The organism is Enterococcus sp. LJL51 (genome assembly GCF_054871795.1).
On record NZ_JBTXLW010000025.1, the window covers coordinates 1 to 40518 of the forward strand.

The following is a 40518-nucleotide window of genomic DNA, read 5'->3' on the forward strand; positions in this document are numbered from 1 at the left end:
AAAAGACACGCTGAGTATACGCATACAGAATAATTTTTAATAGCATCTTCGGGTGGTAGGCCGGTCGGCCTAATTGTTCTTCTAATTTATTAAAGAGTGTTTGCGGCATGGCTTCGACTAAGGCATTAACCGCAAAAGCGACATCCGTTTCAGGAATAAACTGTTCCAACTCTAATGGTAAAATCGTTTGATTAATGGTATAATCTTTAAACATAAAAGCACGCTCCTTTTGATTTGGTTTAGTCACTTTAATCTTACACGGTTGCGTGCTTTTTGTGTACCCTAAAATTAAAAAAGTGAGAAAATAATCAGATTTTCTTCTGACTATTGTCCCACTCCCTTTTTGTTTCTTCTAAGAAAATAGCTATTTACAAATTCAAAACATAACTATATAATTAAGTTACTTAATTAATAATATTTATTTAAGGAAAGGAGAATAGAAAAATGAGCAGTAGGCAAAATCATCCAATCAAGCTAGTGAATAAGACAGAGCTGAAAGCTTTTCTATTCTCGAAGGAATTTGCCACACAGGCCGAATTGGCTGAAGGAGCTCACATCAGCGTTGTCACTGTAAATAGTTTAGTAAAGGAACTGGTTGCAGAGGGGTGGTTTGTTTCTGGAAATCAGTTACAAAAGGATATTGGTCGTCCGTCTATCAGATATTTTTTTAATTACAACCGCTATTTCTTTTTGTTATTGTCCATCCAAGCTTTTAAAAAACGCTTAAAAGTATTGGCTAAAGTTGTAAACTTAAAAGGATTGACTATTTTTGAGAATGAGTATGATTTTTCTATAGTCGATTTAACACATTTAAGTATAATCTGCAGCAAACTGTATCAGAAATATCCAAAGATTCATTCGATTTCCATCGCGCTGCCGGGAAGAGTGCATCAAGATACTGTTACTTCAAGCTGGTATGATCAGATGAACGGCTGGAATTTCAAAAAGGAAATCAATAACTATTTGTCTTTGCCAATATTTGTTCAAAATGACGCCAACCTGGCAACTATTGGTTTTTTCATTAGAAAAAAAATTGATAGGAGCAACATCATTGTTGGCATTTATTTTCCTGAAGGAGAGGTACCAGGAATTAGTATTTTTTACAACAATCATTTATTTCTTGGGAATCAAGGGCTGGCAGGGGAAGTGAAGTATCTACCAGCACTAATTGATGAATCAGCTGCACTCTATTGGGATAAGCTGATAGAGTTAGTAGCAGTTTATAACGGTATTATTGCCCCGCATCACATAGTTGTTTTTAACGCTGAATCGTTTGTTACAGAAGAGGAGGTACTAACGGCTTTATCAAAAAATTCAGTTATTTTGAAACAGCCAAATAAGCCGAAAATTCAGCTCAGTAATCATCTTACAGAAGACATCTTCAGCGGCTTACACTGGCTTTCGTTACAGAATTCGATTTATTTTAGTAGTCTTATGAAAGAGTAAGATAGATATTATTTTAAGGAGGATGACACATGATTAAATTAGTTATTACAGATATGGATGGCACATTTTTGAATCGTCAAGGTGATTTTAATCGGCCGCTTTTTAAAGAGGTCAAGGAATTGATGAATCAGACAAATGTTGTATTTGCACCATGTACAGGTAAGCAATGTGAACGGATTGAAGAGCTTTTTGGTGTAGAAGAAGCCAAGGATTTTTGGATTTTAGGTGACAGTGCGACTCGTATTAAGCATGAAGGTGAGTATGTGTACCAATCTCTTATAAAAAATGAACTGGGTCAAAAAATTATCCAGCGTCTGGAAGAAATTAGCAGAGAACATATTATCATTGCCTGCACACCAAAAGCTGCTTATGTTCGAACAGATTTAGATGAAGCAGGGTTAAAAATGGTTAAAGGTTCTTATGCAAAGGTTATTCAAATAGATGATCTAACAGCAATCACAGATGATTTTGTGAAAATAACGATTTATGATGAAAAGCTGCGTTGTTTTAAAACTAGAGAAGAGCTAAGTCAATTCTTTGATCAAGCGTATATCGTAGCTTCCGAAGCTGCTTGGATAGATATTTCAAATATCGGCGTTCATAAAGGAACAACCGTTGCCAAGCTGCAGGAGCTGTTGAATGTTACACCAGAAGAAACTATGGTTTTCGGAGATGGCTTGAACGATGTGGAACTAATGGAGCGGGGCGCATTCAGCTTTGCCATGCGTGATGGATTTGAAGAGACAAAAGAAGCAGCAAATTATATCATCAGAACCAATGAAGAAGACAGTGTCATGCAGACAATTTTGCAAATTTTGAACTTACAAAAATAATTTAACTATACAATTTTTGCTTTACGAGGAGAGTCATTTTTCCTAAAAGACCTTTAAAATTATGCTGCTTTATCCACTGCATTGATACATTTAAAACCGGAGGAAAAACATAACAATTGGAACAGGAGCGGGAAATTTCTGCTTTTGTTTCATTTTTTTATTTGAGGCAGAAGAGTTTTCCAAAATACCTTATGAAATTGTTATGTGATTAACAGCCTCAGCCCAAAAGAGTATACGCTCTAAATTATCTAGTGTAACAAGTAGCATTTAATATATTTTCTTCATTTAGGTAAAATACGTATTTATTGTTACTAGATAAAATGGTAAGCTGTTTTTAAAGAAAAATATAAGATAAGCACGATTAATGGCTATACATCTGAACAATGAACCGAGGGAAATAGACAATGGAAATCATTAAGATGTCTCAAAATTTATCAGAACTGCCGGAGATTCATTCATATGATGCACTTGAAGTCACTGCTTTTAATATCTATAATAATCATTTTTCCAGTATTCCTGAAGCAATCTTTGCTATGAAGAATTTAACGAATCTAAATATTTCGGTCAATACAATCACTAAGCTGCCAAAAGAAATCGGAGAATTATCTCAATTAAAAATAATTGACTTTGGGCATAACAAAATGAAAGAGCTGCCACGAGATTTTTTTAAGCTTTCAAATCTAGAAGACTATGTATATTTACATGATAACCTGTTCGAAGCAGTACCCGATTGCTTTGACCAGCTGCCTAAAATTAAATATCTAAATTTAAGCGGCAATCAACTGAAACAGCTGCCTAAAAGTGTCGGCGTACTGTCTGACTTACAGGAGCTGCGGCTGATGGATAATCATTTAGACCAGCTGCCGGAGACATTGAAAGCTCTCACGAATTTACGAGAGCTTTATTTGAAAAATAATCAGCTGACTAGCTTTGTATTCCCTGAAACGCTCTGGGGTAAGCTTCGGGTATTGGATTTAGAAAAGAATAATCTAGTCCAACTGGGGCTGGATTTCAGCCAGTTATCCGGACTTCAACGTCTTAATCTCCGCAGCAATCAACTAGCCAAACTTCCTGCTGAACTTGGAAAAGCACAACAGCTAATCGAACTTGACTTACGTAGTAATCATCTAACCGAGCTACCTGAGGAAATCTTACAGCTCAAGCAGCTGCGTCGATTAGACTTGAGATGGAATCATGAACTAAAACGCCCGAGTTGGCTAAAAGAGCTGGCAGCGCAGGATTGTGTTATTTACTATTAGTGTGATGAATGAACGGTATACTTTTACATCAGATTTCGGGGAAGATGAGTCCATAAGTATATAACCCAATCTTCTAACCTCCCTGTTCCAGTACTTGGGAGTAAATTTAAACAAAGGCGAAGGAGTAAAAATGAAAGACACTTTTGAAATCAACTATCAGTTATCCATTGATGATTACTTAGCTCATCAGGAAAACATCTTTCTAAGTAATAAAAATCCTAGTGTGAGGGATTCCGTCCAACGTTGGATTCGTCTTTCCTTTATTTTGATTGTCTTAGTGTATCCAGCAATTGTTTGGCTGCTTACACATTCAGTCGTTTTAACACTGGTTATGTTAATAGCTGCAGCTGTATTGTTTTTCTTTCTACAAAAGAATGCTGCAAAGTCCTATTGGTATTGTTACAAGGGGAAAGCACGGAAAGATTTGCTGCAAACCTATTTCAATAATAATGAAGCTCAGAAAATTCCGATGACTGCTTATTTTCAAGAAGATACATTAACAATCATCAGTGAAACAGCTAGTAAAAAGATTAATAGAAAGGATATCGATAATCTGAAAATATCTCCAGTAAGTATTTTTTTCTATACAACAAAACACGAAGCTTCCTATATTCTTTTAGAAGGAATTGAAAATAAAGAACAAGTGCTTAACTGGTTTAGAGAAAAAGAAGTCTAAGCAAATTTTGTCAGTTGTTTACAAGTCTTCTTTATGAGTACAGGAACTGCAAGTCTTTATGCGTCATTCACCAAACATCTGGAATAATCTGATAAATCGGAGGAAGTCGTAAAATGAAGCATTTTAGAAGAAATAAAAGAGAAAAACTTCTTGAAAATCCTTGGTATGCAGTTTATCGAGATGATATTCATACAGAGACTGGACATCATTTTCCAGAATATTATGTTATCGATGTGCACCAGCCAGTGGCTGCTGCTGTAATTGTCAATAAGAAAAATGAGCTTCTATTCGTAGAGCCTTTCCGCTATCCTATTGATCGAATTAGCTTAGAAATTCCTGCAGGCTCCGCTGATTCAGGTGAAAGCCTACAGGAAGCAGCTGTTCGTGAATGTTTGGAAGAAACAGGGTACGAAGTACAGATTGAAGGAACAGGGTATGATTATTTCCCCTCTAATGGTATTTCCAACCAACGTTTTGTTATTTTTTTTGGAAGGGTTATAGATGAAGCTCCGCAAAAAGCCTATGATCAGGCAGAAATAGCTGCAGTACGCTGGCTATCAATAGAGACAGTTAAAGAAAAAATTGCTAACAACGAAATCAAGGATGGGTTAACATTAACTGCCTTGCTCCTTTTTTTATCTATGTAATTCTTTAAAAGACTTTGTGTATAAAGCGGCAGCCATGTTTTTCTGATCCAATCAGAGCGGGGACAATGATTTCAAATTCGTCTATAAATTATTTATCTAATGATTCTATTTATTAGGAGATGTTCATGTGAAACTAATTCCGTATTAGCAAAACCGTTCAATCGATAAACAGTTAAATGACTATCATTTACCTAAAGACCAGATTTTGTTCTCAGGCTTGCCAAGAACAGCAATAGACGCTGCCAAGGGAGATGTCAACCGTTTTCCCGTAATTCTAATCGACAAGGAAAAAGCTACAACTTTTTTTATTCTTTAAAAAGGGGAGAAAGCAGCAGCATATTCTGATAATCCTCAGGCCATGCTGTTGCGCAGTTTTTCAACAGACTGGCAATATCAGGGACAAGGCTATGCCAAAAAGGCGCTTCTGTTATTGGATAAGTATATCAAAGTCCATTTTCCCAAGATTGACGAGATTGTCTTAGCTGTGAATAGTGTGAACTTAGCAGCAATTTGCTTATATTCTGCATGCGGCTATAAAGAGACTAAAAAGAGAATCCAGACAGAGTATGGTCAACTCTGGATTCTATCCAAATCAGTCGCTTAATACATCTGGTTTACTTAAAAATAACAACAATCATCTAAAAAAGGAGTTGGAGAGGATGAACAAACCGAAACGGTTAAAAAAAGGAGACAAAATAGCCATTGTTAGTCTGTCTAGCGGGCTATTGGGTGAAGAAAGCACCAGTCATAACGTAAGTATAGGAAAAGAACGGTTGGAAAGCTTAGGGCTTATACCTGTTTTTATGCCTAATGCTTTGAAAGGAATTGATTATCTTAAAAATCATCCGGAAGCTAGAGCTGAAGACTTAAAAGCAGCTTTTTTAGATCCAGCAATTAAAGGAATTATTTGTGCGATTGGCGGTGACGACACGTACCGGTTGCTTCCATTTTTAATGGAGGATGAAGCGTTTATCCAAACTGTCAAAGATCAGCCTAAAATCTTTACAGGTTTCTCTGATACAACCATTAATCATTTAATGTTTTATCAATTGGGATTGACTACTTATTATGGTCTAGCCTTTATAACTGATTTAGCAGATATTGCCGTTGATATGCTGCCCTATACCAAAAAATATTTTCTAAATTTTTTGGATTCCCAGTCTGAGATACAGGAGATTAGTTCCAGCGATATCTGGTATGAGGAACGAACGGATTTCTCCCGGGAAGCAATCGGTCAGGATCGTGTTGCCCACACTGAAACAAAAGGCTTTGAACTGCTTCAAGGCAGCTCAGTTTTTGAAGGCCCGCTGCTAGGAGGCTGTATAGAGAGCCTTTCCGATATTCTAACAGCAAACCGCTATCCTGACGAACAGAAAATCTGTGAGCACTATCGACTATTTCCAACTTTAGAAAAATGGCGGGGAAGTATTTTGTTTATTGAAACAAGTGAGGAACAGCCAACTCCTAAGGTTTTCAGAGAAATTCTTCAGCTATTAAAAGAAAAAAGAATCTTCGAAGTGGTTAACGGTATAATCGTGGGTAAACCTCAGGATGAAAAATATTATGAGGAGTATAAAGAGGAATTACTTCAAGTGATTGATAATAAAAACCTCCCGATACTCTATAATATTAACTTTGGTCACGCTACCCCACGATGCGTTCTGCCCTACGGCGTTGTTTGTGAAGTGAATGCCGATGAAAGCATTTTACGTTTTAAGGAATCAATGTTCTCTGGCTAACAGTTATAGCTACTATGTGTTTTACATAGTTAAACCAGTTTTCAGAATTTGACTGAAGGCTGGTTTCTTTTTTGCTTGACTCTCTTCCTACATCAGAGTATAGACTTAACTCATCAAATTAAAGGAAGGGATGAAGTAGGATGAAAGTTGTTTTGGAGGAGTTTGTGCCCCAAGGAGGGCATCATTGTATTACTAATGCAGTTAAGCAGGTTTTTGCTTATTACGGACATCCAATGACAGAAGCGATGATTTTTGGGTTAGGAGAAGGACTGGATTTTACCTATGTAAATTTAGCTCACGCACCATTAGTTTCTGGACGTTCAAAAACGATTGATTTTGAGAAAATTTTAGCAAAGAACCTGGGAATCGACGTACAAATCAAGAAAAGCAGGATTGCTGAGAAAGCTGAAGCCGCTGCAAAAAAAGAGTTATCCTCAGGGCACCCATTACTGATTTATGTGGATATGGCTTATCTTAACTATCTACAAATGGAGGATGCAGGTCATTTCGGCGGGCATAGCATTGTACTTTTCGGATACGATGATGAAAATGAACTTTTTTATGTCAGCGACCGAGATCAAACCAGCCAGCCGATTCATACCCCGAAAGGATTAATGGGTAGTGATTATCACTTAGTTGGTTTTGAGGAAATAAAGTGTGCCAGAAGCAGCAGGCATCGGCCATTTCCGGCCAATAATCAGGCAGTAAGCTTTGACTTAAGTAATTTCAAAGGAGTAACTGAACACATGCTGATTCAGGCAATTAGCAACACTTGCGAGAGGATGCTCTTTCCAGAAGCAAAATTAAAAGGAATATCCGGGATTGAAAAATTTTCTAGAGAAATCAAACGTTGGAGCAAATTTGATTCGCAAAAACTTCAATTAGCTGCGGTCACTAATTATTTCCAAATTAATCACCGGGGAGGGACAGGCGGGGGGGTTTTCAGAAAGCTTTTCGGCACATTTCTAATTGAAAGCAGCAACTTGCTGAGGCAGCCGATTTTAGCAGAAATAGGAAATGCTTTTGTTGAACTGGCGCAGCAATGGGACAGGTTGGCTGATAGTTTATGGGTACTTTCTGAAAATGGCAATGTTTCAGCGCTTCTCGAACTTAGTGAAGTGATTTACAGTCTGTATCAAAAAGAGCTTATGTTGTTAAACAGACTAAAAAAAGAAATTGAACTGTTCAACAAAAATATGTAAAATAACAAAAACCTTTAATTATTAGTCTAGACTGAGTAATTTGAAGGTTTTTGTTGTATATGCAACAAAAATATTGTATTATCAAGATAACGAAATAAAAGAAAGCAGGCTGACTATGATTGATGTATTGAGAGATATCGGTTTGATTTATCGATCACTGGATGCAATAGCCAATGTAGAATTTAGAGAGTTTAACTTAACCAGAGGGCAGTATCTTTATCTAGTTAGAATTGTTGAAAATCCTGGTATTATTCAGGACAGGCTGGCTGATTTGATTAAAGTAGACCGGACGACTGTTGCCAGAGCGGTATCAAAGTTAGAGGCTAATGCGCTGATTGAAAAGCAGCTTGATGAAAAAAACAAGAAGATAAAGAAGCTGTTTCCGACTGTAAAGGGAGAGAAAATTGCTGCAATCATTATCAAAGAAAATCAATACTCGAACCAAATTGCACTAGACGGACTAAGTGCTGCAGAGAGAATACAGTTATCCCAGCTTTTAGAAAAAGTGAAGAAAAATGTGGCAAACGATTGGGAACAATTAAAACAAGGACAAAAACGAAACTATTTATAAAGGAGCTAAAAAATGAACCAGCTAAGAAAATGTACTTCAGAGGATTTAGAATTACTGCAGAAAATCAGTATCGAAACCTATTCGGATACCTTTGGAGCTTACAATACAGGGGAAAATATGGCAGTTTACTTAAAGGAAGCTTATAACCGTGAAAAGCTTGCAAAAGAACTGGTGAATCCTTTGTCTCAGTTCTATTTTATTTATGAGGATACGCAGTTAGCAGGCTATATGAAACTGAACAGCGGTGATGCTCAAACGGAGCCAATTGACAAAAATGCTCTAGAAGTGGAACGGATCTATATTCGAGCTGCTTTTAAACGAAAAGGGCTCGGCAAGAAACTGATTGAAACGGCTGTTAAAACAGCAAACGCTCAAAAGAAAACCAGCATTTGGCTAGGTGTTTGGGAGAAAAACGATGCTGCTAAAGTCTTCTATGAAAAAATGGGGTTTCTGGAATACGGCTCCCACGACTTTTATATGGGAGATGACAAGCAGACAGATTTGATTCTGCTTAAACAGTTAGCATCGTAAAAATTTAACGGAAGGGAGCCGTTATGGGTACATGGGTAATCAGAAATATTTCAGCAGCTCCTGAATTAATCAATGACGCAGCTGATTGGTTCCATGAGAAATGGGGGATTCCTGCTGCTATCTATAGGGAAAGTATGCAAGCCAGTCTAATAGAGGAAAGGGCTGTCCCTCAATGGTATGTTGTGGTGGCTAACAAGAAAATCATTGCCGGCTTAGGTGTGATAGAGAATGATTTTCATGAGCGAAAAGATTTAACTCCTAATATTTGTGCAGTCTTCGTAGAGAAAGACTATCGGGGATTGAGTATTGCTGGAGAATTACTTGACTTTACTTGTAAGGATATGAAGAAAAAAGGGATTGATTTTCTTTATCTTATTACAGACCATACTACTTTTTATGAAAAATATCATTGGGAATTTCTATGTCTAGTGAAAGAGCAGGGCGGGGCTGGACTAACAAGGATGTATTATCATAAAGAATAAACTGGTTCTGGTTTTCCGCCTAATAAAAACAGCTTAGAGAGGACAACGAGAACAGTGCCTTTCTAAGTCGTTTTTTTCTACTACATGTGTTTTCTGAATGATGGATACCTTTTGTTTACTCTATTTTCTAAACTACTAGCCGTTTAATTTTAAATATCTAATTTTCTACTTGCCATCCATTTAATCATGGCAGGATCTGCATGAGAGAAGAATTGGCTTTCACCCGCATCCAGTGCAGCAATTGCTTGCTTATCTTCATCTGTTAATGAAAAGTCAAAGACATCAAGATTCTCTGCCATCCGTTCTGGTTTTACAGATTTTGCCAATACCACAATATCCTGTTCTATCAGCCAGCGGATAATTACCTGAGCAACAGATTTATGATACTTTTGACCGATTCCAACAAGCACTTCATTCTTGAAGATATCATTTTTTCCTTCTGCAAAGGGAGCCCACGCTTCTGGAAGAATATTTTCTTCTCTCAATGCTTGAATATTTCTAGTCTGTTGATGAAAAGGATTGATTTCAAGCTGATTAATCTGAGGAGTAACCTCATTAAATTCGGCCAAGTCAACTGCCCGGTCTACTGCAAAATTAGAGATGCCGATTGAGCGCACCTTGTTTTCTGCCAGAAGCTCTTCCATAGCACGCCACGCACCATAAACATCGTTATACGGCTGGTGAAGCAGTAATAAATCAATGTATTCAAGTTTTAAGCGGTCAAGGGACTGTTGGAAAGAGGTTTTAACTCCTTCATACGATACATTTTCTACCCAAATTTTTGTTGTGACAAACAATTCTTCTCTAGGAATACCAGATTTAGCTAGTCCGCGACCAACTGCTTCTTCATTCATATATGATTGAGCAGTATCAATATGACGATAACCTGCCTGTAGCGCTGCTAAGACAGCTGCTTCTGCCTCCTGAAAATCAGTAATTTGATAGGTTCCAAAACCAAGAACAGGGATTTCTACACCGTTATTCATCTTTATTGCTTTCATTATTCTTCCTCCATGTCTGTTTTCTTTTTGAAATGCTTCATCTTCCATAATTCCTCGATTTCATCATCTGATAAATTTCCAGTTCGAAACTTGGCAATATGGTCGTCGTAGGTTTCAATTTTATATTGAAGCAGTTCTCTGACTTTCGTCATTTCTGTAATTTTCTCATCCAGCTCATTGAGCTGTTCTTTGAGAATATCTTTTTGTGCCAGCCGTTCATCTCCCTCTAGTTGAGAAAGAGACGCAAATTCTATCAAAGATTCTATTGACAATCCCGCATTGCGCAGACTTTTTGCTAGAAATATCCAGTTTAAATCACGTTTGGTAAAGACTCGATAGCCATTTTTATCTCTTTTTACGGGTGGTATGACTCCTACACGTTCATAATAGCGAATAGCCTCAACTGTTAAATCAAACATCTCTGCCGCTTGTTTAATGTTCATTTCCTTTGTCCCTCCTAAAATTTCAGCTGCCTTGTACAGAATAGAACTGACCATTATTTCTATTTAATTAGAAGCTGTTATAAAAAGCCGGTCGTTTTATAATCCGGAAAAATCATGATTGATTATTTCCAACAGCTCGAAGGTATCATTTTCAAAAGCAAACTTCAAAATACAACAGTTGCCAATCCGTCCTTGTTGGTCAACTTGGCTGGTATGCTGCCAGTTTCTCATAAACTGACGACAGGATGCACCATGAGAAACAGCTAAAATAGTCTTACCGGTCTCTTCCTGCATAACTTTTAATAAGGTATCAGATACTCTTTTTTTAAATTGTTGTTCTTCTTCTCCGCCATATGCAGTAAAGAAATTGCCATAGGGGAGAGGCGGGTTTAAATATTCATGCTCCGCTTCCATTGCGCCAAAATTCCATTCCTTCAATCCTTTCAACCGCGTATATTGTTGATGAGTGATAAGCTCTAATGTATCACAAGCCCGTTCAGAAGTTGATGCATAAGCTCCGTCGAACGTGATATTTCTCTCAGAAAAATAACTGCCAGCAATTACTGCCTGCTGTTTGCCTTTTTCCGTCAAAGGAGAGTCGCACCAGCCCTGTATCTTTTTCTGTTGATTAAACAAGGTCTCTCCGTGGCGCATCAAATATAGATGTTTGGTCATTAGTTTCACCCTTTCACTATTTTTCCTTATCCACTACTAAATTTTTATAACTCTATCATAAACCCTGAAGTCCACTTCAAGGCAAGAAAAACATTAATTTTTTTGATTATTATAGTTTTTAATGAAAGTGTCAAAGAAGAGAAACTTCTTTATAATAAAATTCATTAGACGCTTTCTAACATAAAATCTTGATGGTAGACTAAAATAACAGAGAGAAAAGATGTAGAGATAGTTCGATAGCAAATTACAGTAAAAAGCATGGGGAGGAAATAGCTAATGAGTAAAAATATTTTAGTATTGGGCGGAACCCGTTTTTTTGGAAAACATTTGGTACAACAGCTGCTATCCAGTGGAGAAAATGTCACCTTAGCCACCAGGGGCGTTACTAAGGATTCTTTTGGCAATCAGGTTAAACGAATTGTGTTTGACCGGACAAGCAAGGAAAGTATTCAAAAAACATTGAGCGACTCAGCATTTGATGTTGTTTATGATAATATTGCGTATACTTCTGTTGATGTAGATAATCTATTGTCATCCATTCATTGTCATAGATATATTGTTACTTCATCGACAGCTGTTTATCCAGTACTCCATCTGAATACAGTGGAAGAAGACTTTGATAGTTCAGATCAGCCTTATAGATTAGTTAACAGAGACGAAACTGATTATGCAGAAGGTAAACGTTCCCTAGAGCGTATTCTCACGCAGAAATATGCTTCCGTTGATGCAGTGATTGTCCGTTTTCCTTACGTCGTCGGATTAGATGACTATACAAAACGACTGCGGTTTTATATTCAACATACCCTTAATCAGCAACCTGTACACTGTGATAACTTTGAGAACCAAATGAGCTTCGTCAGCTCAGAAGAAGCTGGAGCATTTTTAGCTTTTTTAAGTACTTGTTCATTTACAGGTGCAATAAATGGTGCCTCTAAAGGAACAGTTTCGGTAAAAAATGTTTCTGACTATATTAGCACTCAGACAGGCAAAGGCATTTTATTAAATCCCTTTGCAACTGCCGCTCCTTACAATGGCACACCTGAATATAGTATAAATACAGAAAAAGCTCATACTCTTGGTTTTGACTTTTCTGATATTCATCATTGGCTGTTTCAGCTAATTGATGCTGAAATAAAGCCGCATTAAAAAGAAGAGATTGTGAATAAATACATCTTGTTTATTGCAGCACGAAAAGTCCATACCGTTCAAATTCTTTTTTTGATTAAGGTATAGACTTTTTTAATTGTTGCTGAGATAATAAATTTATGTGAATCCTTAGAAGGTACAAGGTAGAAATCTATTTTCTGTTCAACCTTTTACTGGGTTTACCTATTAAATTGTTAGGAGTGTTGAATGTGGAGAAAAATTCATTGAGGGTTGAGATTTTCGTTTAGCCATACGAAAATTCAGGATCCTATAAAAAGTACAGTATTTGGCTAAAACCAAGAAGAAAGAAGCAGGTGAAGTTATGATGACAATCAAACGATTGAACAAATCCATAATAGAAAAGCCAAAACAACTTACTAGGAGGAATTTTTTTGACGCAAACCATTTATGTAAAGGAAAAATTAGACACAAATGAACAAACAGCTATTGAGGCACTAAGAGTATCCCTGGAGAAAAAAGGAATCGCACATAAGCTGGACTTAGATTATCTAGCAGAAAACAAGCATACAAAACATTTACTGTTTTGGACTGATAAGCAGTTGACAGCCTATGGTGTTTTGACTTCATATGATCCTGAAGAGCTGGAAGTCACGATTATGCTGGAAAAATCACAACCAGTATTTGAACAAATTATTGACTCTCTTTATTCATATATAGAGGATAAACCGATGAATCAATTTGTGGTTATTCTTGACCACAAGCATCAAATTATGCAGGACTACCTTGCGGCAGCAGACTGCACCTATGATTTCTCCGAATTCTATATGACCCTATCCTTTGAAAAATTCAATCAGGTTGATGTTACAAGAGTCCCTCTTGTAAGCGGAGAAACAGCTGACGCAAAAGAACTAGGACGTTTTTTAAACGATGGAGAAGACTTTGAACTAGCTCGTGAAGATTTAGAGCGATTTCTACTCTATAAAAAAGACGATACAATTCTTTCAAGCTTACGGATTGATGAATCAGATAACGTTTTTGGGATTTACGGCTTCGTCGTAAAAGAACAGTTACGGGGGCAAGGGATTGGCCGAAAAGTTTTAACGACTGCACTTCAAGATATCATGAATAATGAACCAAAAAAGGTTTATCTGGAAGTTGAAACAGAGAATGCTAATGCTGTCCATTTGTATCAGGCACTGGGCTTTGAAGAGCAGATACAGTTTGATTACTACACATTTTCAAAAAGTAAATAGTCGAAGCATTCTTAAGTAACAATCAAATCAGCTGCAGACTTAACAAGTATAAAAACTAAAACAGCTAGAAGAGGCTGAATCAAAAAAGTTCAGCTTCAAGAAATAAGCCGGAAGTCACGAAAATTGTTTCACGATTTTTGATGACTTCCGGCTTATTGTCGAAAAAAATATTTTTATCTTGCCTGCTATTTAGAATTAGAGTAAAAAAGTTCCGACCGGCTTTTTTTATACGCTATTTCTATTAGCAGCTTTGAAAAAAACATAGTGGGGGATTGTATGAAAATTGTAATATCTGGTAGTGTTTCTCAGCAGAAAGACTATGCTTTCTGGATAAAAAAATTTAAACAACATAACTATACAGTGCTGGACTATCCAAAACCATGTGAAGATTTGCAGCAAGAATATCCGGAATTATTTAAACATTTTTTTCAAAGCATTGAAGCAACTGATGTTTTATTTTTGCTGAATAAGAAAAAGAATGGAGTAGAGGGCTATATTGGCGCTGCTGGTTTTTCTGAGTTAGCTTATGCTGTAGCTCAAAAATTGCTCCATAATAAAACAATCCGTATTATTTTATTTCAAAAACCGGCAAAAGATGTCCACTGTTTCAGCGAGATTGAGTTATGGCTGAGTAACCAATGGATTGAACTTTACTCAGAGACTCAGATACTAGTAGATGAGTAGCTGCATACTATAAAATAAAAAAACTATGTGACTATTAGAAAGAAGTGGTGATTGTGAATAGAATCAAACTTATCTTTCCAGAAATGGCGTTTCAGCAGCAATTAGAAGACTTCAGAGCAGCTTTTATCAAGTCCAATGATACAATGAATGGTTCAAATGGTCTTAGGAATGCTGAAACGATTGAAGAATGGATTGAGACATTAGTACAGCTGAAAGAGGGAGCCCACGATACATTAGTGCCCTCAGATACTTTTTTGGCTGTTCGAAAGCAAGATAACCAGCTGATTGGCATGATTGATGTTCGTCATTACCTTAACGACTATTTAAAAAAATATGGTGGTCATATTGGCTACTGCATTTTTCCGGAAGAACGAAAAAAGGGCTATGGAAAAGAAATGCTGGCGTTAATCCTGGACTACTGTAGAACTAAAAGCTATGAAGAGCTGCTGATTATTTGTGAAGAAAGCAATCTCGGATCAATTGCAGTCATTAAAGCAAATGGAGGGAAGCTGAAGGAGAAATATACTGATCCGGATGATGGCTCTGAGAATCTACGTTTTTTTATCTCGCTGAAATGAAAAGTCCAGCAGAAACTAATTCATTATTATCCACGTAACGGTAGATAGACTAAAAAGCTTAAGCTGTGAACTAACTAATAATCATAGCTTAAGCTTTTTTTATTGACAAACAGTCTATTTTTAGTTAGTATACTAACTAAAAATAGAGAGAGGAACAGTAAAGATGAATACTGGCTATTTATTAATGAACGTCTCTAAGCAGCTTCGCTATGAATTGAATTTGTCGCTTGCTTCTATTGGTATCACTGTCCAACAGTGGGCAGTCATTCAGCAAGTTGGTCAGCTTTCCTCCAACAATAATTCAGCTACTGCGGTTAAATTAACTAAAAATCTGGATATGGATAAGCCGACAATTTCAGGAATTATTAACCGGCTAATCAAAAAAGGTATTATTCTTAGACAAGCCAATCCATCCGACAGTAGATCCTATTTATTGCTATTAACTAAAGATGGACGTGGGTATTTAGAAAAAGGAGAAGAAATAAGCAATCGACTGCTAACTGACTATCTGAGCAAGTTGTCTTTAGTAGAGCAGGATCAGCTAAATAAGATTCTCACAAAGCTTAATAAGGCGGACACTATATCCTCAGAAAAAGGAGTACAATGATGGAACATATATTAGTAGTAGGCGGCACAGGCAACATAGGATTTCCGCTAGTAGAGACATTGTCCATGCATGAAAATATTGCTGTAACAGCAGGTGTTCACAATGTTGAAAAAGCAAAAAAAATGCTAGGGGTCTTTGAAAATATAACGATTTGTCCCTTTGACTTTTTAGATTCAGCTACTTTTCCAAAAGCATTCGAGCAGGTAAGTAAGGTATTTTTTGTCCGCCCGCCTCAACTATCAAAGCCCAAGGAAGACATGCTGCCGTTTCTTCAGTTTGCCAAGCAGCAAAACATCAGCCAAATTGTTTTTGTATCATTAATAGGAGTTGAAAAAAATCCAGTCACACCTCATCATAAAATCGAAAAAATGATTCGTGAACTAGAGCTGCCATTTACTTTTATTCGACCAAGCTTTTTCATGCAGAATTTGAACACGACTCATAGAGAAGATATTCAAAAGCATCACGATTTGTTTATCCCAGCAGGACATGCTAAAACAAGTTTCATTGATACTCGAGATATAGGTGAAATTGCTGCTATTAGTCTAATGGATCATAGCTATATAAATCAGACATTAGATATTACCGGTCCGGAAGCATTGACCTATGATGAGATTTCTCAGAAAATGACTCGCATTCTGGAGATGCCTATCACGTATAGTAAACCCGGGCTTTTAAAGTTTCGACGCACAATGCTCAAACGGGGCATTCCTAAAGATTATGCAAATGTGATGGTGATGCTTTATCTCATTACACAGCTTGGAAATGCTAAAGCTGTAACAACGACAGCAGAGAAAGTCTTGAACAAACCTCCAAGGACAATAGAGAGATACATTCAAGACTACAAGAAATATTTTATTCGATAGGTTATCAACAAATTATCTAGTATTCCATTTTTTGAAGTTTAAGATACAGCTGCAGAAGGATAATCAATGTCAACGCAGTCAATAAAGAGGAGATGTAAGGAAGCTCATTGATTGGTGAATTCCAAATAAAATGCAAAATTATTGGAAAGAAAAAATAGAAGTAGCTAGAACGGCTGCGCAATTGCTTAGAAAGAACGCCGGCCGCTCCCAAAGTAAAAAGTCCGGTATAAGACCAATGGGAACTGATAGAGCCTGTGATTCGATTCACTGCCTCTGGAATAACCTGAGAAAAATCAGCTGCAGCTTTTTCAGTGATGTAGGAAACATCCTCCATAATCTGAAATCCTAGACCAACAGCAATTCCAATGAGCAACGCGCTTTTAATATCTTTCTTGCCTACCAATAACCATAACATAACTGCACAAAGACCTTTTATTCCTTCTTCAATGATTGGAGCAGTCAATGCGTCTAGCCAGGAGCTAAGTGTTTCAGTTGAGCTGAATAGCTGATTTAATCCATTTCCCAAAAACTCATTACCATACGCAGCTGGCTGTCCGGTAACAAAAGCACCTATCAACAGGCAAATCAGAAAATAGAAAACTGACAGATTCCACCTGACTGAAAGAAATAGTGCAGAGACAGTAATCGGGATGACGTAGGATAACAATAAACAAAATGACAAGAATAACACTAAATATTGATTATTTGATATACTTAATTCCGAAATACCTGTAAGCTCATAGTCTACTCCTTGAGCAAACAAAAAAAATAAAAGAAACCAGCTAATCCATGCTGCTTTTTGATATTTTTCCATGATTTATTCCTCCTAGCCAGTCTTGTTATCCCTAGTATAGCACGAGCGATTGCTTTCTATCTAAATGGACAATCTTAAATTGAAAATACATCAAAAGGAAGGAAAATCACTCTTTTTAAGGCATTTCTATGAGTTAAGAAAGGTTCAATATATTGAGCTAGCAGGGCATTGGAAAGCTGATATAAGTGAAAACTAAATTAAAACACTATAAATCAATTGCTGTATAATCAAAACCTGTTTCTTTTACAAATGTTAAAACAGCACAGGTATCTAAAAATATAGTTTTTGTATTCATATTTGGATGAAAGCTCATTCTTTTTTCAGAAAGAATAGCCTGATCAAAGAAGACTTGAATGTTTTTTTGTTTATTATTGAGTAAACCAAATATGGAAACCGAGCCGGGAGACAGCTGCATTTGCTCCATTAAGCTTTCTGAAGAAGCCATTTTAATACGAGTTTCTCCAACCATTTCTTTGAATTTATTCATATCTACACGCTTTGAATCATCCATAATCAGTAAATAATACGCGGTTTTTTTCTTATTTGTTAAAAACATGGATTTTGTTCGAACACCTGGAATCCCAACAATGTAGCTATCTGCTTCCTCTGTTGTAAAAACAGGCGGGTGTTCAACAATTTCAAAGGCAATATTCATATCCTTTAATACTGATGCAACTTTTCGATATTGATCCATAAGCTGGCGCCTCCTAATATAATCGATAATTAATTATATCAGAAATAGGCTTTCCGCCAACAACTGTTTCAAATAACAAAAAAAGCTATTTCTATACTTGATTATAAATCAAAATAGAGTGCTCCACTTAATATCTTTTCGCGAGTTTTTTTGTCGTCTATTGCAATAAGATTGTCGTTATTTGTCATTCTTTTTCAAATGTGTTTTCTTTATACTTTAGTCAATCAAGTTGGATTGGAGAGAAGAAGAATGAAAAGAAAAGTAGTATTGATTACTGGAGCCAGTAGTGGGATTGGCTATAAAACAGCTGAATTATTAGCTCAAAAAGGCTACAAAGTATATGGGGCAGCTAGAAGGATAGAAAAGATAGAGCCTTTACGTTCTTTAGGGGTGGAAGCAGTTTTTTTAGATATCACAAATGAAGAGTCAATGACTAATGCAATTTTCCAGATTATAAGTAAGGAAAACAGAATTGATATCTTAATCAATAATGCTGGATATGGTTCCTATGGTGCAATTGAAGATGTTTCTATTCAAGAAGCTAAAAATCAGTTTGAAGTAAATCTATTTGGTTTAGCTCGGCTTACTCAACTAGTGCTGCCGCACATGAGAAAACAGCACTTTGGCAGAATTATCAATGTTTCTTCAATGGGCGGTCGATTGACCACATACTTTGGTGCATGGTATCACGCTACAAAATATGCTCTTGAAGCTTTTAGTGATGCTTTAAGGCTAGAAGTGAAACCATTTGGTATTGATGTATCGATTATCGAACCTGGGGGAATTAAAACGGACTGGGGGATAATCGCAGCAAACAAGCTGAAGGAGTCTTCCCGAGGAGGAGTCTATGAAGAAGTTGCTTTTAAAGTTGCTGAAGGGATGAAAAAACAGTATTCTTCCAACTTATTTTCTGACCCAATGATTATCGCAAAAACTGTTGGCAAGGCGATAAGTAAGCGCAAGCCCAAAACACGATATCTGATAGGCTTTGGAGCTAAACCTTTGGTTTTTTTCAAAACAATTCTACCTGATCGATTATTTGATATAATTGTTAAAAATGTAAGTTAACGTTTTAAGAAAGGATTCCTGATTATGAAATTGATAATTTCCAAACAATTTCAAGAATTTATCCGCGGACTGGATTTACCTTTGGATGATTTATTGAAGCGTGCAAGTATTCCCAATTTACTTTGGAAAGAGCAGCTAGAGTTGTCTTCAACTGATTATTACAAGCTGCTCCAAGAATTTGATCGAATAGTAACAGATTCCCAGCTTTTGGCTTTTAGCCAAATCGAATCGATTCATACTTTTTTACCTCCTTTTTATGCAGCATTATCTTCTAAAAATGGGAGAGAAGCAATTCAGCGTTTTGCTGCGTATAAAAGACTAGTTGGTCCTGTTAAGGTAGAAATACAGCAATCTGTTCAACAACAAGTAATTCGTTTTTCTTATCTCGAGGAAAACAACGTATTGCCTAGGTTCGCATTACTAAATGAGCAGCTGCTGTTAATTAGCTTATTAAGGACTGGAACAAAAGATCCAACGATTATGCCAACTGAGATAAAAGGACCTTACAGGTATGGCGAATCACTCAATTTTATGACTGGTTCAAATGTTCGATTGAGTAAAAAAAATGAATTGTGTTTTTCTCAAAAAGATTTGGAAAAACCATTTTACACTCAAAATAACACTATGCTTGATTTTTTAGAACCTGAACTTAAGAGAAGGATGGAAGAGCTTTCGACAGTTGATTCCTTTTCAGATTACGTTCAAAAAGAGTTGTTCTCGGCAATACCCAGCGGACAGTTTACCTTGGAAAATATCAGCAATACTTTAGGGCTGAGTCCACGCAGCCTCCAAAGAAAATTAAAGGCTGAGCAAACCACATTCAATACCCAATTGAAAATAGCTCAAGAGCATTTAGCAACTCATTATTTGAAAAAAACTTCTTTGCCAACGATAGATATTGCTTATTTAGTAGGCTACACAGAAATCAGTTCCTTTGCTAGAGCTTTTAAAAATTGGACAGGAAAAACAATTGCTGAAGTAAAGAATAGCTCTGACAGTTAATTTGTGGAATTAGCTGTTTTAGAAGCTTCGAAAATCAATTAGAGAAAAAACTGGTTATCAAGTAGAATTTTGGAAAAGTTGTTAGGGATGATCTTTATAATCGTTGTATTCCACAACTCCTACATGTCAGAATAAAATGCAACACTCAGCATTTCTCTGTTGGGTGTTTTTGTTATTAAATGAGTGTTTCCATTCATTAGCTTTGCAACTCTTTATAAAAAGACATTTAAATAGAATTGATTTGAAAATGCTTTTTTGATACAATCTAATTAAACAACAGTTTAAATAGATTGCAAGGAGAAGTCTCATGAGTATTTCTGAAAGTTTTAAAGCCTTAGCAGTTCCAATTCGTCGTGAAATATTAGACTTATTAAAAGGGGGAAAACTGTCTGCTGGAGATATTGCAAGTCATTTCCATGTAACTCAACCAGCTATTTCATATCATTTGAATATTTTGAAAAAGGCAAATCTTGTTTACGAGAGCAAATATAAGAATTTTGTTTACTATGAGCTAAATACAACGGTTTTTGATAACTTGATAGTTTGGTTACAATCAATAAAAGGAGAAAAACAAAAATGAAAACTCGATTAATAATTTTACGCATAGTTTCTACGACACCGTTAATACTATTAGCCTTTTTACCCATTATGTCCGACTCATTTTTATGGCAGTACGGGAGTGACGGGGGACCTGCTCGCTATGGAAGCCGCTACGAGATTATTCTCTATGTGATTATCCCTGTAATCATTGGCTGGTTTTTCCACTACTGGCTCTCAAAATGTAAACTGTCAGAGAAAAATTCGAAATTCATTTCTGCCTTAGCAACTACAATTATTATTTCTTTTCAAGCATTGTTAACATGGGTGCTTATTAATGGAATAATTGAGAGTAATCTTACAACATACTCTAATAACAAATTGATCATCCAGTTACCCGTGTATTTTATTGGAGTATTACTTATCTTTTACGGAAACCAAATTCCAAGAGCTTCTTTTGGAAGTAACTTTGGTTTCAAAAACATATGGAGTCTTAGTAGCGAAAAGATTTGGATACATTCTCAAAAATGGGTTGGGGTACTTTTTATAATTTGTGGCACAGGTATCATATTTTTAGCTGTTGCTTTCGGGCAATCTAATATTGTTCTAGTGCTGCTATTCCCTATAACTGTGCTCGTTGCAGGAAGTTATGCACTGTCTTACAAGGCATATCGTATGTTTTGCATCAAGTAATTTAAAGTTTTCGAATCACTACAATTCTAATGGTTATACAACTATGAAACGGAGAATTATAAATTCCATTTGGAATACGGTAAAACATGAAAATAACGTTATTCAATGAAAAGCATTTCCAAACAAACAACTCCTACATGTCAGAATAAAATGCAACAAACTCCAATCTTCCGTAAGATGGTTTTGTTATAATAAAAGTAATACAATTTATAAAAGGAGTCGAAATTTTATGCTAAAAGTGGCTTGTTATAAACTAGCTGAAAAACCAGATCATTTGATTGACTTCTCAGTGATTATTGCCAAATCAAACAGCAAATATGTTTTTGTTAAACACAGACAACGTGACTCTTTAGAGATTCCTGGGGGACATAGGGAGAATAATGAATCTATTGAAGAGTGTGCCAGAAGAGAACTATATGAAGAGACTGGAGCAACTAATTACTCGATAAAACCGTTATTTATATACGGTGTGAAAAAGGGGGAACATAGCCTTGAAGACTATGGAATGGTCTTTTTTGCAGAGATTTTTGAAAGAAAAGCTCAATTAGAATACGAGATTGAGAAAATTTTTTTATTCAAGAAAAACCCATTAATTGGACTTATCCATTAATACAACCAATAATTTTTGACCACTTTCTCTCTGTATACAATTCCTAATTAATAAAAAAAAGAAGCTTCAAAATATGAATTTGAGTCAATAATATACACACTTAACATCTGAAGAATTGAAGCTTTCCTAGATGAAGGATTGACTTAAACTGAAATAGCACTTCGATTAGACCGACATCAATCAACAATATCGAGAGGGACTCGGAGAAACAGTGAAGAGAGAAAAGCAAACAGCCTGGCAGCATTGCGCTACCAGGCTTCAAGTGCCAGTAATTTAGCTAGAATAAGAAAAGGAAACTGCGGAACAACTACAAAAGTAATTGTATGTAATACGAAAACTATTTTAAATATAAAAAAAGAAATACTCTCCAGAACAGATTGCTCATGGTGTACGTAGCATCAATGTGTCTACAAATGCACTACATGAACAAGGTTCAAATGAACACCACAATGGACTACTAAGTGAATATTTCCTAAAACCAACAGATTTTAACAAAATATCAAAGGCAAGAATTGATGAATCAGTAAATGAAATCAACAACCGGACAAAAAAACCTTAAACTTGACAAGCACCTTCATTCCACAACTCCTACATGTCAGAATAAAATGCAACACTCAGCATACTCTTGTTGGGTGTTTTTGTTATATTTTATAGAATAATATATACAAGCATGAGATAATTAAAATTGGCAAAGGGAGGGAAACATTCATGATTTCATTTTCAAATTGGTTAGATAAACAAGACGTCTCTGTTCAATACACCTATGACAAATTACTATGTGGGATAATCGATCAGGAGAAACAGTCTCGAATACCTTTAGAAGGATATGGCAAATATTTACTAAGTAAACAAAATGAAAATGGACACTGGGGAACTTATTACTATCAACCAAAATGGACATCGACTCATTACACATTACTTCAGCTAAAGGAAATTGGTCTTCCATTCGATTACCCAGCATGTCAAGAAATGGTGGTAAAAATGTTTAAAGATTGTCAACTTCCTGAAGGTGGATTAAATCTAGCAAAATCCAATATTCCAAGTGATATTTGTGTAGACGGAATGATTCTAAATTACTCTAGCTATTTTCTGCCACAACTAAACAACCTAAAAAAATTAGTTCTTTCAATTTTATCCAAACAAAAAAAAGACGGAGGATTTACTTGGTACGATCAAAGTAATGGTGATCCCCACTCAACTATTTGTGTTTTAGAAGGCTTAATTTCTTTCCGAGAGAACACTGCTTCTTCAGATTTAATTAAAGAAACTGATAATGCGATTGACAAGATTCTCGACTTTTTTTTAAAAAACAGTTTATTTTTATCAGAGAATCAGTATCAAAAGTTTGCTTATCCCTTTAGATACTTTTACAGTATTTTTCGATTTCTTTTAGTCGCTACAAAACTTAAACTCCCAAAAAATAATTCATTAAATATGGCTCTTAAGTGGCTATCAGAAAAGGAACCCACACAATTTATAAAGTTAGAAAAAGAATATAAAGGGCAACATTTTCTCACTTTTTCAGCTATTGGTGAGGTCAATCCATTTTTAAGTGTTTACGGAGAATACATTCGAAATTTCTATATGTAGAAAATGTAGAAGTTCACAATTAGGAGTGAAAAATGTCATACAATCATCTTACAGCCGAAGAACGTGGAAAAATTGAAGCATATTTAGACGAAGGCTTATCACAAGCTGAAATAGCTCGACGTTTAGATCAGCATCGCTCAACAATTTCCCGAGAAATCCGGAGAAACAGTGAAGAGAGAAAAGCAAACAGCCTGGCAGCATTGCGCTACCAGGCTTCAAGTGCCGGTAATTTGGCCGGCATGAGAAAAAGAAACTGCGGAACCACTACTAAAGCAACAGTACATAATACAAAAACCATTTTGAAATACCTGAAGAAAAAATACTCTCCGGAGCAAATCGCTCATGGCGTGCGCAGTATCAATGTGTCTACAAATACCATCTATAACTGGATTTACTCCGGTTTGATCAAGTTTCCAATAAAGAAGCTGCGACTGAAAGGGAAGAGGTATCGGAGAAAATATAGCGGTAGATTACTGAAGAAAACCCCATCACCGCAATTCTACGAGAATCGTCTGGTCACTGACCGGCCTGAAGCAACTATTTTAAGAACTGATTTTGGTCACTGGGAAGCTGATACAGTGCTTTCTAAGCGTGGTGTAGAGACTTGTCTAGCTACATTCGTAGAACGCAAATCACGCCACTATGTGGCAATTAAAATGACTCGAAAAGACAGTACTTGTATGTTGGCTGCTATGGAACGTTTGGTTGAAATGTATCCAACTGGAGTGAAATCAATCACTTGTGATCGTGGAACTGAATTTGTGAACTTCAGTAATGTGAAACACATGGAGAATACCTATGGTATTAAAACGTATTATGCGCATCCATATGCGCCACACGAACGTGGGTCAAATGAATATCACAACGGACTGCTCAGAGAGTATTTTCCAAAGCCTACAGACTTCAACAAGGTATCTCAGATAAAGATCGATCAATCCACAAATGAAATCAATGATCGGCCGAGAAAGCTATTCAAATGGAAGTCAGCGAATCATAAATTCCATTTGGAATACGCTAAAACATGAAGAGGAACAAAATTGTATAATGAAAACTATTAAGAATTTTATTAAGATTTACTTAAGATGTTGCATTTAATCTTGACAAGCACCTTCATTCCACAACTTTGTATAATGTATATTATGTAAACTAGTAAATTAATGAAATACTGACACTATAGGCTTTATGTGTCACCTACGGTGTCAGCAATCAAAGTTAACCGAAGCTTTCTAGATAATCACGTTCATTAAATGCTTCACGTATCCTGTTTTTTTGATCTAGCTTGTCATTTTCAATAAAATCAAGTTTTCCCTGTTCATTTACTCTAAAGCTCTTTATCATTTGTTTGTGCTGTTTAGTCATTCTTTTTCGCCCGTCCTCAGCAATATTAGTTACGAACTGACTACCAAAACAATCCTCTAAAATTGCCATTGATACCGAGACTTGACTTTCAACCCAGCTTCTAGTGCGATAGACTGATTTTTCCAGCGGTTGCATTGTCAAACGTACGCCTTTAACTTCGCCTAAGAAGTTAGACCAAAAATCACACACTTTCCAGCGACTTTTATTTGAATCACTTTTATTTGGAATTAAGAACGCTAAGTATTCCGCCATAATCGATTTAGCTAGCTCACCTATTTCTAAGTTACCAGCAGCAACCATATTCATGACCACTTGCGCCCGTTCTTGTCTTAACTGGATTTCATAACGATTCCAGAAATCAATACTTTTGTCTAAATCAACACCCTGAGAATTTACGAGTTGTGCGAGTTTATCATAAAAACGAAATTCAACGTCACCTTTACCGATATACAAAGTTTGTCCTGAAATTTCAGATTTATGTTGCATATCTCCGTTTTCAATGTATCTCCATGAACGAGTGCCAGCACTGCTTCTGAAATGTTTTTGTCGCATTTTACGATGTAATGTGTTAATATTTAAACAATTCACATAATCGTCAATGGCTACGTCTAAACGTGTTATGTGATGAATTGTGAAAGCTGATTTGATTAGATTAAAGAAATCAATCCAAGTTAGACCTTTCCAATTATTCTCTAAAAACCGACAGCCCTGTCCTTTCACGTCCAAGTGTGTCAGGGCTTTTTTTGTGCCTTGCGGATTGTCATTTCTAATCATAACCGTTATAAAGTTCTCGAATTTATACATATATTCATATTCGTTAGAATCAGCAAGTTTTTTACATTCGAAATCGTCAACAGACAGGTGAAGCATATCGCATAAACCATTCGAAAAAATATTTCCCTTAAAAGTCACAGAAAACCAGTCAACGCAAGCCTCAAGAGGGTTCCTAGATGTAGAGTGTAGGGGGGTGTTACTAGACCCCCCACTTGCGAAAATTTCCTCGTAATTTTTCATTTTGTCCGCCCTTCCTATCTCCGTTTTAGTCGTCAAGCGCAACCGCTTTGACGAGGCAACAGCCCGACAAATTCGGAAGTCCCTTCCCAATTCGCCTGACCGTTGATTATTCATATAAATCGACAGCAATTATTTTCGTTTCTGCTCGTTTGTTTTTTCCTCGGTGAAAAAGGTCAACAGTCAAAACTAACTTTGCATTTTTCTTCAGTTCGGGCAGTTCGATTTTATGATTAAGAATGAAGCTCAATTTCATACTTGTTTTAGGTAGCCTAACGTGCAATATGCGGCCTTGTCTACCTTCCGAGTATCCACGTTCATTTCTCAACGCCTCATAGCTGTAAAGCCGTTCAAAATACACGAAATCATAAGGCGTAATCATGAATCTATCAACAACAAAACTTCATTATCGTCAATGAGTTTGCGTACTTTCACAGCTTCCTCAAAACGTTCCTCAATCGGCTGTTCCTGATGCCGAGATAAGTTGTCAATCACCGCATAGGAATCATACAACTCTCTCATATCGTCCGTTTGAATATAGTTATATTTTGACTTGACAGGTAGCTTCGAATCTTTATTCGCATTCGCTATATAATACTCATATTCGACAGGGTCATACCATTTCTGAAAGACCCAGCGCCCCAGCAATGTACGACATTGAACGACCTCAAAAGTCTGTTCCCTGATAGGCTTAGCAACTCTAGTGAATACCTGACTTGTCGCCAATATTTTAATTGCCTGTTTTCTCTGCTGGGTAATTGTTCGCAGTATCGTTACTGGAAATGTACGCACTGTATTGTCAAAATCATTTTGAATCTCGTCCCAGCCAATCACAAGACCGTTATACCCCTGTTCCCTGACCAGCTTCGGCAAGTCAACTAAATCGTCCAGCGTGCTTAAACTCATATCTTCGTATCGATAACCGAAGTTCGTCGCTATGAATATGTCTTTATATTGCGCTCTATAACGTTCGAGCTGCTCGACCATACTAGACGTTTTCCCGCTACCTTGACAGCCTGAGTACAAACGTAAGCCGTATTCCTGAAACGGTTTAATGCCTGCACGCATTAACTTGATTCGTTTAGCAGAATCGACAGCTTTATATTTTATGAATTGAAATATTTTCAAGGTCAATTTCTCCTTTCCTAAATTTTCTTATTCGTTAAAAATTCATTGTGAGTAAAGGATTCGCGAGCGAATCTCTTTACTTCACAAATGGAATTTTTCGAACGACAGCAAAGAAAATATTTTTGATTAACGTGAAGTTGTCTCTTAGAATATATAAGCCCAATATCGATAAAATTAATGAAACACTGACCGCATTATCTAAGAAAGCGAACAGGTCACGAAGCGGGTTCAACATGCCCATATCTATGCCAAAATCAAACGTAGGAATTAAAGAGATAACAATATCAACTAAACCAAAAATCAGCTTAAAAACTAATTCTAAAAGCATTATTCAACCACCGCGTTTCTTTCATGTATCCAGCGATACATGTCAATTAAAAACCATAATAATATCCCACCGTTGGCGAATGGCTTCACAACTGCAAGGAATTTATTCAAGTGGCTCATTGGCAATTTAACTGTCCCTATCGCAATCGTGTTACCAGCAAGCTGACTAGAGCCGAAATCGACGTCTAAGTCTTCAAATGACTTTTGAGAGCCTGAGAAAAGATTTTTAATACTTGAAACTGAATCAAAAATGAAACTGAATTTCAGTTGAATCTTATCAGAAACACCCGTCCACTCATGGTCAAGGAAATCAAGATTTTCGGGAACTATTAGAGCTATGATTTTATCTAATAAATTGTTTAGAAAATCAAGAATATCCTTAAGCGAAGAGCCTAATGTCCCTATCAATTCTTTAAGAAAATCCCAAATGTTTGAACCAGCTTCGTTTACGATATTTCCAAAGCTCAATTTTGATAACAATGCTTCTAGTCTGTCAAAATCAAATGTTTTATTCATGAGCTTTACGAGATACTGAAGAATTAGATCCAGACGACCTTTTAGCAAATCGACCAGCTTAGTTAGTGTTTCAGCGTAATCGATTAAAACATTTATTCCCCGCATAGTTGAAATTAACGCTTGAAAAATATCCAACAACATATCTAAACTTTCGCCGAATCCTTCAACAATTGAGTACCTAATGCCGTACAACAACGTATCAAGAAATTCTGAAAAAATTCCAGTTCCCTTTCCGTCCTCAGCAGAAAAGTAATCATTTATAATAGCTCTTATGTCATTGACTGTGTAAATCCTCAGCGACTTCAACAAATCTTTTAAGCCTTCAAACTGTCCTTTAAGGAGTTTCATAAATACCCCGTCCTCCTCAAAATACATTTTGAACTTGTCAATAGAATCCTTAACAGCGAGCAAAGCAGCAATAATACCAACGTCAGACCAACTTGTTCCACCGTTTGTCTTAATCGCGTCTATTTGACTTTGAAGGTCGCTATCTTTAGCGGATGAGATAACACCCAACGCATTAATATTGTTCTGCAAATTCGTTACAGAGCTGTGAATAAAAGAATCAATATTATCCATTCGTTGACTATTCGCACTAATGTTCTTTTGTAAATTCGTTACGGAGCTATGCATATAACTATCCATATTTTCGATTCTTTCACTGTTTGCGCTAATATTTTTCTGCAAGTTCGTTACAGAGCTATGCATGAAACTGTCCATATTATCCATTCGCTCGGAGGTCTTCGTATTTAAGGCATTAATATTATTCTGCAAACTCGTTACAGAGCTATGCATAAATTTATCCATATTATCCATACGTTCCGAGGTCTTCGTATTCAATGCATTAATGTTATTCTGTAAACTAGTTACAGAGCTATGCATGAATGTATCCATGTTTCCAATCCGTGTACTATTTGCGTTAATATTGTTCTGCAAGTTCTTAACCGCTGTTTGCCAGCCAGCGTCTATATTATCCATTCGACTAGTTACTTTCGTATTCAACGCATTAATATTATTCTGTAAACTCGTTACGGAGCTGTGTAAATAACTATCAATATTATTCATTCGGCTAGTCGCTTTTGAATTCACGTTATTAATATTTGTCTGTAAATTTTTTACTGCATTATTCCAGCCAGCGTCTATATTATTCATTCGACTAGTCGTCGAGTTTTTCACGTCGTCTATTCTCGCATTTGTCGCAAAGATACTATTTTTTGTCGCCCTCAACAGCAAATCAAAATTAATACTTTCAGCGTTTGGCATGTGCCAAGCATAGATGTTCCAACCGTCAAACGCGCCGTTGATATACGCAACGTTCGCAGGTCCTCCACGTGTCGTCGAAAAGAACGCATTCGTCCACGTTGCTCGTGCCAAGGCTACTCTAGAACGAATTGAAGGGGATTCCAAAGACGAGCCGTCCTCACTCGTTGCGAGCTCGTCAGCACCTTGAAAAAGCGCAGAATCGGCTAACCAAGGCGGACTTATCGGGACGACTTCGGGAGCATATTCTTGATTTTCTTCATATTCGGCAACGGGTTCTTGCCCTTGAATACCCAAATCAGGAGTATCCAGCATATTTTCAGGGAGACCGCTATCAGCGTTATATAAATCACTACCCACATCATTTCCAGACCGTAAATCGTCAGCAGAGACAGTAACGGCAGAAATGAAAACGCAATGACAGACAGTAACAAGAATAAAAAAACTATACCTATCCACTTACCTATTTTTTTTAGATCAATCATGTTTTTTTCTCCTTTCATAAAATAGAAAAGGGCTAGGCTTTCGCCTAGCCTCAAATGAGTACATTAACCTTTAATCGCAGATTTACCGAAGCGCTTAGCGATTTTAGGAGCCGCAAAAAGGGCTGCAATAACCAAACCAGCAGTAATGATAACAATTGCATTATCCGTAAAGATTGAAGAAGCAAAGTCAACAACCCATTGTACAGGCTCAGACAAATCAACTTTCGGAGCAGTTGGCATAGTAATAGCACCAATTAAACCAAACATACGCTTAACCTCCTTTTAATATAAAATTATTGAAATTACTTTACTGGCAATATAAGAACCGAGCTTATAAAGGGCATAACCTGAAACAGCAACTAGCCCAATTACCAGTAAAGAAGATAGCAACCAATCTTGATTGACATTTGTTTGTGCTTGTTCTTCCTGATACGCTATTAAGGTCTCGAGATTTTCATTGAGTTTATTCAATGATTCGTCAGAAGCTGAACTGTCCGCACTTTCTATTTTGCTTAGAGCTTCTAACACAGAAGCACGAAACGACTGTTCTTGTTCTTTCTCCGTTACCTTCTCCGTATTAGATATTTCAGACTGTTTAGAATCCTCAGTAGCTTGTGTAGTACGTTCAGAACTTTCACGTTGAAGCTCCTTTTCGTATAATTCTTTGAGTGCCTTCAAATCGTTTTCGAGTGCCTGGAGGTCTTCTTTTTTCAGTTCGCTCATAACTAAGCACTCATAGCACTAAGGCAAGTAAACGACATATTATAACCACGTTTTTCGCACTTAAGTTCGACCGTGCAAGGGTCTTCTACTTTCACAGTAGCAACAAATGAGTCGTCACAGAAAAATTCTAAAATCTGATAAGAAACTGGGTCAGCAAATCTTGCGATTTTATACGGATTCCCTGTTTTACTTGTTTTTTCCTCGACGCCTCGATAAATTAATTTTGATGTATTTTTAAACATAAGCATTCCCCTTTCTTAATTGATATATATATTAAACACTTAAAAGTGTGTAATAGACTGTCAAAAAACTCCCAGAAAACTTTTATGAGAAAGGAACAATATAAAAGCCGATACAATGCTCTTTATTCTGATGAAGCGATACAAGTTTTTTTCTAAATTCAATACATTTTTCAAATGAAAGCCCCTCAATACCAGTCCAGCAATTATCACGCATGCAGAAAACAACATTATACTTTTTCATTTTGTCATATCCTTTCTTGTTAAAAAGTAACGAGTTTGCGTTAACAAGTAAATTATAACACTATTGCGTTATATGTCAACGCTATAAAGCTAACTTTTTTAATCAATATTTGATATAGTTTAATAAGTTAATGAACACGAAAGGAGCGGTTTCCGTGTCAAATACAGAAAAAACAAATGAACATGAATTAATCAAAGATAGAATATATTACTATTTAGAAAAGAAAGACATAACGATAAATCGCTTAGCACAGCTTTCAAATATCAGACAATCTACTTTAAGCTCTATTATAAATAGACAAGGTGTGCCAAGGGTTGACACAATACACCAAATTTGCCGAGGACTAAATATAACAGTTAAAGAGTTTTTTGACTTTCCGCCTTACAATAAAATAGATTTAGATACGAATAGCGAAGAAGAACTAATGAACTATCTAGAAACCGTCAGTGAGGAATTGCGCACTATACAAGAACGTATCAAACAAAAAAAATAAGAGTAGGGTCTTCCCTGCTCTTATTTCAAATGTGCAATGTATATTATGTAAACTAGATAAAATATAATTAACGAATAATTCAAAACACAACCTCTCACTCTCTCCAAATTTTTAATTCAATCAAAATAAGCAGCACATATAAAGAAAGCTTCTTGTATGTGCTGCTCTACTTATGAATAAAAAACGATATTTTGTTTAAAGGTTGCTAATCAAGAAAAGAAAAATTTAAATCAATAATCATTCTTTCTAATAGCGTCTCTATTTCCACATGAATTTTATTTGTATATGTCTCTAACTCATCAAATGGATTATAGTTAAACCTATGGTTTTCTAAATAGAGCCATATTTCATCTTAATTCTTTTTGAGAACTAACTTTTTTGACAGTTTAATGTTGAACGGGTTTATTCAATGTTTGACATAAGCATCAAAAGATAACTTCTTTTTGTAAATTTTTGATATATCAGATATCTTTAACTCTCTTAGGTTATTTATACTAATTTTCTCATTTATATCTCCCAAAATATTATATGGTTTTACTTTTTCTATGTCATCATTTTTTGCTAGTAATTCAAAAAGCTTATCTCCAAAATCATTTTGAATGTTAACCACTTCTAAATTAGTACGAGCACCGTTCCGCACTTTATCATGTAAACTATTCAATTCTTCTTCCAACCCTTGATTCTTAAACGTTAATAAGTCAACCAATTTATTATTAATCTGAGGTTGAAAGCTAGATTCTTTGGCAATCAAGGTATTCCTAACAATACGTTTATTATGTTGCTCTTTGCCTAATTTATAGTGAAAATAATTCAAACAAGGATCATCTAATACTTGTGGAAGATTGTTTTTATCGAATTCTTGTCTTTCATCTACTATAAATACTAAATCACAGTAAAAATAATTTCCAACATAGGTTCCTTTTATGTTCTTGGGTCTTGGTTCAGGAATCACATAAAAAATAATGTCATTTGTATTTGCTTTCATCAAATGACTTTCTTTACAATTTGTAGCCCTGAATCGTTTGCTCCAAATATAAGGACACCAATTGCTTTTTTCATCTAGTTTATCTGAAACAATTGTTTTTTCATCAAAAACGTAAGCCTCTCTTTGACTTGCTTTATGAAAAAAAATCCAATAATTCATCATATTTCCTCCATATATTTATCAATATTATCCTTTTGAGAAATTCCAAATTTAAATTTTTTAGACCAAACCTTTACTTTTATAATAGTTGTACTTCATAACTCCTTGTTCCACTGTTATGATTGGCGATAAATCGACTGTAATCGTATCAAAATTAATCAATTTTGCTAAAAATGCTTTATGACTCCCTCCTGAAGTTATGTAATATTTATCTGAGTTTATATCATAACTAGCAATAGGAGTTTCTGTAGCTGGGTTTTTAAGTAGTTTAACGAAACTTTCGGAATCGTTTATATATAGATTAACTAACTTATCGAGTTTCTCTTCCACTTTCAGTGTCGGAGTAGTCTTTCCATCAAGGAAATCCAGAAAAATATCCCCCCAATTATTGTAGCCTTTAAACCTATTGATCCCCACTATTCTCTTTACAGGTATTTCCTTTCTCTCTACATCAAAAACATCAGTTGTATATTTTCTGACCTCCATAACTTCAACAGGTATTGTCATTAATTCATCCACTGAAAGCGAATTGAAATCCCCAAGCATTTGTTTCAAACGAATAACACGCTGTTCATTTTCTATAATTAGAGCTTCCCATGCTTTAAAAGAGGTTTGTTTCTGTTTTCCGTCTAAAAAAGGAGCTCTCTTTAGTTTAATATCATTTTCCAGATTTCTTTTAAACCTTTTTTTATTCAGTAGCCTAACAATATAATTGCGATATTCATAACTAATAATATCGTCGATTACCTTACTTTTATCCCCCAAAAATAGTCATCCTGGTATTTCCAAGCTTTCAATTTTCCCCCTCATTTCTTATAATGTTAATCTTCTTACCTAATACTTTGATTTCTGAACATGCAATCAATTTCTTTGAAACTCATTCCTCCACAGGTTCATTGTGCATTTCTAATCTAATTCATCAGCAGCTTCTTCCAACACTATCTGAGTTTCACTTAAACGGTTCCAGCTACTAATCGTTTTTGAGAACTAAATACCGGCTTTCTATAAATTATCAGCCAAGTCAGTTTTATTATATAAAACATCTTCTCGAAGAATGCGACACATTTTTTCTGGTTCTTCAAAACAGGGGCTATGTGCCGAATTTTCAAAAGTATAAAATCCAACAACTGGAGCTTTAATGTTCTTTACAAACTGCTTCGACAGACTGTAAGAAACTTGATAATCAAACTGACCATGTAGCACATAAATTGGAACTTCTAATCTAGGTACTTCCTTTTCAAGATTCTTTTGTAGTATTATATCCCACAGGCAGTTCAATGCGAAAGAATTTCCCTTCATGAAACGAACTTTGTCCATTAATTTATAGCCTTTAAAACGAATAAGTATCCCTCCGATAGACATCACAGATCTACATTGTCGCATCAGTCCTATACCTAGTTTCATCATTGCAGCATTTCTAACAGATAAATAAGCAATCTCCACTTTAGCCCCTTGATTGATTGGTACTTTCTCAAGCTTCTTTATCATTTTTTTATCACCTCTAGTACGGAATTCATTTAACATATACTTATAGGCCAACCTTTCTGACTCTATTTGTTGATTCATTTGGCCTATCCCAATGTATGCCTGAAAAAGTTCAGGACTTTTTTGAACAGTTAATATTCCAAGTAAGGTTCCCCAAGAATGTCCCATAATGAAGATTTTCTCTTTAGAAAATCTTTCACGCAAGTAGCTGACCACAAAAAGTGTATCAGCTATCATTTGATTAATCGTCATTGTCTCTCTACTAACATTCTTTCGGTACGAAATACCACTACCTCGCTGTTCCCACCAACAGACCGTAAACAAATCTTCTAAGCCGGTAGGATATTCTTGAGTAAACATTATTTCAGGGGAACCAGGGCCACCATGTAAAAACAGTAATACTGGATTTCCAATATTTTTACTCTGTATAAACATCCCTTGTTTATTCCCATTTACTTCTATGAATATTTTTTCATTCAATTGTTTCACTCTTTTTGTCCTCATTTCTAACTTTTTTTTGACTCTCTTACCTGAATCATCAATTTCTATCGTTTTTGAGAATCCCAATTATTTTCTAAAGCCACTTTTATTGCTTCATTTTCTTACCTAAAATTTTAGATATATTGTTTGAGTGTTTCATAATCAACAGGCTCATTTGTAAAGTCAACATCCAAATGTTCTACATGTTCTTTTCCAGCCAGCGAGAGTAGCGGAACAAATCCATAGTCAGTTGAATTTGAAGACAGCTTTACTTCAACATCGCCAAGTTGAGAAACAAAAGGTGTATATTCTTCTTCTAATATCTATATCCCGCCGTTACGCTTTTACTTTAGCGTTGTTTTGGGCGGGGGGTTCTGGTACAATGTTAATAATTTATTGGTTCGACTATTGCCGATAAGGTGAAGCGATTACATAGGATTATTTCGGAGGATAAAACATGAATTCAACAGTTACTTTCTATATTACTCGACATGGGGAAACATTACTTAACTATTTACATAAAGCACAAGGTTGGGCAGATTCCCCATTAACTGAAAGAGGAATCCAAACAGCCTCACAACTAGGACTGCAACTGAAAAATGTCCAATTTTCGGCTGCATTTTCCAGTGATACATCCAGAGCTTTACAGACTGGAAAAAACATATTAACTGCACAGGGGCAAAATGAACTGCAAGTTATTACTGATGAAAGGCTCCGTGAGTGGTGTTTGGGCTGCTGGGAAGCAGAAAATAATGATAAATTTATTTCCAGTATGATGAATGAATTACAGATACAAAATGATTTTGCAGAACTTAATTTCCGTCTGCCGGAAGTTCATGAGATTATTTATAAATCCGACACAACAGGTATGGTTGAACCGTTTCATATGATTACGGATAGATTGGAAAGTTTTCTCAAAGATACAGCTGATAATTTTATTCACTTGAATAATCCAAACGTCCTGATTGTTACTCACGCTTTTACTATTAAAACATTGTTGTATTTGTTTTCAAAAGAAATGTTGCGAAAAAGACCTAAAATCAAAAATGTCGATATTATTACTATTAAGTGGGATGGCAAAAATTTTTCTATCCTTACATAATAAGCATGATACACCTACTGCTAAGGAACACTATATACAAAAAATCTTTTCTAAATACTCATCTGGATATTTATTTATATACTCGCAGTGTCCATAACCATTAAAAAACTGGATATCTACATTTCCAGTTTTTTAATGGTACGGTTACTAAATCATGCGTTTTTTTACTTCCAAATAGAAAAGGTAATTTCCTACTTCCCTCTAACAATCGTTTTGTGAAAGACGGACTTTGCTTAAATTCGAAAAATCCAAATGATACCATCACAAGTCTTTAGCTTTCATCAAGTCAATTCTCTTTTGATTTTCTTTTTTAGAATTCAGATATCCTTTATACCACACACCAATAAATGCTATCGGAGCAACTAATACTGCTAACGAAAAATTAGTTGAATCAGCAAGATACATCCAACCAGATACTACTAGGAAAAGAATAGGTAAAAAAGAACCCACTATCTTTTTCTGATGTAAACCTAGTTGATATTGAACGGCAATCAATAAAAAAATAATAACAAAAACAACTAAAGTTCTCACACATTTTCCTCCTTGCTTTGCTTCTCATATTTTTCAATAATTATTTTTGCGATATTAAGGTCAATCTTTTCATCTACAGCTAATTCCTTAATAAAAGATCTGAATGGTTGCTCATCTCTCTTATCATTGATTTGAATTTTTTGGATCAGCCTATCTAACCTTAAACGAACGGTAGGGTATGATACATCATAGAATTTTGCTACCTCTTTGATATTGCCCGATTTTAAAATAAAGTTTTTCACAAATTCTGCATCTTCACTTTCTAAAGACGAGAACCAATTAGGTACATCTTCAATATTTATAATAATCACCTCAACAATGTATTTAATAATATTAATTATATCTTTAATATTATTAAAGTCAACAATAAAAAAGCCTTCTTAATTAGAGACAACCTTCCTACTTTTATTTAAAAAATAGACAACACCTCCGATTATTGTCATTTACCGTAGAAGCTATACTAAAATCAGATTCTTCATCAATACCAATGATAATGTATGCATCTCTGTCCTCTAGATTATTTGCCATGCACATAATATCATGTAGTAATGCCCCTTTATCATCATGCCATTTTTTTGAAATCCCAGTATGGCCCCTCTACTTTGGAATCTATTAAGTTCAAGATCTCGTGTTCAAACTTTTTAATAGTTTCCCCCTCCTCTTTTTAGTAACAACGATTTAGCTGGTTTACCTACTTTCTATTTTCAAAATCATGGCACTAAATCAGCTAATTACTGTCTATAATTCAAATAACTTCATTTTGATTGGTTCCAACTACTGATCCTTTTTGAGAACTAATTTTTCTAAAATTCTAGGTGTAAAGTTTTCATCTTGAACAATTGTATTTGCTGCCAAGCCAGAAACTAATGCTGAAACCAGGATTACCATTGCTGCCTTCATCATAATCAAAAACTTCACTATAATGTCAGTCTTTTTCTGATTGTAAGCTACCTGATAACTTATTTATTCTAAGAATATATTCTTTCTCACTAACTAGCATAGCAAAGAAATCTTCTAACCTTCCTGCTTTCTCAATCTCAGTAAAAAAAGATTCATGGTCAGTACTATATACAACAGGGTTTTTCATATCTTTATCAGCACAACATACAAAATAAAAATTTGGAAAGCTGTCTGTCTCACCAATTATTATAAATTCAAGAAATTCTTCATTAATAACCTTTCTTATCACGTTCTTGTCAAGATCACCAAATTCTCTATGGTCCTCTGTTCCATGTTTAAATGGCGTAAATAATTTTGTCTGATATTGTATACGAGGATATGGAATATCTGAATATGAAATATTTTTTCCTTCCTTTAATTTCTTATAAATGTCATCCTGTAAATAATATTCAAAATCACCAAAAAGATAAGATTCAGAAAAAACAATGTTCTCCAAATTGCTTATCATAGACTTATTATCAAAGTGACATTTTCCGCCTAATTCAATAACTCTTGCTTCAATATTCTCTTGTACATTTTTTATCAATTTTACTCTTCCTCTCAAATTTTCGTAAATACTAATATATGATATGAAGTTGTTTGTTGCTGTTCTGCTGTTTTTGGGTTTTAAACTTAACAGATATTTTGATCACAAAAGCCTCTCTTCCGTTTGAACTATTTGAATAGATCCTTTTTGAGAACTACCATCTCGTACTCAACGTAGCGTATATAGCCCATGCAATCACTACTACTAACCCAATGATAACCGGGCTGAAAATTAACATAACCATACCTATAATCATTTTACCAATTGGCAAATCTTCTTTCTTCTTATTATCTTTCACTCTTTACCTCTTTCAATCCTTTATACATTGATCCATTAGTATTTGACCTTAAGCAGCTACATAAACCTTTATCAGTTTGCATCCGTATATCTGCATTCCTAACTCCGACCAATTTTCCTTTATTAATCTCAGTTTTGAATACTCTTCTTGCTTAATATCCTTTTCACCACTAGTTCTTTCCACTCTATTATAACAATTGATAACAGAATTGAAACTAACAAAATGATTATCAATCCTAGTGTTAATATTATTAGACTATAGGCAAGTACTACACCGATTGTTACTTCCCATATGTTTAATCCCATAATCATACCTCCCTTCTGCTTTTTTATTTGTTAACTCAATTGCTTCAGAATCATTCATTTGGAAATCTTCTTTCTAATCCTTTTTGATAGTTCATTCAAATTCACGTTCACTGATTTCTGTACATCTACCTGCTCTTACGGCTGCCTTCCCGCCGACTGATTCCGTTATCCAACAAATCTATGGCAACAACAAATCTTTCCACATCCAAGCATCATATTCATCTACAAATGGTTCATATAGATATCCCTCTGGAATGTCATCTTTATACCTTCTAAAAAATTCTGTGTAAACATCAAAAACTCCTTTTCCATTTTTTTCATATTTCACCATAATCTCTTCTAGAGTTACCGCTGTTCGCATCTTTTCTGGAAGGAATGCTTCATACATAATAGAGATTCGCTTATATTTCTCTCTTTCAAGATCCAATTTCACATATTCTATTGAAAATTTAGCTATCATGGAGACTAATATTAAAAATATCATAAGTCCAATCCACTTTTTTTGTGTTTAATAAAAGCATTTTTCATGTTTAATCTACTCACTAATTTCATCTTCTTTCCTTTTTCCTCTTCACATTCATTCGTTATCTTTTTTGAGAACTGCACCAATAAGCTCCATTTTATTTTGTTCCGATATTTTTTCTAGCCCAGCGAGAAAGCCCCAATCAGCAACTGGTCGCTTACTTCCCCTCATGTTAAATAGAACCCGAGATCCAACCTTAAGTTCCGGATAGTAATAACTATCATTTGATAATACACCTCGATACATACCCTCTAAGACATCACTATCATGTTTCTCTTTAGTATCTTTTGTTACCAATACCCAGCAACCTTCTCCATTCCCATTAAAATAGTCTTCTTTGGAAAACGGAAAATTTACTTTTATATATTCTGTGTACTCTGTATTATCCACTAAAGTTCCTTCTTTCTGATCCTTTTTGAGAGGATACTTTACAGACATCAGTTGTTTACTTTCACTTTCAGAAATACTAAGTGTTCTTGTTATAGCATTACCATACTCATTTCCAATCCATCCGTACCAACCACTCTCCCCATCTTCTTTTTCCACTGGAATACAAAACATGCTCGACGAATATCCTATATCTAAAACTAAATAAAGAGCTGTCATTGTTTCAAATAGATAGTACAAATTCCCAAAAATAGGAATAGAATCAATAAAATCATGTCTTAAATTTTGATATGCGTTGTTCCAACCATAATTCATTTTTAAATTTCCATTCACAGCCACGTTAATATTACATTTTTCTTCATTTTTTCTAAATGGTATAAAAATCCTGTTGTCAAACTGATACAAATTCCAGTGAATATATATTGCTTTATCTTTTAGTTTCAATTTGGAAATCACTTTGGGATTATCGTAGTGTGTTGGTTTTTCCCCAGTTTTTTTCTCATAAAAATACTTTAAAGCAGATTCTAGCAAACCAGCAGCCCTTACAACTAAATCAGCAATTCTAGGAGAATAGACTTTCTTCTGTTTCTCACTTAGTGTAATTGAATAGGCTAATTCCCTTATTTCATTTTCTAAAGATATGTAAATTTGCTTGTACTCTTCCATGCGGTCCTCCTACTAATCATTTTTGAAATTACTATAAAAAGACTTCTAGTTCTGACTGTAAAAGTTTGTTCTCTTCCTCTAGTTCCTCAATTTCACTTTTAAAAAGAAGTTGATTGACTTTGTTCAGCCTTTTTTATTCTGTTCTTGTTACGTCTTATTCTTAAATAAATGTTATCATTTTTCGCTAAAAATAATTGTCTAATCTGTCTGCCTTCTATCCACTTTTTTATCATTTAAGGTCTCTCCACTTTCTATCCTTTTTGAGACACCTCATCCACTGATCTATCTACATGCTTTAAACCTCTGTTGTTAATTCAATATGGTTTCCTTCGCTGTCAACAAACTCCACTACCCAGTTATTTCCTATTTTAGTTAAAGGAAAACACAAGTCTAAATCTTTAATTTTGTTTTCTAATGTTTGAAGGTTCTCCACTTCAATACTTGGTAAACAATTACTGCCAAAGATATGCTTCTCATTCATTTTCTTATATGCAAATAAGCCTAATCGAAATCCATCTATCTCAAATACACTATAAATATCAGCACAAACAAGTACCTTTTTCTCGAAAAATTTTTCATAAAAATCACAAGAATCCATTCAGTTCTGCTATATGTTTTTCTCTATTAATATCAGCTCAAAAATGAGCTGTTACAAGTGTATTATAATCTACCTGCGTAATTGTATGCAGCGGCTCATTGAGCTGTCAGCTCTGGAGTA

51 protein-coding genes are annotated in these 40518 nt (G+C 35.4%); 26 read left to right on the forward strand and 25 right to left on the reverse strand.

Annotated elements, in window-relative coordinates; translation table 11 throughout:
• On the reverse strand, positions 1–214 hold a 214-nt coding region (locus ACYSNQ_RS16655), incomplete at its 3' end, for a transposase (protein WP_461731384.1).
• A gap of 230 nt (positions 215–444) precedes the next feature.
• Between ACYSNQ_RS16655 and ACYSNQ_RS16660 the strand changes: the two genes are divergently transcribed.
• The 11 genes from ACYSNQ_RS16660 to ACYSNQ_RS16710 all read left to right on the forward strand — a co-directional run bounded on the left by ACYSNQ_RS16660 (position 445) and on the right by ACYSNQ_RS16710 (position 9386).
• Positions 445–1446, forward strand: a complete 1002-nt coding sequence (locus ACYSNQ_RS16660; RefSeq protein ID WP_426084719.1) for an ROK family protein — start codon at positions 445–447, stop codon at positions 1444–1446.
• A 29-nt stretch (positions 1447–1475) separates the two neighbouring features.
• Entirely contained in the window at positions 1476–2279 is an 804-nt protein-coding gene (locus tag ACYSNQ_RS16665; RefSeq protein ID WP_426084720.1) for an HAD family hydrolase, read from the forward strand.
• Positions 2280–2683: 404 nt separating this feature from the next.
• Entirely contained in the window at positions 2684–3538 is an 855-nt protein-coding gene (locus ACYSNQ_RS16670; protein ID WP_426084721.1) for a leucine-rich repeat domain-containing protein, read from the forward strand.
• Positions 3539–3668: 130 nt separating this feature from the next.
• Complete coding sequence (locus ACYSNQ_RS16675; RefSeq protein ID WP_426084722.1) at positions 3669–4214, forward strand: hypothetical protein; 546 nt, start codon at positions 3669–3671, stop codon at positions 4212–4214.
• 113 nt (positions 4215–4327) lie between these two features.
• Positions 4328–4861 carry an NUDIX hydrolase gene (locus ACYSNQ_RS16680; RefSeq protein WP_426084723.1) on the forward strand — a complete coding sequence of 178 codons (534 nt, stop codon included), beginning with the start codon at positions 4328–4330 and terminating at the stop codon, positions 4859–4861.
• 364 nt (positions 4862–5225) lie between these two features.
• Positions 5226–5465, forward strand: coding sequence for a GNAT family N-acetyltransferase (locus ACYSNQ_RS16685; protein WP_426084724.1), 240 nt, complete (start codon positions 5226–5228; stop codon positions 5463–5465).
• 55 nt (positions 5466–5520) lie between these two features.
• The gene (locus ACYSNQ_RS16690; RefSeq protein ID WP_426084725.1) at positions 5521–6600 is read left to right on the forward strand and encodes a S66 family peptidase; all 1080 of its coding nucleotides are present in this window, start codon (positions 5521–5523) and stop codon (positions 6598–6600) included.
• Positions 6601–6740: 140 nt separating this feature from the next.
• The gene (locus tag ACYSNQ_RS16695) at positions 6741–7802 is read left to right on the forward strand and encodes a BtrH N-terminal domain-containing protein (RefSeq protein WP_426084726.1); all 1062 of its coding nucleotides are present in this window, start codon (positions 6741–6743) and stop codon (positions 7800–7802) included.
• Between the two features lie 115 nt (positions 7803–7917).
• Positions 7918–8373: a MarR family winged helix-turn-helix transcriptional regulator gene (locus tag ACYSNQ_RS16700; RefSeq protein WP_426084727.1), complete on the forward strand. Its 456-nt coding sequence runs from the start codon at positions 7918–7920 to the stop codon at positions 8371–8373.
• A gap of 12 nt (positions 8374–8385) precedes the next feature.
• Complete coding sequence (locus tag ACYSNQ_RS16705; RefSeq protein ID WP_426084728.1) at positions 8386–8904, forward strand: GNAT family N-acetyltransferase; 519 nt, start codon at positions 8386–8388, stop codon at positions 8902–8904.
• Positions 8905–8927: 23 nt separating this feature from the next.
• The gene (locus tag ACYSNQ_RS16710; protein WP_426084729.1) at positions 8928–9386 is read left to right on the forward strand and encodes a GNAT family N-acetyltransferase; all 459 of its coding nucleotides are present in this window, start codon (positions 8928–8930) and stop codon (positions 9384–9386) included.
• 149 nt (positions 9387–9535) lie between these two features.
• Here ACYSNQ_RS16710 and ACYSNQ_RS16715 read toward each other — a convergent pair whose 3' ends face one another.
• From ACYSNQ_RS16715 to ACYSNQ_RS16725, 3 genes are all read right to left on the reverse strand, one after another.
• Positions 9536–10387, reverse strand: coding sequence for an aldo/keto reductase (locus ACYSNQ_RS16715; protein ID WP_426084730.1), 852 nt, complete (start codon positions 10385–10387; stop codon positions 9536–9538).
• On the reverse strand, positions 10387–10830 hold the full coding sequence (locus ACYSNQ_RS16720) for a MerR family transcriptional regulator (protein WP_426084731.1): 444 nt from the start codon (positions 10828–10830) through the stop codon (positions 10387–10389). Before ACYSNQ_RS16720 ends, ACYSNQ_RS16715 begins: the two co-directional genes overlap by 1 nt.
• A 96-nt stretch (positions 10831–10926) precedes the next feature.
• Positions 10927–11505: a histidine phosphatase family protein gene (locus tag ACYSNQ_RS16725; RefSeq protein ID WP_426084732.1), complete on the reverse strand. Its 579-nt coding sequence runs from the start codon at positions 11503–11505 to the stop codon at positions 10927–10929.
• A 276-nt stretch (positions 11506–11781) separates the two neighbouring features.
• Between ACYSNQ_RS16725 and ACYSNQ_RS16730 the strand changes: the two genes are divergently transcribed.
• From ACYSNQ_RS16730 to ACYSNQ_RS16755, 6 genes are all read left to right on the forward strand, one after another.
• On the forward strand, positions 11782–12651 hold the full coding sequence (locus tag ACYSNQ_RS16730) for an NAD-dependent epimerase/dehydratase family protein (protein WP_426084733.1): 870 nt from the start codon (positions 11782–11784) through the stop codon (positions 12649–12651).
• Positions 12652–13043: 392 nt separating this feature from the next.
• On the forward strand, positions 13044–13865 hold the full coding sequence (locus ACYSNQ_RS16735; protein WP_426084734.1) for a GNAT family N-acetyltransferase: 822 nt from the start codon (positions 13044–13046) through the stop codon (positions 13863–13865).
• 276 nt (positions 13866–14141) lie between these two features.
• On the forward strand, positions 14142–14549 hold the full coding sequence (locus ACYSNQ_RS16740; RefSeq protein WP_426084735.1) for a hypothetical protein: 408 nt from the start codon (positions 14142–14144) through the stop codon (positions 14547–14549).
• A gap of 53 nt (positions 14550–14602) precedes the next feature.
• Positions 14603–15127, forward strand: a complete 525-nt coding sequence (locus ACYSNQ_RS16745; RefSeq protein ID WP_426084736.1) for a GNAT family N-acetyltransferase — start codon at positions 14603–14605, stop codon at positions 15125–15127.
• Positions 15128–15290: 163 nt separating this feature from the next.
• The gene (locus tag ACYSNQ_RS16750; protein ID WP_426084737.1) at positions 15291–15734 is read left to right on the forward strand and encodes a MarR family winged helix-turn-helix transcriptional regulator; all 444 of its coding nucleotides are present in this window, start codon (positions 15291–15293) and stop codon (positions 15732–15734) included.
• Positions 15734–16600, forward strand: coding sequence for an SDR family oxidoreductase (locus tag ACYSNQ_RS16755; protein ID WP_426084738.1), 867 nt, complete (start codon positions 15734–15736; stop codon positions 16598–16600). The genes ACYSNQ_RS16750 and ACYSNQ_RS16755 overlap by 1 nt, the downstream gene beginning before the upstream one ends.
• A gap of 16 nt (positions 16601–16616) precedes the next feature.
• Here the strand turns inward: ACYSNQ_RS16755 and ACYSNQ_RS16760 are convergent, their stop codons facing one another.
• Positions 16617–17414 carry a PrsW family glutamic-type intramembrane protease gene (locus tag ACYSNQ_RS16760; protein ID WP_426084739.1) on the reverse strand — a complete coding sequence of 266 codons (798 nt, stop codon included), beginning with the start codon at positions 17412–17414 and terminating at the stop codon, positions 16617–16619.
• Between the two features lie 205 nt (positions 17415–17619).
• On the reverse strand, positions 17620–18108 hold the full coding sequence (locus ACYSNQ_RS16765) for a prolyl-tRNA synthetase associated domain-containing protein (RefSeq protein WP_426084740.1): 489 nt from the start codon (positions 18106–18108) through the stop codon (positions 17620–17622).
• Positions 18109–18357: 249 nt separating this feature from the next.
• Between ACYSNQ_RS16765 and ACYSNQ_RS16770 the strand changes: the two genes are divergently transcribed.
• From ACYSNQ_RS16770 to ACYSNQ_RS16800, 7 genes are all read left to right on the forward strand, one after another.
• Positions 18358–19176, forward strand: a complete 819-nt coding sequence (locus ACYSNQ_RS16770; protein ID WP_426084741.1) for an oxidoreductase — start codon at positions 18358–18360, stop codon at positions 19174–19176.
• Between the two features lie 24 nt (positions 19177–19200).
• Positions 19201–20178, forward strand: coding sequence for a helix-turn-helix transcriptional regulator (locus tag ACYSNQ_RS16775; protein ID WP_426084742.1), 978 nt, complete (start codon positions 19201–19203; stop codon positions 20176–20178).
• A gap of 307 nt (positions 20179–20485) precedes the next feature.
• Positions 20486–20758: an autorepressor SdpR family transcription factor gene (locus tag ACYSNQ_RS16780; RefSeq protein WP_426084743.1), complete on the forward strand. Its 273-nt coding sequence runs from the start codon at positions 20486–20488 to the stop codon at positions 20756–20758.
• Positions 20755–21408 (forward strand): SdpI family protein, encoded by a 654-nt coding sequence (locus tag ACYSNQ_RS16785; protein WP_426084744.1) that lies wholly within the window; start codon positions 20755–20757, stop codon positions 21406–21408. Before ACYSNQ_RS16780 ends, ACYSNQ_RS16785 begins: the two co-directional genes overlap by 4 nt.
• Before the next feature lie 229 nt (positions 21409–21637).
• Positions 21638–22018 (forward strand): NUDIX domain-containing protein, encoded by a 381-nt coding sequence (locus tag ACYSNQ_RS16790; protein ID WP_426084745.1) that lies wholly within the window; start codon positions 21638–21640, stop codon positions 22016–22018.
• Between the two features lie 708 nt (positions 22019–22726).
• Positions 22727–23608 (forward strand): prenyltransferase/squalene oxidase repeat-containing protein, encoded by an 882-nt coding sequence (locus ACYSNQ_RS16795; protein ID WP_426084746.1) that lies wholly within the window; start codon positions 22727–22729, stop codon positions 23606–23608.
• 32 nt (positions 23609–23640) lie between these two features.
• The gene (locus ACYSNQ_RS16800) at positions 23641–24633 is read left to right on the forward strand and encodes an IS30 family transposase (protein WP_426084747.1); all 993 of its coding nucleotides are present in this window, start codon (positions 23641–23643) and stop codon (positions 24631–24633) included.
• Between the two features lie 187 nt (positions 24634–24820).
• Here the strand turns inward: ACYSNQ_RS16800 and ACYSNQ_RS16805 are convergent, their stop codons facing one another.
• The 8 genes from ACYSNQ_RS16805 to ACYSNQ_RS16840 all read right to left on the reverse strand — a co-directional run bounded on the left by ACYSNQ_RS16805 (position 24821) and on the right by ACYSNQ_RS16840 (position 30659).
• Complete coding sequence (locus ACYSNQ_RS16805; RefSeq protein ID WP_426081509.1) at positions 24821–25981, reverse strand: replication initiation factor domain-containing protein; 1161 nt, start codon at positions 25979–25981, stop codon at positions 24821–24823.
• A gap of 106 nt (positions 25982–26087) precedes the next feature.
• Positions 26088–26360 (reverse strand): hypothetical protein, encoded by a 273-nt coding sequence (locus ACYSNQ_RS16810; RefSeq protein WP_426081507.1) that lies wholly within the window; start codon positions 26358–26360, stop codon positions 26088–26090.
• Positions 26357–27106, reverse strand: coding sequence for an ATPase (locus ACYSNQ_RS16815; protein ID WP_426081506.1), 750 nt, complete (start codon positions 27104–27106; stop codon positions 26357–26359). Before ACYSNQ_RS16815 ends, ACYSNQ_RS16810 begins: the two co-directional genes overlap by 4 nt.
• Positions 27107–27182: 76 nt before the next feature.
• Positions 27183–27434: a hypothetical protein gene (locus ACYSNQ_RS16820; RefSeq protein WP_426081505.1), complete on the reverse strand. Its 252-nt coding sequence runs from the start codon at positions 27432–27434 to the stop codon at positions 27183–27185.
• Entirely contained in the window at positions 27434–29668 is a 2235-nt protein-coding gene (locus ACYSNQ_RS16825; protein WP_426081504.1) for a hypothetical protein, read from the reverse strand. The genes ACYSNQ_RS16820 and ACYSNQ_RS16825 overlap by 1 nt, the downstream gene beginning before the upstream one ends.
• An 89-nt stretch (positions 29669–29757) precedes the next feature.
• Positions 29758–29961 (reverse strand): hypothetical protein, encoded by a 204-nt coding sequence (locus tag ACYSNQ_RS16830; RefSeq protein WP_426081503.1) that lies wholly within the window; start codon positions 29959–29961, stop codon positions 29758–29760.
• A gap of 15 nt (positions 29962–29976) precedes the next feature.
• Positions 29977–30417 (reverse strand): hypothetical protein, encoded by a 441-nt coding sequence (locus ACYSNQ_RS16835; RefSeq protein ID WP_426081502.1) that lies wholly within the window; start codon positions 30415–30417, stop codon positions 29977–29979.
• Positions 30418–30419: 2 nt separating this feature from the next.
• Complete coding sequence (locus tag ACYSNQ_RS16840; protein WP_426081501.1) at positions 30420–30659, reverse strand: hypothetical protein; 240 nt, start codon at positions 30657–30659, stop codon at positions 30420–30422.
• 395 nt (positions 30660–31054) lie between these two features.
• On the opposite strand from ACYSNQ_RS16840, the gene ACYSNQ_RS16845 reads away from it, so the two are divergent.
• Positions 31055–31393, forward strand: coding sequence for a helix-turn-helix domain-containing protein (locus tag ACYSNQ_RS16845; protein ID WP_426081500.1), 339 nt, complete (start codon positions 31055–31057; stop codon positions 31391–31393).
• Positions 31394–31799: 406 nt separating this feature from the next.
• Here ACYSNQ_RS16845 and ACYSNQ_RS16850 read toward each other — a convergent pair whose 3' ends face one another.
• From ACYSNQ_RS16850 to ACYSNQ_RS16860, 3 genes are all read right to left on the reverse strand, one after another.
• Positions 31800–32537, reverse strand: a complete 738-nt coding sequence (locus tag ACYSNQ_RS16850; protein ID WP_426081499.1) for a hypothetical protein — start codon at positions 32535–32537, stop codon at positions 31800–31802.
• Positions 32538–32597: 60 nt separating this feature from the next.
• Positions 32598–33302 carry a hypothetical protein gene (locus ACYSNQ_RS16855; RefSeq protein WP_426081497.1) on the reverse strand — a complete coding sequence of 235 codons (705 nt, stop codon included), beginning with the start codon at positions 33300–33302 and terminating at the stop codon, positions 32598–32600.
• Positions 33303–33539: 237 nt separating this feature from the next.
• Complete coding sequence (locus ACYSNQ_RS16860) at positions 33540–34511, reverse strand: alpha/beta fold hydrolase (RefSeq protein ID WP_426081496.1); 972 nt, start codon at positions 34509–34511, stop codon at positions 33540–33542.
• A 448-nt stretch (positions 34512–34959) separates the two neighbouring features.
• On the opposite strand from ACYSNQ_RS16860, the gene ACYSNQ_RS16865 reads away from it, so the two are divergent.
• Entirely contained in the window at positions 34960–35604 is a 645-nt protein-coding gene (locus ACYSNQ_RS16865) for a histidine phosphatase family protein (protein ID WP_426081495.1), read from the forward strand.
• Between the two features lie 261 nt (positions 35605–35865).
• Here the strand turns inward: ACYSNQ_RS16865 and ACYSNQ_RS16870 are convergent, their stop codons facing one another.
• The 8 genes from ACYSNQ_RS16870 to ACYSNQ_RS16905 form a co-directional block, all read right to left on the reverse strand.
• Positions 35866–36135, reverse strand: coding sequence for a hypothetical protein (locus ACYSNQ_RS16870; protein WP_426081493.1), 270 nt, complete (start codon positions 36133–36135; stop codon positions 35866–35868).
• Positions 36132–36446 (reverse strand): DUF2089 family protein, encoded by a 315-nt coding sequence (locus tag ACYSNQ_RS16875; RefSeq protein ID WP_426081492.1) that lies wholly within the window; start codon positions 36444–36446, stop codon positions 36132–36134. The genes ACYSNQ_RS16870 and ACYSNQ_RS16875 overlap by 4 nt, the downstream gene beginning before the upstream one ends.
• 463 nt (positions 36447–36909) lie before the next feature.
• The gene (locus ACYSNQ_RS16880; protein WP_426081491.1) at positions 36910–37038 is read right to left on the reverse strand and encodes a hypothetical protein; all 129 of its coding nucleotides are present in this window, start codon (positions 37036–37038) and stop codon (positions 36910–36912) included.
• A gap of 22 nt (positions 37039–37060) precedes the next feature.
• Positions 37061–37621 carry a hypothetical protein gene (locus tag ACYSNQ_RS16885; RefSeq protein WP_426081490.1) on the reverse strand — a complete coding sequence of 187 codons (561 nt, stop codon included), beginning with the start codon at positions 37619–37621 and terminating at the stop codon, positions 37061–37063.
• 781 nt (positions 37622–38402) lie between these two features.
• Complete coding sequence (locus ACYSNQ_RS16890; RefSeq protein WP_426081489.1) at positions 38403–38708, reverse strand: hypothetical protein; 306 nt, start codon at positions 38706–38708, stop codon at positions 38403–38405.
• 93 nt (positions 38709–38801) lie between these two features.
• Complete coding sequence (locus tag ACYSNQ_RS16895) at positions 38802–39800, reverse strand: hypothetical protein (protein WP_426081487.1); 999 nt, start codon at positions 39798–39800, stop codon at positions 38802–38804.
• Between the two features lie 98 nt (positions 39801–39898).
• Positions 39899–40033 (reverse strand): hypothetical protein, encoded by a 135-nt coding sequence (locus ACYSNQ_RS16900; RefSeq protein WP_426081485.1) that lies wholly within the window; start codon positions 40031–40033, stop codon positions 39899–39901.
• Between the two features lie 62 nt (positions 40034–40095).
• Positions 40096–40398, reverse strand: coding sequence for a VOC family protein (locus tag ACYSNQ_RS16905; protein WP_426081484.1), 303 nt, complete (start codon positions 40396–40398; stop codon positions 40096–40098).
• Between the last annotated feature and the right edge of the window lie 120 nt (positions 40399–40518).

What these genes read in the sequence shown, in the direction of transcription:
- ACYSNQ_RS16890 (WP_426081489.1), bottom strand. Translation starts at nt 38,708, where the DNA reads ATGATATTTTTAATATTAGTCTCCATGATAGCTAAATTTTCAATAGAA.
- ACYSNQ_RS16720 (WP_426084731.1), bottom strand. Translation starts at nt 10,830, where the DNA reads ATGAACATTAAACAAGCGGCAGAGATGTTTGATTTAACAGTTGAGGCT.
- ACYSNQ_RS16820 (WP_426081505.1), bottom strand. Translation starts at nt 27,434, where the DNA reads ATGCTTTTAGAATTAGTTTTTAAGCTGATTTTTGGTTTAGTTGATATT.
- ACYSNQ_RS16785 (WP_426084744.1), top strand. Translation starts at nt 20,755, where the DNA reads ATGAAAACTCGATTAATAATTTTACGCATAGTTTCTACGACACCGTTA.
- ACYSNQ_RS16710 (WP_426084729.1), top strand. Translation starts at nt 8,928, where the DNA reads ATGGGTACATGGGTAATCAGAAATATTTCAGCAGCTCCTGAATTAATC.
- ACYSNQ_RS16670 (WP_426084721.1), top strand. Translation starts at nt 2,684, where the DNA reads ATGGAAATCATTAAGATGTCTCAAAATTTATCAGAACTGCCGGAGATT.
- ACYSNQ_RS16765 (WP_426084740.1), bottom strand. Translation starts at nt 18,108, where the DNA reads ATGGATCAATATCGAAAAGTTGCATCAGTATTAAAGGATATGAATATT.
- ACYSNQ_RS16665 (WP_426084720.1), top strand. Translation starts at nt 1,476, where the DNA reads ATGATTAAATTAGTTATTACAGATATGGATGGCACATTTTTGAATCGT.
- ACYSNQ_RS16775 (WP_426084742.1), top strand. Translation starts at nt 19,201, where the DNA reads ATGAAATTGATAATTTCCAAACAATTTCAAGAATTTATCCGCGGACTG.
- ACYSNQ_RS16790 (WP_426084745.1), top strand. Translation starts at nt 21,638, where the DNA reads ATGCTAAAAGTGGCTTGTTATAAACTAGCTGAAAAACCAGATCATTTG.
- ACYSNQ_RS16900 (WP_426081485.1), bottom strand. Translation starts at nt 40,033, where the DNA reads ATGATAAAAAAGTGGATAGAAGGCAGACAGATTAGACAATTATTTTTA.
- ACYSNQ_RS16835 (WP_426081502.1), bottom strand. Translation starts at nt 30,417, where the DNA reads ATGAGCGAACTGAAAAAAGAAGACCTCCAGGCACTCGAAAACGATTTG.
- ACYSNQ_RS16660 (WP_426084719.1), top strand. Translation starts at nt 445, where the DNA reads ATGAGCAGTAGGCAAAATCATCCAATCAAGCTAGTGAATAAGACAGAG.
- ACYSNQ_RS16840 (WP_426081501.1), bottom strand. Translation starts at nt 30,659, where the DNA reads ATGTTTAAAAATACATCAAAATTAATTTATCGAGGCGTCGAGGAAAAA.
- ACYSNQ_RS16695 (WP_426084726.1), top strand. Translation starts at nt 6,741, where the DNA reads ATGAAAGTTGTTTTGGAGGAGTTTGTGCCCCAAGGAGGGCATCATTGT.
- ACYSNQ_RS16705 (WP_426084728.1), top strand. Translation starts at nt 8,386, where the DNA reads ATGAACCAGCTAAGAAAATGTACTTCAGAGGATTTAGAATTACTGCAG.
- ACYSNQ_RS16700 (WP_426084727.1), top strand. Translation starts at nt 7,918, where the DNA reads ATGATTGATGTATTGAGAGATATCGGTTTGATTTATCGATCACTGGAT.
- ACYSNQ_RS16725 (WP_426084732.1), bottom strand. Translation starts at nt 11,505, where the DNA reads ATGACCAAACATCTATATTTGATGCGCCACGGAGAGACCTTGTTTAAT.
- ACYSNQ_RS16810 (WP_426081507.1), bottom strand. Translation starts at nt 26,360, where the DNA reads ATGATTACGCCTTATGATTTCGTGTATTTTGAACGGCTTTACAGCTAT.
- ACYSNQ_RS16795 (WP_426084746.1), top strand. Translation starts at nt 22,727, where the DNA reads ATGATTTCATTTTCAAATTGGTTAGATAAACAAGACGTCTCTGTTCAA.
- ACYSNQ_RS16880 (WP_426081491.1), bottom strand. Translation starts at nt 37,038, where the DNA reads ATGATGAAGGCAGCAATGGTAATCCTGGTTTCAGCATTAGTTTCTGGC.
- ACYSNQ_RS16690 (WP_426084725.1), top strand. Translation starts at nt 5,521, where the DNA reads ATGAACAAACCGAAACGGTTAAAAAAAGGAGACAAAATAGCCATTGTT.
- ACYSNQ_RS16830 (WP_426081503.1), bottom strand. Translation starts at nt 29,961, where the DNA reads ATGTTTGGTTTAATTGGTGCTATTACTATGCCAACTGCTCCGAAAGTT.
- ACYSNQ_RS16760 (WP_426084739.1), bottom strand. Translation starts at nt 17,414, where the DNA reads ATGGAAAAATATCAAAAAGCAGCATGGATTAGCTGGTTTCTTTTATTT.
- ACYSNQ_RS16715 (WP_426084730.1), bottom strand. Translation starts at nt 10,387, where the DNA reads ATGAAAGCAATAAAGATGAATAACGGTGTAGAAATCCCTGTTCTTGGT.
- ACYSNQ_RS16740 (WP_426084735.1), top strand. Translation starts at nt 14,142, where the DNA reads ATGAAAATTGTAATATCTGGTAGTGTTTCTCAGCAGAAAGACTATGCT.
- ACYSNQ_RS16800 (WP_426084747.1), top strand. Translation starts at nt 23,641, where the DNA reads ATGTCATACAATCATCTTACAGCCGAAGAACGTGGAAAAATTGAAGCA.
- ACYSNQ_RS16770 (WP_426084741.1), top strand. Translation starts at nt 18,358, where the DNA reads ATGAAAAGAAAAGTAGTATTGATTACTGGAGCCAGTAGTGGGATTGGC.
- ACYSNQ_RS16895 (WP_426081487.1), bottom strand. Translation starts at nt 39,800, where the DNA reads ATGGAAGAGTACAAGCAAATTTACATATCTTTAGAAAATGAAATAAGG.
- ACYSNQ_RS16750 (WP_426084737.1), top strand. Translation starts at nt 15,291, where the DNA reads ATGAATACTGGCTATTTATTAATGAACGTCTCTAAGCAGCTTCGCTAT.
- ACYSNQ_RS16850 (WP_426081499.1), bottom strand. Translation starts at nt 32,537, where the DNA reads ATGAATTATTGGATTTTTTTTCATAAAGCAAGTCAAAGAGAGGCTTAC.
- ACYSNQ_RS16755 (WP_426084738.1), top strand. Translation starts at nt 15,734, where the DNA reads ATGGAACATATATTAGTAGTAGGCGGCACAGGCAACATAGGATTTCCG.
- ACYSNQ_RS16905 (WP_426081484.1), bottom strand. Translation starts at nt 40,398, where the DNA reads ATGGATTCTTGTGATTTTTATGAAAAATTTTTCGAGAAAAAGGTACTT.
- ACYSNQ_RS16805 (WP_426081509.1), bottom strand. Translation starts at nt 25,981, where the DNA reads ATGAAAAATTACGAGGAAATTTTCGCAAGTGGGGGGTCTAGTAACACC.
- ACYSNQ_RS16865 (WP_426081495.1), top strand. Translation starts at nt 34,960, where the DNA reads ATGAATTCAACAGTTACTTTCTATATTACTCGACATGGGGAAACATTA.
- ACYSNQ_RS16680 (WP_426084723.1), top strand. Translation starts at nt 4,328, where the DNA reads ATGAAGCATTTTAGAAGAAATAAAAGAGAAAAACTTCTTGAAAATCCT.
- ACYSNQ_RS16675 (WP_426084722.1), top strand. Translation starts at nt 3,669, where the DNA reads ATGAAAGACACTTTTGAAATCAACTATCAGTTATCCATTGATGATTAC.
- ACYSNQ_RS16730 (WP_426084733.1), top strand. Translation starts at nt 11,782, where the DNA reads ATGAGTAAAAATATTTTAGTATTGGGCGGAACCCGTTTTTTTGGAAAA.
- ACYSNQ_RS16780 (WP_426084743.1), top strand. Translation starts at nt 20,486, where the DNA reads ATGAGTATTTCTGAAAGTTTTAAAGCCTTAGCAGTTCCAATTCGTCGT.